Below are 43,869 nucleotides of genomic sequence, written 5' to 3' on the forward strand. Positions count from 1 at the left end.
GACCAAGCGGACCAAAGACTTCTTCGCCCAGTTCATGGTTCGAAAGCCAGTTTTCACCGGTGGTTTCAAACAGATACGGCGTCGCATTTCGCAAATCGCACGACGTGGTCAGGACTTCTTTCACGCCCGAGGTCGCTGCAACGCGCTTTGCCCCTGCGCGATAGGTTTCCGCCATGCCATCGGTCAGCATGGTTTGGGCCGATACCGTGGCGAGTTCTTCTTTGGCGGAGGCGACAAAGGCATCGGCATCCGGACCATCAATCACAACTGCAATCCCCGGATTGGTGCAGAACTGCCCCGCCCCCATGGTCAGCGACCCTACCCAGCCTTTGCCGAGTTCTGCGCCACGTGCGGCAACAGCCTTGGGCAGCAGGAACATCGGGTTGACCGAACCCAGTTCGCCAAAGAACGGGATCGGCTCCGGACGCGATGCGCACAGATCAAACAGCGCACGACCACCGCCAAGCGATCCGGTAAAGCCGACCGCCTTGATCAGCGGATGTTGCACCAGCGACTGACCGACATCACGTTTGCCACCCTGAATAAGGCTGAAGACGCCCGGATGGACACCGCATTTCTTGATCGCGGCATCAATGGCCTGGGCAACGATTTCACCCGTACCCGGATGGGCGGAATGGCCCTTGACCACGACCGGACAACCAGCAGCCAGTGCCGATGCGGTATCACCACCCGCAACAGAAAACGCCAGCGGGAAGTTTGACGCACCAAATACGGCAACCGGGCCAATCGGGCGCTGCATCAAACGCAGGTCAGGACGTGGAAGGGGTGCACGATCCGGAAGCGCTTCGTCATAACGACGATCAAGATAGGCCCCATCAAGGATATGGCTGGCGAACAAGCGAAGCTGACCAACGGTACGGCCGCGCTCACCCTGAAGGCGCGCTTCTGGAAGGCCGGTTTCCTGGGTTCCGATTTCTGTAATTTCATCGCCGCGCGCATCGATTTCATCAGCAATGGTATTGATGAATTTCGCGCGCTCTTCACGGGTCGAATAGCCGAACGTCCAAAACGCTTCTTCGGCAGCCTTGGCCGCCTGATCAACAAGGGCTGGCGTTCCAACCGGGAAGGTATTGGCCGGGCCGTGTGCCGGTTCAGACTTAAACGTTGCGTCACCAGCGACCCATTCGCCGGCAATCAGATGTTTGCCTGTCAGATTATAGGACATTGAATTCTCCGTTAGAATGGATCAGATGACCCGTACCTTGATCGGTTCTTCGGCTTGGACCGAAAGACGATTGCGTACCGGACGCCCGAACAATTCCGCCTGTATCTCAAACACGTCACCGTCACGGGTCTGAATGCCATCAGCAAAACTTAGCGTTGCGGTCCCGAAGAAATGCAGATGGATGTCACCAGACCGACGGAACAAATCATACTTGAAATGATGATATTCAAGATTGCCAATAGAATGGGACATGTTTTCTTCACCACTGACAAAGGCCTTTTCCCAAAGAACCTGATCGTCGCGATATACGCGTGAGACACCTTCGACATGACCTGGCAAATCACCAAGCAACAGCTCCGGCCCGATCGCGCAGGCGCGCAATTTGGAATGGGCAAGATACAGGTAATTTTGCCGTTCCATCACATGATCGGAGAACTCGTTGCCAATGACAAATCCGATGCGCACCGGTGTCCCGTCAGGATCATTGACATACACACCGGCAATTTCCGGTTCTTCACTGCCATCACGAGCAAAGGACGGGCTTGGGATGTCATCGCCGGGTGCTGCGATGATCGAGCCATCCCCTTTGTAAAACCATTCCGGCTGAACACCCTTTTCATCTGACATGGGCTTTCCGCCTTCAAGCCCCATACGGAACATCTTCATTGAGTCTGTTTCATCAGCTGCCTTGCTGGCGGCCAGATGCATATTGGCGCGTGCGGAAGCCGATCCCAGATGCGTAAGCCCGGTACCGGTCACCAGAAGATGCGCCGGATCTGGATGATCAATCGGACACAGCAGACGACCACTTTCAATGATCGCATCGTAGCTTTCGCGCGCCTCGTCGAGGCGGCATTCAGCCGCCTCGATCATGCTCATATCACCATTAATCGCTATGGCCGCAAGCTCGCGAACGGTTTCAACACCGGCCAATGGTGCGATGGTGTCACCATCTACAACCCCGACCCGACGTTTACCGTTTTCTGCTATGAATTGAACCAAACGCATATTCATCGCCCCTATTCAATGATCTCAAAATCGCCAAGCGCATCTTCGGCAATCTCAAGACCAAGGCCCGGAAGATTGTCATCAAGATCAATGAAACCGTTCTTTGGTACCGGATCACCTTTGAAGACGTAGTAGAACAGCTCGTTTCCGACCTCGACATCGAAGACCGGGAAGAATTCGGAAATCGGACAATTCAGGTTCGCCATGGTCAGGTGATAATTGTGCATCTGACCAGCATGCGGAACGACCGGCACCTGATAGGCTTCTGCCAGTGCGTTGATCTTCTGAGCTGCAGTGATGCCACCAACACGGTTGGTGTCATATTGAATGACGCTAAGTGCATTCATATCAAGCAAGGTCTTGAAACCAAAATTGGTGAATTCATGTTCACCGCCAGAAATCGGCACAATGTTCATGTTATTCAGCTCGGCATAACCCGCCAGGTCATCGGCAATGACCGGCTCTTCAAGCCAGCGAGGCTGGAATTCTGCCAGTTTTGGCAACATGCGTTTGGTATATTCCAGGTTCCAGCCCATGTAGCATTCCAGCATCAGATCACGGTCCGGACCGATGACTTCGCGAACGGTTTTGACCAGATCAAGGTTCTTGCGCATCCCCGCTGGACCGTCTTTTGGACCCCAGCCAAAGCGCATTTTGACCATATCGAAGCCCTGATCAACATAGCTTTGTGCTTCTTCAGCCAAGGCATCAATCGACTGTCCGTAAAGCTTGGAAGCATAGACCGAGATCTGTTCCTTGGTCCGCCCCCCCAGAAGCTTGAAGACAGGTTTTCCGGTTGCCTTGCCCATGATGTCCCAGATGGCAATATCGATCGCCGAAATTGCAACCATGCCCACGCCCTTACGGCCCCATGCATGGGTGCGGCGATACATTTTTTGCCACAGATATTCATTGTCAAACGGGTCTTCGCCAATCACGAGCGGCGCGAGATAGGTGTCAATGATCTGCTTGGTGATGGTCGGCGCCAGTGCTGCGTTACCGATCCCGACAAGACCGTTATCGGTTTCAATTTCGCAGATCAGCCATTCATGGAAGCGGAATGACCCCATGCTGTCGCCACGCTCGTAAAGCGCATCAGATGCATTGGTGCAGAAATTGGCCTGCGGAGCGACGGTTTTACCGTTCCAGCGCAGAACACGTGTGCGGATATTTTTGATTTTCATCACGATCATCCTTTCAGATGGTGTGCCCGCAAACCGGGCTTTTGGACAAAGCGGTAACGTTCACACAAGAAGCACTTCTTGCGCGGTCTCCGGATCGATCCACAATTTTGATAAGAACCCCACCCCTGACCGGGTGCGCAGGGAGAGCGCGACCCAATCAGGGACAAGCAATCAACTATCAGGCAGCAAGTCGGGCCTGTCGCCGGCTGCCCGCCATACGTGCGACAATTTCAAACGCCGCCAAGGTCGCCCCGACATTGGCCTTTCCAAGCCCGGAAATGTCATAAGCGGTTCCATGCGCCGGCGTTGCCACCGGGATGGGGAGCCCGCCCTGAACCGTCACACCGCGATCAAAGCCCAGCAGCTTGATCGCGATCTGCCCTTGGTCGTGATACATGGTGACAATGGCATCAAGCTCGCCCGCCTGCGCCTTCAGGAAAATGGTATCTGCCGGCCACGGACCTTCGGCAGGAAGACCAATACCTTGCGCCTTTTTCACAGCTGGCGCGATAATGTCGATCTCTTCACGACCGAAGTTACCACCATCACCCGCGTGCGGGTTAAGGGCGGCCACACCAACGCGTGGCTGCTCAACACCATTGGCTACAAGCGCATCGGCAATCAGACGAATGGAATCAACGATCCGGTCGACCGAGATGTTTTCAACAACACGGGCAAGGGCAATGTGGCTCGTCACACGACTGGTCCACATGCCTTCCATGGTGTTGAACTCACATATCGGGCCATCATGGCCAATATGCTCAGCCATATAATGAAGCTCATCCTCATGCCCCATGCCGCCGCGGATCATGGCTTCCTTGTTGAACGGCATAAACAAGATGCCATCGACTTTTTCGTCACGCGCCAGATCCAAGGCGACGTCAAGTGTGCGAAGAGATGCAGCCCCCGCCTTGGGATCGACAACACCCGGATTGATCTGATCCCCATCAAAATAGCTGGTTTCGATATAGGGATACGCATCCTTGGGCCAGCTTGCCGGGAGACTCTCAATGGCTAACAGCTCGATATCCAGTCCTGAGTCCTTGCGACCGCGATCAATCAGGCATTTGTCGCCAATCACCACGACATCTGCTTTTTCACGGATGTCGCTCTGCGACAGCAGGCGCAACAGCAATTCAGGACCAATCCCGTTGGCGTCACCGGGGATTACCGCCAAACGCGGTTTTACATTAACAGTCATCTATAGAAGATCTCCACAAGCGTCATGGGAATGAATGGCAGGTAGGTAACCGCCATCAGCACGGCAAAAAGCACGCCAATGAACGGCACATTGACCTTGGTCGTGTCCCAGATATCGGTTTTGGCAATCGAACAGGATGTCACCAGAACACTGGCGACCGGCGGGGTCTGCTGGCCGATTGCAAGATTAAGGGTAAGAATGATGCCAAAATGAACCGGGTCGATGCCGACCTGCTGGATCAGCGGCAAAACGATGGGCACCACAAGAATGATCGCGGCAGCGCCATGCAAAATGCAGCCAAGTACCAGCAACAAGACGTTGAGCAACATCAGAACCACAAACGGATCATTGGTAAATCCGGTTATCGCCTCTGCCAGCATCTGCGGCAGGCCTTCTTCTGTCAGATAAAGACCAAGCACGGCCGAAGTCGCCACCAGCAGCATCACGGTTGCCGTCTGATTGATTCCTTCGCGCAGCGCATCAAGGAACATCGGAAAGTTCAGTTCGCGATAGATGAAAGCACCGATCACAACAGCTGCGACAACAGCAAGGCCTGCACCCTCGGTCGCGGTGACCAAGCCACCAAAGATGCCACCAAGGATGATAAATGGCAGGGTCAGCGCCCAAGCAGCCTCGCGGAAGGTTTTGCGAACGCGGACCAGATCAAATCGCTCATCGCGCGGGATGTCATATTTGACGGCGAAATAATAGCTGACACACATCAGCCCGAACGCCCCCAAAAGACCCGGCACGACGCCTGCTACGAACAACTGAACGATCGAAGTATCGGAAAGCGCCCCGTAGAGGATCATGGGGATCGACGGCGGGATGATAATGGCAAGCGAAGCAGATGACGACGTTACAGCTGCGGCAAACGTGCCTTTATATCCCTTGCGCTTCATGCCCGGGATCAGGACAGAACCGGTTGCCGCCACATCAGCCACCGCAGAACCGGATATCTCGGCAAAGAACAGCGACACACCGATATTGACCATCGCAAGGCCGCCACGCATGAACCCGATCAAGGCAGAAACAAACTCGATCAGACGGCGCGAGATGGACGAGGTATTCATCAATGCACCGGCCAGGATAAAGAGCGGGATCGCAATCAGCGGGAAGCTTGTTGCGCCGTCAAACAAGGCGAGTGCTGCATTATAGAAGCCCGGAATGCCATGCAGGGAATAGACGCCGACCAGTGCAGCAGCACCGATCGAAACGGCAATCGGAACCCCCATGAAAACTAGGAAAAACATTAAAGGAAGAATGACTGAAACGGCCATCATGCTGCCCTTTCATTGATCGGCGCGTCAGACTTTTGCGCCTTGGCAATCTCGTGGTTCATTTCTTCGGTTTCGACATCAAGCGCCGTCACCATGCGATGCCATGCCTCTGGCAGGCTCAACAATTGACCAATGACGAACAAGGCACAGCCGATCGGGATCACCGATTGGGTGAATTGCAAACCGACCCAAGGCAGCGAAACAAGAGTCTCACCGCCCATGATCTGCAGAACAAACCAGCCCGCCCATGCCATGGCGGCAAACATCGCAATCACGATGGCCTCGCCAATCAGAAACACGACCTTGCGCAAGGTCAGCGGCAGCGCAAGAAGAACGCCCGAAAAACTCAGGTGGGATCGGCGCACTGCCGCAAGGGCAGCACCGTAATAGGTAATCCAGGCCAACATCACCGAAGCGACTTCGTCGTACCAGACCAGTGAGTTGCCCGAGTAACGGAACACCACTGCCAGAATCACGATCAGCGCCAACGCGGTGATCAATGTCATGGTGAAGACTTCAAGGATACGCCGGAACAGAACAGCTGCGAACTGCATCGCGTTCTCTCCTATCGGAAACAAATTCGAAAGAGCGGGGCAATCCGTGGGAAGATTGCCCCGATCCGGTTTAGTTTGCAGTAGCGAGTGCGGCGTCGACCAAGGCCTGACCACCGTCAATTTCAGAAGCAAACTTTGCGTAGATCGGTTTGGATGCCTCAACGAACGCTGCACGGTCAGCAGTGTTCACTTCCATTCCGCCGGCGATTAGCTCATCCAAAAGCGCCTTGTCGGCTTTCGCACCGGCATCACGCGACCAAAGTGCCACTTCGCGTGCGGTATTGACCAGAATGTCACGAATTTCCGGGTCCATATCGTTATAGGCTGCAACAGACATGGTCGGGTATGACGGCGAATAGATATGACCGGAAAGGGTCAGGTATTTCTGAACTTCGTTAAGCTTGGCCGCCTCGATATTGGTCAGCGGGTTTTCCTGACCATCGATCACACCCGTCTGAAGACCAACGAACACTTCCGAAAAGGCCATCGGGGTCGGGTTTGCACCATAGCTCGAGAACATGGCAACACGCCATTCGGACTGCGGCGTGCGCAGTTTGATGCCATCAAGGTCAGACGGCACACTGATCGGGCGCACATTATTGGTGATCTGACGGAAACCGTTTTCCCAAAGCGCAAGGATCTTGTACCCGGCTTCTTCAGCCTGCGGCGCAACGGTTGGCCAGAAGACCGACTCTTCGATCTTTGCCAGTTGATCACGATCCTTCACGAGGAATGGTAGGTCAAACAAGGCGAATTTGTCTGCAACAGTCGGCATCGTCGAGGATGGCAGCGTGATCTGAACGGTGCCAAGTTTAAGACGCTGCATCAGCTCTTTGTCTTTGCCAAGCTGGGCTGAGTCAAAAAGCTTCACGGTTGCCTTGTCACCGAGACGTTCATTTGCAAGGCGGGTAAACTCGGCCGCGGTGTTGGCCTGAAGCGATCCATGTTCTGCGCTGATAGCAAAGACGATCTCATCTGCAGCATTTGCCACAGTCATAGCAGAAACAGACGCGATACTGCCGAAGGTTACGGCAGCGACAAATTTACGGATACGACCTGCGTGGGTCATGTATTCCTCCCGATCTATGTGTAATTCGCTGTTCACCGGTAGCTGGGAACGCACGATCTTTGCCGCGCTTGATTTTGGTATACCATATTGAAGACACCGAAAGTCAACACAAAATCAAATTTCGCAAGAAACACCATCTCAAATGCCAATTTTACTAGTTGTTTTTCAACAGCATACACCGAAATTTTTTTCTCTAAACTAAGCCTTGAGGCCCCCAAAATGGTATACCATCTATTTTGGTATACCATTTTTGGCTTGCCCTTTTAGCGGTGTAACCGTATCTTGAGTGGAATAACGACATGCAGGGAAGAACGGTTTGAGTAACATCATTCTGAATGCCGGATCCGAAACGGATCACGATATCGACGAACAAATCGTCGAAACGCCTATTGCGACAATATCCGAAGATAGCGACCTGCCGCTGGCACAGCAGGCGGCAAATGTTCTGCGCGACATGATTGTGCAGGACATAATCCCGCCCGGCAAACCGATACGTGAGCGTACGCTAGCACAACAACTAAATGTGTCGCGAACCCCGCTGCGCGAAGCGCTACGCATTCTTGCGGTCGACGGCCTTGTTGAACTTCTTCCATCTCGCGGGGCGATAGCAGCAAACCCCAGCCCAGAGGATGTAAAGCACATGCTTGAGTTCTTGGGAGGCATTGAAGGACTTGCCGGTGAACTTGCCTGCAAGAGGGCAACCGATAAAGAAATCGATGAGATTCGTGCCCTGCACTATGAAATGCTTGCCGCCTTCTCACGTAAGGACCGCCTTGCATATTTCAAACTGAACCAACGCATTCACCGCGCACTCGTTCTGGCTTCCGGCAATCCGCTACTGATTGAAACACATGAACGCATGAATGCCAGGCTATACCGCATCCGGTACCGCTCAAACATGCGCAATACAAAATGGCCAACCGCCATTAGCGAACACGAACAGATTCTCAAAGCCATTGAAGATCGTGACGCATCCAAGCTCAACAACTTGCTACGCAACCACCTTGGCAGCACTTGGACCAAGGTCAGCGAGGACGGGCAGGTCGGAGCCACCGAGAATCATCACAACGACTAACCAGAGAAAACCAGAGACCGGCACTGCTGGAACTGGCTCCCGCGCAAGCGGGGGCCTTTTTTTGGCCAGTTAAACCAACACCCACACAAGCGACCGAAACGACAAGCATGCGCAGCGAAAAGGCGACTAGAGGAAAAGCGATGATGCCCCCGGGGAGAATCGAACTCCCACTCACTAGTTGAAACAGATTTTGAGTTAAAACCAGTCTATCGGCAAAGCCGGAGCTCACAAAACACTCGACTTTAATTTCACTCTTTTAACCAATTATCTGATGATTCCTGCAGTCTGGTCTGACATCCTGCAAGGCTGACACAATTCAAGCACATGATAGCTCCTTCAAACCAACTTGGAATCAGCCAAACGGTTCTCTCAGAGGTCTTTGAATCTAAATGCTTAGACACCAAGCCGTTCTTTCAAGATTTGCTGCGCGAGACGGGTTTCTCGCGCAGCTCCAGTCCTGATCGCATCAACCAGTGCCAAACACTGATAAAGAAACGCGTCTCGCTGAACTGCCACCGGAATCGATTTGAACAATGGCTCGATAGCCTGCCCTTTAACTTCGCCCTTCGCATGAGGCCAGACGAATGGATATTCCATCTGAGACAGCAACCGTCCTTGCAGCATAGGCGCATGAAAAGATGTTGGTAAACCGCGTACAAGTGGTCCCGGGTGCACCGGGAAAACATACTTTAACCCGCTAAACATGAAGTCACACAGCGCACGACGATTTGCGGCCGGGCGACCAGATTGAAGATCTTTCTGCGCAAGGCCGGAATACAAACTTCTGTTGAGCGAAAGACTGATCTCCGACTTGCTGATTTCCAAAGAGTTTGCCAACCCCCTGATAGAGACTACATCGTCATCGTTTGATCCACCTCTCTCGTGACGCTGCCCTTCGTTGTGCAGACTGATTAGCTTCAATAATACGACGATATCTTGGCCTTTCATAAATGCCCCCAAACAACATCCGTCCTGTGTCCATGGACTATGGACAAATCTACAACTACAGGTCAAGACGTGACGTTTGGAGCACTGCCAATCGCCCTCTAATCAATACATTCATGAATAGAGGTACAAGTCTCGTGGCCCTAAAGAACACAAAAAAAATCTCGCACAGTTCTGCAAGAGACGCTGAAACCCAAGGCTTTCAAGCAAACCTATGCCTCGTTGCTTGAATTAGAAATAATGTGGTGAGCGATAAAACAGCACCGAGAACGACAAAATCAGGCTCTGAACCAAGCGGTGATTAAAGGTACCGTTCATGACGAGGCACGCCGTAAGAATAAGGCCTAAGCTCGGCACTTAGGACGTCGACTTTTCAGCACCTGCTCACTCTGTACTCCAAGAGCAATAGACTATGGTGCGCTTGGGCTTGGGCTTGGGCTTGGGCTTGGGCTTGGGCTTGGCACATTGATCATACTCAGACAGAATATCAAAACTCAGTGACCTCGAACGCGTCTGCATCAAGAAAAGTAGCTGGTAAGTATAAAATGCAATTCATATACACACCAAACGATCCACCTTTCTCGACAGAAACGGCTCGAGATCAAGGCAAGAAAAGTAGCTTTGGAAAGAAGACAAGTTCCAATCCCAAAGAGCACAAAATCAAGATGGAACGTGCCTTGCGTGAAATGGCACTAGGTGAGTACACAGCAAAAGCTGCATGGCAACTTATCAGATCCTCTCTGCACACAGACGGCTTACTATTTGTCAAAGACATCATCGATGCTTTGTTTAACGTCGCAATCCACCATCATGTATCGACGGCAAACATCGATGAAACCAGAGAATGGTATGACATTTCTTGGAAGATTGCCGGCTTCATTGATGAAGACTTACCACGAGAAGCTGGACGCTTGGAGGCGATTGGCGACATACTGCGTACAAAGGCAAAAATCGCTGAAAGCTCGGTCTCGGCCGAAGAAGCAATGCAGCAAAAGTACGTGCCTCAAATATTGAGTATTACCTCGTACCATGGCAACAAGGCCCAGAGGAAATTCATAGCCAAAGAGCTGAACATAACGGAACAAATTCTTTCACGTATATTTCTCACCATGCAAGATGCTGGACTCATCGTCCGTGAACAATACGGTGACGATGCAATCTTCTCATTGACTGAACTTGGTGAAAAATTCGTACAGCAGACCAAAAGCAGCACGAATGGATAATAAGGTCGTGACGTCTCACCAAAATGATTCTCAGCTACAGAGAGACGACAATGAACCGGTTGCACTTTTTGACCCTCTAAAAGTCTCAGAGAACTCAATGCGCAATCCAATACTCATGGAACTTGCTCGAGAACTAACTGAGCTCTCAAGATCGATGATCATTGAGTCAAAAGTCGGCGCAAACAAATTAGCAACCATTGCACAGGTCGATGAAATCCATTTCACTAACCTCATAGAAGGCCATGCAATCCAGCATGAACGGATCGAACGCATTGTGGCGGAGTTTCAGGTTTCGACCAGCCACCAGTGCGCAGACGAAGTACTAGTGACGAATTACCTAACGGCAGTGCACTGGGTCGATAACCAACCTCCAGATTTCGACCTGCTTGACGAACACTCCTTACTCTCAGTTCACAGAGCATTGTTTGCACATCCAAGCAAAGACGACGCCTCGTTCGGTGACTTTGCAGCGGGAACCTTCAGGGAAGTAAACGTGATTGTTGGCGAACATGTACCGATAAGTTCAGGTGCAATCCCGCGCTTCATTTCCCGTCTATCTGATGCCTACAAAAGAGGTAGTCCCATAGAAAAACTGCTCAACGCGGTATACGCCCATCATCGACTAGTTTGGGTACATCCATTTGTCGACGGCAACGGCCGGGTTGCCAGGTTCTTGACCAAGAAGATGCTCGAACAGGTTTTGCCTGCAGCCCGATACTGGTCGCTTTCCAAAGAGCTTTACACACATAAACAAGATTATCTTCGGCATCTCGCATCCTGCGACAAGCCAAGACAAGGCGACCGGGACGGTAGAGGAAATTTGAGCGAAGGAGCTCTGGCAGACTTCACAGAGTTCGTGCTGAAATTGTGCATCGGCAAAACAAAGGAAACGATCGAGAAACTGAAAGCACGCTGACAGTGCGGGAACTTTTCTTCCACCACCTGGACGGGGTGAGGAGGCATGTATTCCCACGACACTGAAGTGTGTCGAGAGCGGTTCCCCCTTTTTAGCACCCCTAATCCGGTCAAGATAGCCCCTTCACCCGCGTCTTACCAAGGAAGCCTTGTTCGGGTCGTAAACATAGTCGGCAATAGAGCCATCTTTGATCTTCTCGACAGCTTCCTCGATCACAAACAACGGAACAAGGAACCATTCACGCGGAACAACTGGCCTTCCAAAGCGGTCCTGAACCTCAATTTCAAGCCGGGCTGGCTCAAAGATGCGATGAATCAGGTTTTCCAGCTTCGTGCGATTAATATTGAATAGTTCATATGTCGCAACGATCTCGACATCCGCCATCAGGAAGGTCGGTTGAAGTCGCGCACCCGCTATACGCTTCTCAACACTCATATTCGTGACGCCAATCTTGTGCACCAAGTCGCGGTTTTCCGCGACAAGCGGATGCTCCGACCCGCTCCTCAGCACATAAATGGTCCCGCTCGCTTCATCGCCATCAATCGTTTGGTCTGCAAATAGCGGTCCCGCGGTAAGCTCGGTTATACGCCGCCCTGCTTCATCCTTGTTAAGCGCTCGCTGAAGCGAGCGCAACAGCATGTTGCTCTCAGTACCGTTGTCAAAGATCACCCGCAACCGGGCATCTGTGCGCCCCTGTTCAGTAAGCATTGTTTCGCCTCTTTCGGCCACAAACGCTTTCTGACCACCGACGATGAAAAAGCGACCTTGCTCAATTTCGGCCTTCATTTCGAACGGGCGAGTTTCGCGCAAGCCGGTATCAAGCTCCTTTTGAACCTGCTCAAAAACCGGCTTGAATCTATCGAAATCTTCGCAACGGTCTCGATTTGCAACTTCTTCTGCTGCGCGTCGCTCTGCCGTCGAACGCACATGTCGAAGTTCTGTAATCGACGGCGTTTCTGCATCAACCCCAAGCTCCGCAAGAAGTGCATCATCATCAAGATCGTCGTTTGAAGCTGCGTCCACAGCAGCACCATCGCCCAGAAGCCCCTGATGATCTATCTCCTCAACCAATGCACGCGCATCTTCCTGCTCTCGGATACGATCAAGACGGACCGCATAAAGGCGTTCAAATATATCGCGGTCTTCACCGTGTTGCGGAGGTCGGCCGTGCTCATCAACAAACCTCTGGATTTCCTCAAAGCCGGCAATAATGCGTTCTTCACGCGGTGTTCGACTTGGGGCTTTCTTAGCTTCAACCTCAACACCAAGCTCGGCAAGTAGAGCATCGTCGTCGTCAGTAAACGTCTTACCCATTGGACGCTTCCTGTTTCATACGAGCCAAAAATGCCACGCCTTCTGCCATGCGCTTTTCCCAAGCATCTGGCGATGTGATAGACGGAAGCCGCCCACGCTCCTGCTTGAATTTCAGTGCACGCTTGGCCAAATCTCGTGCCTCTTCTGGCGTGAGTTGAACTTTCTTTGCTGAAATCACAGCGGCAACTTGCTTCAAACTTTCTTCACTCATCGCCTTGGCAAGGATCGCATAGGCCTCACTGAACGGGTTGATACGATCAATCAGGTCAATATCAAGCTCGCGAACATCCATCGCAAACTTTCGCACCCCCTGAATCAGTGCATTATTTCCTACCTTATCAGCGACACCAGTCTCTAGTGCCGCCTCCTTAGCCTTCTGTGTAAGGTTAAGAGCTGCGATCGCATGCTGACGAACAGCTTCCTGATCATGATCGTCGAGTTCAGGATATCGATCTTTAATGATCTTACCCATTCGCACCTGGGTCAGTTCTTCTGGCACCAGCTCTTCATCAAAAAGCCCGCGCTCGACTGTTGGCTTATCCTGAACAAAGGTGGCGATCACTTCATTCAAGTCTTCCTGACAAATCCGTTCACCTTCTTTAGTCTTCGGCGTTACCAGCCCCTTGATCTCAATCTGGAACTGCCCGGTATCTTCATTAAAACCCACATTACAGGTGTTTTGATCGTATCCACCTTCGCCGTAGTCATACCCCTCTTGCGGGCCGCTCGACGTTGACTTCGGGGTGAAATTGAAGCGAGGTGCAAGCACCTGCTCCATTAACAAGCTGGCAGCAATCGCCTTGAGCGTGTCATTCACTGCCTCTGTCACCGCCTCTTCGGAGGCATCCGGTTCGGCAATTAGGTTGGTAAAGCGCGCACGCGTTTTGCCTTTCGCATCGCGTGTCGCACGGCCAATAATCTGCACGATTTCGGTCAAGCTCGATCGATAGCCAACTGTCAAGGCGTGTTCGCACCAAATCCAGTCAAACCCCTCCTTGGCCATACCAAGGGCAATGATCATATCCACATGATCACGGTTGTTCTTCTGGGTGGGGTCTTTGAGTGCGGCTGAAACCCGGTCGCGCTTAGACGGATCATCATCCACAAGATCAGCGATCCGCAATACGCGACCGCCACTCGTTTTGACAAGCTGAAAGCCCGTAACCGGATCAGTACCCTGCCATTCGCCAAGTTCTTCGATGATGTGCTCGACTTCCCGAACTTTGTCCTTGGTGCTTTCTCGCGAGTTTACAGACGGGATATGGATGATCGTCTTTTCCGCTGGGTCAAGCACGTTCAGAATGTCATCGGCATAAGCACCGGTATAAAAGAAATACCCGATATCAAGGGCCTTCAGGTATTTGTAGCCGTTGAGTTGTTCATAATAGGTATACGTAACCGTATCAAATTTCGCCTCGTCATGAGGCATCAATACGGGTTCAGCATCGCCTCTGAAATAACTGCCGGTCATCGCAACCACATGCACTTTATCGCGGGCGATCAATTCGGCAAGGTGCGCACCAAGCTTGTTATCCGGATTGGCAGATACATGATGAAATTCATCGATCGCTATCAAACAGTCATCAAAGGCTTCTATACCAAACCTCTCTACAGCGAAGCGGAATGTCGCATGGGTCGCGACCAAGACACGGTCATCACTGTTAAGAAACGTCTTCACCGCACCAACTTTGCCCTCGTCCCCCCCCGGAGCGTTACAAAGGTTCCATTTCGGTACAACCTGCCAATCCGTCCAAAACCCGAACTTCGATAGCGGCTCATCAGCAAAGCTGGAACCGATCGACTTTTCCGGAACAGTGATGATGGCCTTGCGAAGCCCCTGATTATGCAGTTTGTCGAGCGCAATGAACATCAGCGCCCGGCTTTTGCCCGAGGCAGGCGGTGATTTAATCAGCAGATACTGCTCACCCCGTTTCTCATAGGCACGTTCCTGCATCGGGCGCATTCCCATTTCATTTGACTTGGTGGAGCTGCCATTCTGTGCATAAGTTACAGAGACGCTAGGAACACTCACGTCATTAGCCAAAACCTAATCCTCCCAACTCACAAGCGCGTATTGCTGTATTCCATACTGCTGAAGCAAGTGGTCGCCCCACGCAAACCAATTTCCGACAAAGTCATCATCTTTTTCGTCAAAGCGCAATTCATCCGGCACTGCGGCTTCAGTGGCTTTAATCAGCTCATACAGCTCTTGATTTGCCTGATTAGGTTGAATCTTATTTCCATCTTCAGTGAAACCTTCACAAACCACCGAGAGAAACTTCGCGAAACTCATTACCCCTTCAGGAAGAGATTGGGGGGAGTGGAAACAAAGGTCGGTTCCTGATTCAGTAAAGCTGTAACGATGCTTGGCGCTTGTAACATCTACGTGTGGCGGAACAGTTATGTGCTCCGCAAGGACAGGAATTCGCTCAAAATGATTTACCGTACGCCCATGATGCAGAAGAATTTTTTCCAGTGACCAAGGATTGCCTTTCCAAAAGCCCCGCCATAATAACAAACCAGCCCAATGCAGATTGGACCGGTACGCGGCTCGATCTAAAAATAAAGGACATACGTAAGCGGCCTCTCCGATCCCTCTGTTACGAAGCCTCCTGCGCAACTTAAATAAAATATTGTGCTGAAAATCGTGGTGATGATCTTTTTTAGCGCGCAGGTCGAAATAGAGCGCACGAGGAGACACACCAAGTTTTAGATTCTTTCTATCTTTGATAATCCCGGCAGTGCTGAAGTCGGGATATGCAGACGGTCTTTTGAATTGCATGTAGAATGGTCGAAATCCACTAATTCGACTATGCAACCGCGCATCAGCCCCAAGCCATCGCTCTTTGTCTCGCGAGAAAGGTTCAATTGTAAAACGAAGGCTCGGAAAACTCATTGCTGTCAAAAAAGATTCTAGTGCGAAACCAACAACATCCTCCGTAAAGTTGGCGTCGATACGCAGGGCGCGCTTTCTCCGTGAAGAAGCCACACTAGTCATGCTACCCCCTGCTTGGTCATCTTGGTGTAGAGCTCAAAGAGCTTTTCAAGGCGTTCGGTGTCGTTCCGGAAGCGGCGCCCGATGTAGATGCGCTCAAGGGTTTCGTCGTTTCGATCATGAGCCGAGCGCAAGTCTTCGGGCATCTGGCTTTCGCCGTCTTTAACTTCATAGAGATCGGTGATGGTCGCGGGAAAATGCGCCTCACGCGCCAGAAGGATGTCTTCGGCGCAGCAGGTCAGGTCTTCTTTGTTTTTCTCAGTCAGCTTAGGAAGGGGAAAAGTGTTCCAGCCAAGAGTGTTTGCATAGCGATAGTCGTTCTTCATCCTCCCGCAAACTGTAGCTATCCAAGCAAGATGACAACGGCTTACCAAAACCGAAAATATCAATAGGTGTTCACGTTCTGAGAAAAATGCGTTGTCATTCGCTATTGTCCCCCGTGGAAGTAAGTCCGTCGCCAGATATTCCCTGTTTTCTGATGTCGTTCTAGACACGGCGACCGAACGTTCCTCTCCAGTAGAGCTAACAAGCTCGTACCTATGAGGTGTATTAGAAAGGACTGACCTCGTAGTCTCCTTTGTGCTGTTCAGTCGGGCTTCTTTTACCGCCAGTATTCTTTGGTTTATCTCAGGAATAGCTCGAGCTTCGGCAAGCTGGTCGTCGGAGATTAGTAGCGCGAATCTTACCATACCTTTAGAAATTTCTTGAGCTCCCACATAGCGACGCAGGTATTGCTTTGCAGCAGGATGTTCACTGAACATCTGCCTTGCATCTGATGCTGAAAGTACAAGGTTTCCGCCACAATTCGGTATGCTTCCACGTATCAGATCAGGAAGCTGATGAATGGGCTTCCTTCTGTCTGACACAATATCAACATTGGCTGTAGTCAAATATGGGCTAATGAAATTAGTTGCCGTGCAGATATCATCCTTAAACAGGTATCTTTGTACTGTTGCTTCGGTGTCCACACCAACGATCACAACGATTACACCTGCATTGTTTTTCGCAAGGTTTTTCCAGAGAAACGAAGTGTGGGCGAAGCGAATTTTGGTTTCACCTGTCAGAAATGGTTTCCAAAATTTCGGAACCATTTGGCCTTGGCACATTGAGTTCGTGCTAACGAATGCGAAGCGACAAGGCTGATGCTCATTGTATTGCTTGGCCTTAAAGTACCAACCCGCAACATAATCCACAGAAGAAGCAGAAAAGTTGGTTGAGCTAAAAAGGAACTTCAGATCTTCTTTCTGCTCAGCTTTCTGTTTTGTAAGGCCCGAAAATGGAGGGTTCCCACAAATGTAGGTCTCCCCTCCTTCGTTCTCGAAGTCTATCTGTGACTGATCGAGCGGCGACATGAAGAGATCATCAGCATGATGTTTCGCGCCTGTTCCTATGGGAGGACAGATACTCAGCCAGTCAAGACGCAGGGCGTTGCCGCAGGTAATCCAGTTCTTGGCATCAAGCGGCAAGAACTCCGCCAACGCTTCCTTCTGACCGCGATAGAGCACGTCGCACTGATATTCGGCAATGATAAGCGCCAAGCGCGCGATTTCGGCAGGGAAGTCTCGCAGCTCGATCCCGCGAAAATTCGTCAGCGGGATTTCGGTGCGACGATCGGCATCCCCGCACCGCTTGTTTATTTCGGCCTCAATGGCGCGCATTTCCTTGTATGCGATGACAAGGAAGTTGCCCGACCCACAGGCAGGATCGAAAACCCTAATCCTCGCCATGCGGTTACGCAGGTTACGGAGCTTGCGGGTGTTGTCACCCGCCTCGTCCAGCTTCTCGCGCAAATCGTCAAGGAAAAGCGGATTCAGTACTTTCAGGATGTTGGGCACACTGGTGTAGTGCATACCGAGTGCACCACGTTCCTCGTCATCGGCAACGGCCTGGATCATTGACCCAAAGATATCAGGATTAATCTGCTTCCAGTCTAGGTTACCGATATGCAGAAGGTAAGATCTTGCGATTCTGGAAAAGCGCGGAACCTCTGTACTGCCTGAGAACAAGCCACCATTCACATAAGGGAAGCCATCAACCCAGCGCGGCAGATTTGCTTTCGCCTTATCCTCGGTCTTGGTGTTCATCGCCCGGAAAATCTCGCCAATCACCTCGTGGGTGTTGGACGAATCACTGGCACTCATCCGCTCGACCGTCAGCGTAAAGCCATAGTTCGGATGCAAGATATCTGTGTCCTCGGCAAAGAAGCAGAAGATCAGACGCGCCATGAAATGGTTCATGTCGTGGCGGCGTTCGGCAGTCCCCCATTCAGGGTTATCTTTTAGAAGCTCGACATACAGGCGATTAAGGCGCCCCGTTGCCTTGATGTCAAATGCACTTTCCCTGATTTGCTTGACGGTCGAAATACCCGCAAGCGGCAGGAAAAACCCGAAATGATCCGGGAAATCAGGATAACGACAGACAACAACTTCGCCACTATTGAGATCTTCGGCCTGAAACTCTGTACCATCAGTGGCAAGAATGAATTTCGCCTTTGCACGCTTGGTCGCACTGCTTTCCCGAAGCGCTGTCATGGCTTCCGTTACGCGACCAGCATCACAAGTTTTGATGTGAATGTTGCTGGTCTGAAGGACACCGCCTAAATCGGATTTGTTCGAGCTTCCTGAACGCAGACGCTTGATCGTTGTCGCTTTATTTCCGAATGCTTCAAGGAAGGCAAAGGGGAATTCTTCGCTGTCATAAGGCTCTGCCGCAAGTGCGGAAATAGCTTCTTCGATCTCAACAGCGTTCATTATTAATTCCCCCTAAGTTTCTTTTCTTTCGCACATTCTGGACGGAGAAACTTTACCCGATGTCCGAAAGCAATGGCCTGCCCATAACCGCCACAGCAACAGTGTTAACCCTCTCCGAGGCACAAGACTCGTTCAACTTGAGTTCTACCAAATCCAAATCCTGTTTGTCCCACCTCTTTATGCATCTAAAATTGCCAAGCCATGCAAGCATAACCGGGAATTTATCAACCTCGAGAAAGATGGTCTTTCACTCGCCCCTTTCATCAACCGTCAGCAACATCTTAGAGAAAATCTCATGCACTGAAGTCTCCTGCGGCGCTACAAACTGGCTCACAAAACCTAAAACTAGGCCCGGATCCAAAAACAGCAAATTTATCAACCGCAAAATTTTCAGCGTTCACTGATCGCGCTGGAAAATGGTGGTACTCAAGAGCACATAAGTTCAGTTACCAGCGATTTATAAAAATGCCGAATTTCAATAACCACGATTTTTAACCTAAGGGCGCAATACCGCAAACTTGTTGCAAACAGTAAAATTGACCTACCAAATTTGGATAAAATTCAGTGCACCACATAGTTCTCTTCGAGCTCTATTCTTAGAAATTCAAAAAGCCTGATCTTCAACGAAGCTTCTGGAATTTGGAAACGAGGAAACTTCCTCGCGGAATGCAGAGACGTTAAGAGCAAAATTCGCATTCTGGCCCATTCATTTTCCAGGAAATCAGAACCGAGAATTCATTCCCAAACTCTCTTGAAAATCATGTGGACATACCATGCAAGAAATTGATCTTCAGCGAAATTCTAGCGCTTCATAGGACACTATAATTTCTTCAAAAACTGCAAATCTTAAGAATTGAAGAGAGTGCCGCTTGAGGGAAAATTAAAAATTTCTCGAATATGAAACCTGATGCATTTGAGAAATACGGCAAAACAGGTTAAGACCCGTTTCAAGCAGGAATTTGCAGTCTTCGTATAATTTCAGGGCTCCCTTTTTCGTCTACATTATTCACTTTCCTAACCGAGAATTTCAGAGCCGAAGGCCTCGGGATCAGATCATGAACCAAAAATTTCTAAGCCAAATTGTTTACCGATAGTGATAGACAACTTGAAAAATTTCGAAGGAAAACTCGTTTGGAAGAATTGAACTTTCTTCCATGTTCGACAAATTTCTCCGCGAATGAAAACACTCCATTTTCAGAGAATTCATAGTCGGGTTCAGATGCCAAAAAAAGTTCTGAGATCGGCGAACTCACCTCGAACCAAAATTTGCATTTCAGCAGAAATTCTACCCCAACCAAAATCGAGAAACGATTTCCCAAATCCGACATAACACAACATTTCCAATAAATGCATTTGGCTTGCTCGAACATACAAACTGAGACGAACTATGCATTCTTGGGCTGTCGTTTCTAGACCCAATGCACCTTTGACAGCGTCTCAGGTTTTATAACCGGGATGAAAAATTCACCGTCACCCCTTGATCTGAGAAACGGAGAAACAGCAGTACGCATACCCTTAGAATTGATTTAACGGTGCAGCCAAATGCGTATCACCAGAACTCTGAAAACCAATCAGTTATCTCCAATTTCCAGCAACTCTCTAGCTTCAGCAATCGCGTCTTGTACTGAGGCCCCGTACTCACGAGAAAGTACTGCTAAGACCTCTTCTGCAGCATAGATACGATTTCGCTTGTTTGTATTTCTCTGTCGCAAGACCCCTTTTTCAACCAGTGCAGCAATCGCGTTATTGGCTGCGGGATAACTACAATTCAGTTGTTGCTGAAGGAGGTTGGGCGTCACGATCGGAAATTCGACCAAGATATCCAAAGCTCGCTGAGCTGAAGATTTTGCGCGCGGTTTAACGCGATCCATCCACAACCCAGGAAGCAGTTGCAGGGCTTCCCGCGTCTTGTGTTCTTCGCCTTCACACGCAATGACCGCCTCAGCAATGTAGTTGGTCAACGGCCCATAGCTCAGTTGCTTTTGGGCATCCTGCAGCGCGCCGTAGTATTGTTCCTTATTAGCTTCAATGTAATCGGATAAATAGAGTGGGACGATGCCTTCCGCTGCCATATGCAAAACAAGCAGTATTCGGCCTACTCGGCCATTACCATCGCTGAAGGGATGCACCGCCTCAAAGTGCGCATGCCCAATGGCCATACGCATAATGAGGCTTGGCCCTTGGCCCACATGCCCCATAGCAGCCAGAATGTCGTCACGATACCATGTCAGGGTTTCTTCAAGGCATTCCGTTACAAACTCTGGGGGAGGAGGATTGAAGATTGAATTCTCAACCTTCCCATTGCCACCAATAAAAACAAGGCCGCGCGGATGATCTGGTGCCCTCAATGCTCCCGCCTTACCGGTGAACATCGGGTCCTTGGACATGATAGCTTCATGAAGTTTTCTCACCAGAGAAACGTCAAAGGCGGCCACGCCAGCTTTCTCAACACTGTCCAAACCGTGCGATATTGCGTTTGCATATCCACGAACAGACGCAGAAGCAGAGCGTTTGATATCTCGATCATCAGCTTCAGAAGGCGGCGTTAGTACCTCATCCAGTGTTGACCAGGTTCCTTCCATACGAGACGAGGTTAGAGCCTCTCTTCGCGCAAATAGATATGACATTACGCGCCCAATCCGGTCGATGTCCTTCAGACGGGTGCGCCCCATCAAAATTTCATTCGCCTTGGCCAAAAGCCTGACATCACAACCAGACTGAATGATCCTAGGTGGAGCTGGTGGGCGAACAAACCACGTATTGCGGTAACGCTCATCAGTAGCACGGCAAACACCGGACTTAAGGTCACGGGTGTATTCGCGTCTTAGCTCGGCACATAACTGGTCGCGGCGCATCCTGTAACCTTTAACAAAGAAACTATTATTAAAGGTTATTGTATTAATCTTTAATAACAAAATCCATATTAAAGGTTATTTTTCCAACTTAAGCGGAGGATTCTCAGCTTTGCTCTGAATTTAACACCCCGCTTTCAACAAAATTTCGTCTTTCACGCGCGAACGGCAAAAACCTTAATAAGCCAATTATTTCAGATACTTATTAAAAATTCAGCACAGAGAAAGCTATCATAAATCTAAAAAATCATGGATATTCAATGGCTTATTAAAAAACCGACACAATTGAAAATCGACATTCAATCATTTCGGTTTTTTATTAATACATTGAAAAACATAAGGAAATTAGTGCGAACTTTGCCTGAAAATCCTGCAAAAACAGCCAAATTTTGAGCTAGACCCGCAAAAAACTTGGGGCAACCCGCAAATAACTTGGTTTTGCCCCGCAAATAACTTGGTTTTACCCCGCAAATAACTTGGTTTTGCCCCGCAAATAACTTGGACTTACCCCACTTATCATACTGATTTATATATATAATCTAGGCCTGCGAATATATGGAACTCTTGGAACAAGAGTGAACATATTCTTAAGAACATCCCGAGGCGCCTTCGCGGCGCGACTATTTTGAAGATATTTTCCGATCACTGTTTGGCTTTTGAAACATTCGAGCTCAAATAGCTCTCAGCCAGACTTGAAAGAAACCAATCATTGAAAGGCACCCATGGCTCACGACAAGAATTCTTCACTCATCAAACTAACCAGATCTGCATCTCTGCACACCGCATCTTTCAACCTTTTCCTCCATGCCGCCCCCCGCTCCATGGCGTCCTCCCAAGCCAGCTTTAGCTCCGGCTTCCGGGTCTTCATGCAGACCTCAATCAGAAGCTTTGCTTGGCGACGGTCCTTTGCAGCCTTTTCTGCAGCATTTGGATGTCGGCGCGTCGCAACGATGAGTTTATGCAGTGCAAAGCGCTCTGGCGCTGGTATGCGAACCAGAAACCCGGAATCTTGCAGCACACAGACTTGGACGGTATCTGCGAGTAGAAAATTCAAGAAATGCAAAGATTGCGCGTCCACCGAAAAGGCCGGCAATTTGACCAACCCTTCGCTTGCATCAAACGAGGGCGCCAAAAACTCAACCGAATGCTCTCTGTCAGAACTCATAACCCATCGCCAACAACGCTCGGGCTCAAGGCCCATAGCTGGGGCATAGCCTAGTTGCTCTAAAATCGCAGGGACAGAAACCTGCCCCAACTCCGATATCTCTCCAGACAACCTCTGAAAGGCCGCAATATCCACGTCTCTGGTAAAGTCCGCATATCCTGAATCGAATCTTATCCCCAATAAAACTTCGTAGAGCCGAAACGCGTGGGTTCCAACCAGCACACCTCCCATACGAAACACACCATGCTTCGCAAGTGTTGCAAGAAGCGCTCCTGTTTCTTGCTCGACAGGAAGAAACGAAACCCTCTTGAGCTGAGCGAGTATCTCCTCGCGCCGCGCTTCAAGGGCGGCGGCACTGATTTCACCTGAACGCAACCGTTCGAGCCTTCTGAGCAATACCGGTGTCTCGTGTCCAACATACCCCGACACAGACGCTTGGCCGGCTTCTGTCCCAGCAACCAGGTGCCTGTTACCACCTATCGTTTTGATCTGCAGATCGTTCGAGAAGCCAACCAACTCTTCACAGGCCAACACGTCGATGAGTTCTGTAATCAGGTCGGCTATTTCCTCGGGAAGCTTCTGAAAGCCCATAGTCAATTGCTCACGGATGAAAAAGGTCTCTGTCCTCTTGGCAAGCTTAAACGAGTTTGGGAGGTGAACAACCATTCAGCGAGTTACCACTCAAACGTTTTCTTGAGTGGTAAGTGCATCACTCAAAAACTGCCTATAGGGCTTCTGCCTCAGCTTCACCAAGCAGAGCTGCGCAAAAGCTAAAACGGACCGCTAAAACGAAGACTGAAGTTTTTTAGTCTCTGAGCTTTCAGGGATTGGACGTGTTCTGAGCGAACGTCCAATCCCTGAAAGCTTTTTTGTGAGTGAGTTTTGTCCAATTTCCCAACCAACCCTACAAAGGCAAATCAGAAGCCTGAGAACCTGAAGGAACTTGATCACGCCATTCGTCATTCAACACTGGCACACCATAAACGCCTGAGGATGAGGAATGACCTACAGACATTGGCAAAATGGCTAGATATGCCAATGGATCAAATCAGCACTGTACCGGAGCCGCTAAACAGGCTTCTGCAAAACCTGAAGCACGAAAAAACGCATGAAGTGTCCCCTAAACGCAAATCAAACGTAATTTCCAGCCTTCGCATGGCGCTGGAACACACAGGTGTCTGTCAAAAACTCGACAAATCTTATGCGAAACTCTCTCCCTGGCGGAACCTCTATGAAAAAAGCTTGAGCGAGACCAAACTCTCCACCATTCGGCCCTTCATCATCTTTTGTGCGCTTGAAGAAATTGCACCTGAAGATGTCACTTACCAGACATTCAAAGAATGGTGGCTCTGGAAGCGTCAAAACACAATCACCCTCACAACAAATCCAAAGGCTTCAATCAAACGCGCTGTAAGAGCCTGGAACCAGTTGGCGACGACGACAGAAAGTAGCGGGATAGGCCTTATCCAAGGCAAGCGCAAAAAGCTGGCGGCTTCTTCAATCGATAATCTGCTCCCGGCGAGCTTCCTCATTGACCTTGCCAATTTCAAGCATCTTGGTGGCACAAAAGCCACTTCCTCGACAGAGGCATCCAACCGCTATAAAGCTGCATTTCAACGTGTGAGTAATAGACCGCTTTCCGAAACAAAGGTCGAGCACTGTATTTCATCGCTGAAGTTGGCGGCAAAGACCGCCATTGAAACAGGCTTAAAGCACCCTGATGAAATCAGAACAATTTCAGACGTTTTGAACGTTGAAATTGCTTCCATCACTGTCGAGCAAGCGGAAAATCGAAATGGGCCAAGTGAGTATCTCCTTTCGATCGCCAAAGACCTGAAATGTGCAGCAAAGCGCTGGCTCACCCTCAACGAAGAACAAGAGCTGCAATGGAAGGAACTTATAACGGGGATTAGCAATTACCTTGCCGAAGAAATCGGGCATCACCGAAATCTCATGACAAAAAACAACCGAAAGAAGTTGCTCGAAATTCTGGAGCCGAATGCTCTTGAAAAGTTGATCTGCTTTCCATGGAAAACACTCGAAAAAAACGAGACATACCGGCAGAAAACCGGGATCGCTACCTATGGTATGGCCTTGGACATTTGTTCCTCGGTGGCTGTAGCAATCTTGTTCACGCTTCCCGTTCGCCGTGGGAATTTATGCCGCCTCGAATGGCAGAAAAACATTTCTGTGAACGTCGATGATGACACTGGTTTCCTGAACATCCCCGGAAGCGAGGTAAAGAACAAGCGACCACTTACGGCACTCTTACCAAGCAACCTCTGCAAGCTACTCAAGATATACCAGAAGCACTATTGGCCCTTGTTGATGGATGAGGACACATGTTGCCAGTACCTGTTTCCCACGCGAAACGGAAACCACCGGGCTGCAACAGCTTTGGGAAACACGATTTCACAAAGAGTAGCAGAAGCAACCGACATAAAAATTAATGTTCATTTGTTCCGTCACATCGTCGCAACTCTGGCCATTCAAGAAGCAAGCAAGAGCGGTGAGATATCTCACGCACGCTCACTCGTTGAGGGCTTATTGGGCGCGACGCCAGGAAGCAACGTGTCACAGCGATATGCCGAACTGACAACAACAATCGCGTCAGAATGGTTTTATCGAAACGTGACTACGAAGTTTTTTGAATGAATTAATTTTCTGAATTTTTCATGGGGCCCTCTTAAAATTATTGGCCCCATGAAAATTCAAGTCATTGATAATAAAAAATAAAATTATTCAATGCTCTCAATTTAATTAATTCAAAAACGTCGTCTGAATTCTTCAATTCCATTCTTAAAAAATTAAAACCCGAAAAAGTTTCGGGTTTTTGAAAACGATCGCAAATCGTCTTCAGAAGAAATTTGAAGACGAGATTTTGATGCAATTACTGACCGCACAAGAAGTCGCCCATCAACTGGGTTACTCCCCCTCCTGGTTCTACAGGAACCGAAAAACGCTCTACCGCAACGGCTTCCCACCTCCTTTGCCAGCGATGAAACGCTGGGACCTCGAAGCTATCAGTGACTGGGTTCGGGCGCGCTCTTCCAACGAAAACACTCCTCAAAGTTCTTCTGCCAGTCAGCAGGCACTTAACGAGCTTTGATCAATTGATTTGAAAGAAAACATGATGACAAAGAAAATAAAAATGCCAAAGAAGCCGCGCTATCTAGCCATCAAGACTCTCAGCGACCAGAAAACGGCGTACTACTATGAGCCGCCGAAAGACGCTATTGCAGCCAATATCGTCGAACGTCAGGCATTAGGAGTTGATTGGGAACGTGCAACGGCGCGTGCAATCGAACTAAACGAGCGCATCGACGAGTGGAGAAAGCATGAAAAGGGCAACCCTCATCTTCGTGAACAAGTGCCCGAGTTCAGTGTGAAGAAGCTTTGCTCTGACTACCTGGAGAGCAACAATTTCCAACGGCTGAAAGACAACACCAAGCGCGATTACCGGAAGAAGATCAAGGAAATCGAAGAGCTGCCAATTGGCAAAAATTCGCTCCCACTTGGTAAAGTCGACATTCGACAAATCATGCCCAGCAACGCTGACAAAATCTACAGCTTGCTAAAGATTGGCAAAAAAGGTCAGCTTCGGGTCACTCATGCCAGTGGCATTATGAGAATTCTGCGTCTGATGTTTAACCTTGCCAAAAAATGGTACGATCTACCTCAAAACCCGTTTGAAAATCCTGCGCTAGAGAGACAAAAGCGCCGAACGGTATCGTGGGAGGATGATCAACTTGAAAAATTCTGTGAAACAGCTCTGTCGATGAACTTACCCTCCATCTATCGTGCGGCAATGATTGCACGTGAAACCGGCCTGCGCGTCACAGATGTCAGAACGCTCAAATGGGGCAACATTCAAGACGAATTCATTGAAGTTCTGATGAGCAAAACAGATAAGACCGTCTGGGTACCTATCTCGCCAAAACTCAAGGAAGTATTGGGTGTGCACCGCGGCAATAGCGACGACTACGTGCTAAAAACGGATGGCAAGAACCTTCCTTACACTGAGACACGCATCTCTCAAATCTTTGCAAAAGTAAGAAGAGAAGCCGGGCTTCCAGCGGATCTACAAATGAGAGATTTCCGCGGTACAATGCTGAACGAACTTGCTGACGCGGGCGTAACAGAGGACGAGCTGATGGCGATTTCCGGTCACATGCATCGTGAAACTCTAAAGCACTACGTTCACCCGAGGAAAAATCGCTCATCTGAGGCTTTTGCCAAACTGGAAAAGCGCAGGAGTTCAATGGAAACGCCTCAGATCATGGATGACACGAACTCCTAAAACGAAGAGCCCGTCGATTTCAATGCTGAGACTAACCAAGCTGAAGCTCGTGACAGACTAGACAGAGCTTTCGCTCTGGGAAGGTGCCATAAACTGTTTACAAAGTGAAAGATCCAACAGCATCATCGATTTTGGCTCTTGTTAAGAGAATCAACTAGACTTCCATGCCGAGCTTGAACCTGCCTCAAGCTCGGCAATCGACCGGTTAAGACGCCGCGCGTTTTCGCTACTTGCGTAAAGGTGGAGCGTTTCCTGAATTGAGTCATACTCTGCCTTACTCATCACAACAGTATCTCCGCACTCATGTCGGATAAGGAATTGAGTACGCTCAGAATTTGTTGTTTCCATCATTTCAGAAAAATGCGCCAACGCTTGTACGAAAGGCAAAACCTCCAAAACATACCCCGCCTTCAACTGAAAACTCGATCTTTCTGGGAAAATACCATTCCTCCCCGATCCAATTGCCTAACGACTCAATGAACATTAGCGACATAATCAGTAGCTTATTTGCGCTGCGCAACCTCCAACCATCTGAACCACTTCGGGGTTTCAACTGACTGTTTGGAGTATAACCACGTGAAGTAAAAGGGGCATGAAAAGTCAAGAAAATAGGCGATCTCGGAGACAGTCAGATCAAAGAATACAAGCTTACGCTTTGCGGAAAGCAACAACCGGCCACTCATCATTCCCCCAGCATTTTTACCTGTTACCAACTTCACCGTCCTGCTCACATGGGTCGTGGTAACCGACAACATCTCGGCATAGCGGACCACTGAAAACTTGTCGGTTTCATATTGCTCAAGAAGATCCTGAAACCCGTTTAGCAGTTGCGGTTGGACCACAATCTCTCTTCTGCTAAAACCCATGCCAACCTAAACTGTGCAGACCTGCGGTTGCTGTCACGTGCCACAAAAGCTGTCATTCTTGCCAAGAAGTTGGCACGATTTCGCTCGACGGCGGCAAGCTTCTTTTCATCTATGTTTAGAGCATGAACGAAACAGTAATTAGCTAGTTTGTTGTTCGCACCGACCAGAAATTCGCGTCTGGAGTTTGACCGGGTAAGCAAAGAGAAGATATTCCAGTTCAAGAATTTGATTTTTCATCCGATGAGATTGCAGCGGAGCTTGAAAGAGCTGACTGGAAATCAACGTCTCCGTCTAGAGGAACAGGAGGCGAAAATGCATAAAGAAATGATCCTCACTGACGCTCAAGCGGATGGTTTGGCAGCTTTTCAAAATCAGAGGATCCATCATGGCCAATTCCAGAACGCAATTGCTCGAATTACCAACTTCCACAGGGCAGGTATCCCAGTCTTCTGCCTTCAAGATGCGACGCAAATACGCGTGCTCACTTCCTCTTATAGGAGCATGGGCGCAAAGGTGTCGCCATTCTTTGTTTTTGCCATTAGGAAAGCGAGGGCGTGGATAGTCGCACTGGCGCTCGTCAATCTGCTTACCTTTTACTTTGAGATAAGTACGTGACATCGTTCGTCTCCTAGGTTTGAACCTAGAAAACATCGAGAAGCAGATAAAAGAAGCCAGCAGGATGCGCTACTTCGTCATTTGAACAAACGAAAATACCCGGTTCGCGCAGGGGCGTCCCGGGGGATTGAGGCGTTGCGGATTTGGCAATTTGATCAAGCGTTTTGAAGATGCAGTCGACTGGATATGTAGCTCGAATGCAACACCGTGGCAGGTTTATCGTTGTCATAACTCGGGGGAACCGAGTGTTTGTTAACGGAGTTTCATGAGAGCAACACAGTAGGGAAGTTGAGTGGAAGTTGAGGAGTCCGAGAAAATTTGGATCCCATGCATGTGATAGTTTGACTCAGTTCTCGCGTTTGAAATGAACAAACGCGTTGATGCCGACAAGGATCAGAACCGTTAGCGGGGCGATGCTGTGAGTGAATTCGCCGTTAAGGACGAGTGTGCCGGCGGCGGCGATCATGACGCTTCCGGCAAGTGCTGAGCCAATCAATCGGGTTGCACTGAATGCGAGAAGGATGGCTGCGGTCCATTCCAGGGTGCCGGTGAGATACGGGAACCAGGTCGGGTAGCCCCATCTTGTGTAGTCCGCCAAGGTCGCCTCCGATGCGGCAAGGTTCATGGTACCGCCAATGGCAAAGAAGATTGCCAGCACTAGGGCGTAAATCGTTATCCAGTTCAATTTCTTCATGTGTCTCGCTCTGTTGGCGCCAGCTAATCGGCCGGTATGTAATTATTAGATTTCTAATCAGTAGTGGTGGATTGCCCGTGTGATGGCAATACAAAATCCATTTCGTGTCGCGCTGTTGTGACCTCGTGCACGGCTGCAGTGGCATTCTTATTTGGGAGGAACTGCAAAAACTGACCGTTATTCAATTGCGGTCGCGGTCAGTTTGGAAAACCCGTTTGACATAATGTTAGATATCGAAGTATTTAAAAAGAAAAGTTCTAAATTGCTTTTATAAAAGACGGAAAAGTCCGGGAGGAAAAATGGAAAAGGTCGAGTATCCTGTTGCGTCAGGATCGGAAGGGCTTTGGGGCAGCGATCTTATCGCTGAGATGCTGCGTGCCCTGGATGTTGAATTTGTCGCCCTTAATCCCGGATCAAGTTTCCGTGGTTTGCATGACAGTCTGGTTAATCATCTGGGCAATGAAGACCCGAGAATGCTGCTGTGTCTGCATGAAGAACATACCGTCGCGATTGCCCATGGTTGGGCGAAGGTGACGGGGCGTCCGATGGCAGCCATTGTGCATGCCAATGTCGGTTTGATGCATGCAACCATGTCGATTTACAACGCCTGGTGTGATCGTGTTCCCGTCCTGGTGTTCGGGGCAACCGGGCCGGTTGATGCGGCTGAGCGTCGCCCGTGGATTGACTGGATCCATACGTCTCGTGATCAGGCTGCCTTGGTGCGCCCCTATGTCAAATGGGATGATCAACCTGCATCGCTTCCGGCCTCGCTTGAAGCCATGATCCGCGGTGCGACAATCGCCAAAACCGCACCAATGGCACCGGTCTATGTCTGTTTTGATGTCTCGGTTCAGGAAGAAGAAATCACCGAGCCGGCCAAGTTGCCTGATGTCAGCCGATTTGCCCTGCCTGCGCCAACAGCACCGTCACGCGAAACGCTGGTCGAGCTGCACACATTGCTGCAAACCGCCAAATCACCGGTATTCCTGATGGGGCGGGTGTCGCGGTCTGGTGAAGACTGGGGGCGGCGTGTCGCGCTTGCCGAAAAGTTCAATGCGCGTGTCTTGACCGATATCAAGCTTGGTGCAGCGTTCCCGACAGACCATCCATTGCATGCCGGTGCACCCGGCTTCTTTATGTCGCCAGATGGCGCAAAGGTTTTGAATGAAGCTGACCTTATTGTCAGTTTTGATTGGGTTGATGTTGCCGGAACGCTGAAACAGGCAGGCTCGAGTGCCGAAGCGGCCAAACTTGTTCAGCTGTCTTTGGATCATCAGCTTCATAATGGTTGGAGCATGGACCATCAGGCAGCTGTTCGGGCGGATTTGCATATCGCATCTGAACCTGACGTCGTGATTAAAGCACTTTGCAAGGAAGCCAGAATTAGTGCTACCGCTGCCCCTGCAAACCTGCCGGCAAAATGCACAGGCAAGGTCGCGGACGAGACAGCACCGCTTGATGTTGACAGCCTGGCTGCTGCATTGGGTGACGCCCTGTCCGAAGATGTGGTTTCGCTGGTTCGCCTGCCGCTAAGCTGGGGTGGCGATTTGTGGCACTTCCGTCATCCGCTTGATTATCTGGGCTATGACGGTGGGGCTGGGATTGCATCTGGTCCGGGCATGTTGGTGGGCGCTGCACTTGCGCTGCGTGACACCGACCGTCTTCCGGTTGCGGTTTTGGGCGACGGTGATTTCCTGATGGGGGTGTCGGCATTTTGGACAGCGGCACGCTATGGCATTCCGTTCCTAGCGATCATTGCCAATAACCGGTCTTTCTATAATGACGAAATCCATCAGGAAAAGGTCGCAATCAGCCGTGGGCGGCCGGTCGAAAATAAATGGATCGGCCAGCATATTGGCGGGCCGGATATTGATCTGGCGGCAATGGCGCGTGCCCAGGGTATCATGGCTTTTGGTCCGGTCAGCACTGCTGCGGAACTGAAATACGTGATCAAGGAAGGGTTGGCAGCGGTCAAGGCAGGGCAGGCCGTTGTTATTGATGCGCGTATAACCCCCGGTTACACAAAGGCAATGTCAGCCGGTATGACCCGCACCGCAGAAGAAACGGCCGAGGCTGAGGAAGGATAACTATTGTCCGAACGAACAAACGTGTTTGGCATGCACCCGGCCAAGCACGTTTGACTCCGGTAAAGGAGGGCTGTATCAGTCAATCCGAAAAACAAAACCAGTTGGCTTTAGGGGCATCCAATAATCCATGGCGGATAGAGAAAACAGAGTTCCGGACTCACGCGAACGCCTTGCGCATATCATTCGATTGGCAACCCGCGGTTTTAACCGCTCTCTACAGATACGTCTGGCGTCGCATCATGTGACGTTCGGACAGTGGATTTTTCTGCGCATCCTTTGGCAGCAGGAAGGCCTGACCCAGCGTGAACTGGCAGAAGAAGCAGGCCTTACCGAGCCGACAACACACACTGCCTTGCAGCGCCTTGAAGCTTTGGGCTTTCTTGAAAAACGCACGCTGGCGGGCAACCGCCGCAAACAGCACGTCTTCCTGACCGAACGGGGCAAAGAGCTTCGCGTCGAGCTCGAACCGCTTGCGATTGAAGTAAACGAGGTCGCCCTTGATGGTTTGACTCCGGCAGAGATCGAAACCATTCGGAAGGGCATGCTGATTATTCTTGAGAACCTCGAAGAAGATGAGCGGAAAGCGGGCGAGGAAGGACGTAAAGTCCCTCCGACCCGCGTTCCGACCTGAGTTCTTCGATTACGCCGCGGATAGCTTCTCGAGCAGGGCATCTGCCGTTGTGATTTCACGCAACGGCATATCATTGGTTGAGGCGTCCGGGTCAGCATCATAGCGCAATCCTTCGCCATCCCAGAACCACCAGTATACGACGTTGCCCTGTTTGTCACGGATCGGCATCCGGAACGTGGGGAACGTTGTGTCGCTGGCTGGTATCTTTGCAGCACCGACTTTTTCACCTTCGAGCATGCCTTTTTGCAGGACTGAAAACAGCGGCAGCATAAAGGTGAATTTGGTTTTACCACTGGCAAGTTCTGCGATATTGGCCGGGCGCGCTGCATGACGTCCGGGCAAAGCACGGACCACTTCGGGATACGCCGGATGGTTGTGTGTGACCTGCAGATAGCCAAAGCCGTTGGGCAGCTTGATTTCGATGATATCGCCAGGTTGGAATTGTTTCATTGTCCTACCCCAGTGTTACGTCGAGACCGATATCAAGGGTCGGTGCAGAAATCGTGATCTTAGAGCTTGATATGAAATCAACCCCGGTTTCAGCCACATCCTTGATAGTATCGATATTGATGCCGCCGGATGCCTCTATCCGAGCGCGGCCGTTGTTAAGCTTAACAGCCTCTTTCAGGTCATCGATTCCGAAATTGTCTACCAGCACGGTTGTTGCGCCAGCATTGAGCGCTTCTTCGAGCTGTTCAAGTGTGTCGACTTCGATTTCAACGACAACAAGATGGCCGACATAATTGCGGGCAGCTTCAACTGCCTTAGTGATGCTTCCGCAAACCGCGATGTGGTTGTCCTTGATCAGAACCGCGTCATCGAGGCCAAACCGATGGTTTGCACCATCGCCACAACGTACGGCATATTTTTCAAAGGCACGCAGGCCCGGGGTGGTTTTGCGGGTACAGCAGATGCGCGCATTTGTGTGGGCGATCAAATCGGCGAACCTTGCCGTGGTTGTTGCAATACCTGACAGATGGCAAAGATAGTTCAATGCCACACGTTCCGATGACAAGATCGCGCGTGCATTTCCCGTGACCCGGGCGATTTCGTCGCCCGGCGCGAGGGTGTCGCCATCTTTCATAAAGGCTTCAAACGCCAATCCGGCCCCGGCAAGGGCAAATGAACAGCGCGCGAAGTCCACACCACACAGGCGACCTGCCTCACGAGAGACAAGAGACACCTTAGCCGTCAGGTCCGGCCCGATGGTCGCGTCGGTGGTCAAATCACCAGCCCGCCCAAGATCTTCCCTGAGTGCGGCGCGCACCCCTTCTTCGACGAGGATGGCCGGAAGTGACGGAAATACGCCCGATGTTTTTGATGTCTTGTTGGTCATAGGCTGAAAACCTCACGCGTCGACGGGTGGAAAAGCTCATCAATGGAAAGCTTCCGAGGGGAGAGTCCCTGACGATAGTGATAATCGAGGAATGTCTCAATTACCTTGCGGTTTGGTGCCACGCCATAGGGCCACAGATCATTGCCCAGCAGTTTCTTGGCACGATCCAGAGTGTCTTCGACGAATGGCATCGTGACCTTGGTGGCCGAAGTATCGCTGAGCGCCTCGAGCGCCATCTGTTTGGATTGCGAAAACGCCTTGAGCAGCGCACCGGGCAGCCAGGGGTGCTGATCGGCGAGGCTTCTGCGTACACCTAATACATGCATGATGGGGAAGATGCCTGTTCGGTTATAGTGCCCTTCGGCCGCAGCAATGCTGTCAGAAAACAGGCGCCCAACATGGGGATGACCGTCGTTGAAGCATTTCGGCCAACGCGGTCCGATAAACCCGTCAATCTCGCCGTCTGCCAGCATTTGATTGAGTGTCGCACCTTCGGGCGCTTGGGTCATTTTTACGTCGTCAGGAAGTTCGACCTTGATTTTCTCGGGGCGACCCGGGGTGTCCATCCCACCACGAACCCAATGGATATCGGATGGCTTGACGCCATAGTCGTCTTCAAGAATACCGCGTACCCAGACATTCGCTGTAAGCTGATATTCTGCAATGCCGATCCGGCGTCCCTTGAGGTCTTCGGGGCTGTTAATTCCCTTGTCTGTGCGGATATAGATCGAGGTATGGCGAAACGCGCGAGAGAGAAATACAGGGATGGCGACGTAATGCGCTTCATTGCGCGCAAGCTTCACGCAATAGGACGAAAATGAGAGCTCGCTGACGTCGAAGTCCTCATTACGAAACGCCCGGAAGAACATTTCTTCGGGGGATAATAGCATGGAAATAGGATCAACACCGTCGATTTTGACACGACCGTCAAAAATCGGTCTGGTGCGATCATAATCGCCATAGGCCAGTGAAAGGGTCAAGTTGCTCACGAGTTTCCTCCGGGGTTTGTTTATTTTGACTGTATTTGATGTGCCAGGGTGATCGGCGAAGATGTTTCTGCAGATTTTAGGATCGCGTGACAGGCTTCGAGTGTTGCCAGCCCCCATCGACCTGTTTGTGACGGTGGTGCGTTGAACCTGACTGCCTTGATCAAGGCTGTTGTGACCTCTGCGCGTGGGCCGGCATTCATGGGGGCGGGGATGAATTTCTGCTCAAAGTGACCATGGAGCCACACACCATCTGCCGTTATGCGCAAATCTGCATCATCACATGACACTACGATTGGGCCGAAATGTTCGTGATGTGGTGCAGCAGGGCGTACAGGCGTCTCGCCAAATGTACGTCCGGATTTAAGGGCAGCTTCTTCTTGCGGGCTTGAGACTTTGGCCAGTGCCTTGCGGGCCTGACCATAGTTTGCAGGGTCTTTTGGGTATCCCAGCTCACCAACCCAATCCTGCCAGACATCTGAATCAAAATGTGCGTATCCCGAATAGGTCAAAGAGGCAAATGCACCGCCTTCAAAACATACAAGTGCGCTATAGGCCCCCTCGGTTCTTCGATCAGGGTCCCAGTTCCCGGTCGCCGCTGTGATGGTCTTGATCATGCCCCCGCCCAGCAACCGCACGATATCAAGCTGATGGACAGCCTGACTGAAAATGACGCCGCCGCCTTCAGCGGTAACCAGTTCTTCGGGTCTGCGTGGCCGATACAGAAAGTCGGTGTAGTTGAGGGCGTGCATCATTCTGACCTTGCCCACCTCGCCCGACTGAATGATGTCATGCGCCAGATTGACTGCACCATCAAAACTGTGGCTTGGGCCAACAATCAGTTGGACGCCAGCCTCTTCGCAGATTTCGACCATCCGAATGCCATCTTCTAGGCTGATGGCAAGCGGCTTCTCGACCAGTACGTGCTTACCGGCGCGGGCCGCAATCGCAACATGGTCAACATGCATTTGATGTGGGGTTGCGACATAGACCGCTTCAACGTTCGGATCTGCACATATGTCCTCGACCCGTTCATAAGTCGGACTGCCAAATTCTTTTTTGAAGGCTTGGCGTGATGACTCACGCGGGGCGCAGGCCGCAACAAGGTGAACGCGCGGATCAGCGATCAGGCTTGGTAATGTCAACATAAACCCCCGACCAAGTCCGATCACACCAAGGCGCAGTGGCACCTGTTCGGTTCGGAGTTCAGAGTTCGATGACAAGATTACCCTCCCTCGCGCGGGAGACGCAGATCATAATCTGATTGTCTTTTTCCTCGTCCATAAGAACCATGTCACGGTGGTCGACATCCCCTTCGATCAGCTTGCAGCGGCAAGTGCCGCATGTGCCGCTTTCACAAGAGCTCACCGTTTTGATCCCATTATCACGAAGTGCTTCCAGAACGGACCGGTCAGCGGGAACGGTGATGGTGGTATCGAGATTGGCGACAGTCACTTCAAACGGTTTGTCGTCCTCGCGCACGGCCTCGACGGCTTTGAAGTCTTCGAAATGGACACGTCCTTCCGGCCAATGACCAGAGATGGCTTTGATTTCTTCCATCAAAGGGGATGGGCCGCAGCAATAGACATGCTCGGCGCCAGGCTCTTCGAAGTGGTCCCAGAAATCGTAAACCTGCTCGAGGTTGCCGTTATCGTGATGGAACTTAACGCGCGATCCGAATGCGTTCTTGATTTCATCCAGATATGCCGTTTCCTCGGCTGATCGGGTGCAATAGATCATCTCGAACGGTTTGCCCTGGGCCGAAAGGTGATTGGCCATCGCATAGATTGGCGTGACGCCGATACCACCGGCGATCAGCAAATATTTTGGCGCATTTTTCAACGCAAACGAATTTTCTGGCGCTTGAATGACAAGCTCGGTACCAACTGTTGCCGACTCGTGCATTGAGGATGATCCGCCACGCGATTCTGGCTCGCGTTTCACTGCAATCACGTAGTTTTCGGGAAATTCCCCATCATTAACAAGCGAATAGCGGCGCATCGCGCCAGATGGCGTTTCGACGGTGATGTGCGATCCCGGCTCAAAGGCGGGGAGTTCGATCTCATCTACGGGGGAAAGCGTAAACTCGCAAATATAAGGCGTTAGCTCGCGTCGCGCCTCAACACGCATTTTTATGCTTTCTAATTCTGTTGACATTTTTTCCTCCCGAATTAACTTTACGCAATAAATTAGATATCTAATAATTCTTGTCAAGTCACTAGACGCCTGTAAAAGCGTAGTGTATATAAACTTCGATATCTAAGAATATGCAGCACGGAGGAGAGTTCGCGAGATGCTGAGTCATGAGGAGAATGATCTTTTAACCCGCGTCACCGGCGATGCGCCGATGGGCAAACTGATGCGCCAACACTGGACACCGGTCTGCCTGATCGAAGAAGTTGCCGAAGCAGACGGAAAACCATTGTTGGTCGAGGCCGTTGGCAACCGTTATGTCGCGTTCCGCGACTCCGAAGGTAAGCTTGGCCTTCTTGACGAACTCTGCCCGCACAGACGCGCATCACTGGTTTTTGGTCGCAACGAGGATTGCGGCCTGCGCTGTCTTTATCATGGTTGGAAGTTTGACGTTGAAGGCAACTGCGTTGCCATGTCGTCCGAGCCTGAGGGCAGCCCGCTTCATGATAAGGTCAAACACAAATCCTACAAGACCGTGGAATGGGGTGGGTTTGTCTGGGCATGGCTTGGCGAAGAAGAGGACATGTATCCTTTCTCGCCGCCCGCATTTGCCCCGACCGAGGATACACAGGTTTCAATCCTGAAAATCCGCATTCCGGCGAACTGGGCACAGATTACCGAAGGCCAGATAGATTCAGCTCACTCATCTAGCTTGCACTCATCGGATATGAAGCCAGCCCGTGTTGAGGGCGCGGCGGCCGATGATCAAGCATGGTATAGGCCATCAACGGATAAGTCTCCACGTATGCAGACGCAAACGACTAGCTATGGTTTCCACTATGCTGCTATCCGCAAGCCCATCAAAAACGCCGGTACACATAACTACCTGCGTATCACGGAATACATTGCGCCATATACCTCGTTGATCCCACCAAACAACAATTACAATGTCGCCAGTGTCATCGTGCCAATTGATGATGAAACCACGCATTTCCACTTCGTCGCCTGGGGTGGGAAGGCCTGCCCCACGACAGAGGAATGGCGTAAATTTAATCATGCTCAAAAAGGCATTCATCTGGATGACCGGTGGGTATCCCAGCGCCAATTGCACAATAACTTCCTTCAGGATCGTCAGGCGATGAAGCTTGGAAGCTTCACTGGTGTTAAAGGTATTCCCAACCAAGACATTGTTATGTGGGTGTCGATGGGGGCGATTGTAGACCGATCTGACGACATCCTTGGCGCGTCAGATCTAGCGATTGTCGAGTTCCGCAGGCTAATGGTCGATGCTGCGAAAAAAGTCGCAGCAGGGGGCGATGCACTTGGTACAACGGAGCCAAGAGTCCCTCACACAACCATCGCATCTCGCGAAGGCGTTTACCCGAAAACCCTTGATTGGCGTACGCTTGTTGAAGAAGAGAGCGTTGCTGCCGAATGACTTTATTGGGCAGGTTCGCGGACGAACCTGCCCTTCTCATAAAATAAAACTAAGATATCTAATTTTATGGTTGACTGCTGGTGTGAGCTGCCATTTAATTTAGATATCTTATAATAACAAAGATAACGACCTTTCCGCGAAAGATAAAAAAACACGACGCGGATTTTCCGGGAGGAAAACAGCATGAAGCCTCTAAAAGCTTCTACTGCCGAGGACCTACTAACCGAGAGAGTTCCCAAAGGGCTGTATTACGGTGGCACTTGGCATCGCTCCGAGAGCGAACCGATTACTGTGTATGCACCGTCGACTGGCGCCAAGCTTGCCCGAGTTGACCGTGCCACGGAATCAGATCTTGATGCGGCAGTAAGGGCTGCGAGCGCAGGGCAAAAGCGATGGGCGCGTACTACACCTCGTGAGCGTTCACAGGTGATGCGAGAAGCAGCCGCTATTATTCGTGCGAATAAGGACGAACTTGCCCGCCTTGATGCGCTTGATAGCGGTAACTCGCTCAAAGGAATGCTGTTTGATGTCGAGCTCGCAGCAACTTTGATGGATTTTTTCGCGGGCCTGGCTACCGAACTTAAAGGCGAAACCGTTCCTGTCGGTGCCGGTAAGGTGAACTATGTCGTTCGTGAGCCGGTTGGTGTCGTTGCCCGTATTGTACCGTTCAACCACCCGCTGATGTTTGCATGTGCAAAGCTTGCCCCGCCAATCATGGCTGGCAACAGCGTCATCATCAAGCCATCCGAAGAAACGCCACTTTCAAGTCTGAAGGTTGCGGAGCTGATCGGTGGCCTTTTCCCGCCAGGTGTATTGAATATCCTGAATGGCGGACCTGATCTGGGCGCCGGACTGTCAACCCACCCGGGCATTGCCAGTGTAAGCGTTGTCGGCAGTGCGTCAACCGGGCGGGCTGTAATGCGACAGTCGGCCGATACGCTCAAACATGTTTCGCTTGAGCTTGGTGGCAAGAACGCGCTTGTGATCTTCCCGGATGCGGACATCGACAAGGCCGTTCAAAGTGCGGTGAAGGGTATGAATCTGCCATGGACGGCGGGCCAGTCCTGCGGCTCGACCAGTCGTGTGTTCGTTCATGAATGCATCCATGACACGGTCGTCGAACAACTTGCGGCGGCTTTCAATGCAATAACACCGGGTGACCCCCTGTCGCCTGACAGTCAGATGGGGTGCCTGTCAACCCGCGGCCAATATGAAAAAGTCCTTGGCTATATCGACATCGCAAAGGGTGAAGGTGCGAGAATGGTTGCCGGCGGCGATGTTCCCGCCGAACTCGCGGCTGGCTTCTTTGTAAGGCCAACTGTGTTTGCCGATGTCACACCCGATATGCGCATCGCACAAGAAGAAGTGTTTGGTCCGGTGCTCAGCATTCTCAAATGGTCTGACTACGAAGCATTGATCGAGGCGGTGAACGGTGTGGATTATGGACTGACTGCGTCGGTCTGGACGCGTGATCTGACACAAGCCATGCGCGCAGTTAATGACATCTGCGCGGGTTATGTCTGGGTGAACAACTCCAGCGACCATTTCCTCGGAACACCTTACGGCGGCATGAAGCAATCGGGTATCGGACGTGAAGAATGCCTGGGCGAGATGCTGTCCTACACCGAACAGAAAAACGTAAATATTTCTTTCGAGGCCTGACGCTGCATTTTTGGAAATCCTGCATAGGATCAGCGTCCAATAACAATAAACAAACCATAATTAGAGATCTTACCCATTAGGGAGGAAAGAATGAGGCTTTTGACTCTTGCCGCGGCTATTGGACTGGCCTTCGGCGTTAACACTGCACAGGCAGAACCGGTAAACCTCACCCTGTCGGGCGGCAACCCGGGGGGGTTGTGGTCCCTTCTTGGTGCCGGTATTGACCGTGCTGTAAAACAGGCGGATCCAGCATCGGTCGTTACCTATCAAGCGACTGGTGGAGGGTTTGCAAATATTGGTTTGCTCGCTGCAAACCGAACGGATATGGGGCTGGTTCACAACGCTGAAGTGAAGATTGCTTTGGCAGGCGAAGAGCCGTTCAAGGCCCCGGTAGAAAATATGCGTGCGATTGGCTACATGTACAACTGGGCACCAATGCACTTCTTTCTCGCGAAGTCGATTGCCGATGAGTACAATATTGATAGCCTTGATGACCTGGCAACTTCCAAGGCTCCCGTACGTATTGGCGTGAACCGCTCGGGTAATATTACGTCCAATGTTGCGCTTTTCATGCTCGAACAAGCCGGTCTGACTAAAGAGGCCGTCGAAGCCAATGGCGGTAGCATTATTCAGGCAGGCGCGAATGATCAAGCCGATTTGCTCCAGGATGGGCGCATCGACATGGTTACCAATGGTGTGTTCGTGCTGCATTCATCATTCCGTGCAATTGACGAAAACAATGACGTCGTTGTTCTCGACATTCCGCAGGCAGTGATCGATGCAACAAATGAGCGCTTTGGCACGCAAAACTTTACCATCCCTGGAGGAAGCTACACCAACCAGCCGGACGATATCGAAACTCCGGCTCTAGGCGCCCTTCTCGTCACCACGGACCAGTTGCCTGAGTCTACCGGGTATGCGCTGACCAAGGCTTTGATAGATCATATCGAAGAAGTCAAGGCTGTTCATGGGTCCATGAAGTCGCTGAGCACGGAGCTTATGGTTGACCAGGATGTCATGCCCTTCCACGCCGGTGCGGAAAAAGCATATCGTGAGGCAGGACTTCTCAAATGATGAAGTCACTCGTTAGCACAGGCCGCAAACGTAAGTTTGCGGCCTTACCCCACAAAACCCTGATCGTAATCGCAGCTCTGTTTGCTCTGGGTGTGATCTATGGCAACCTGTTTGTGATTTCCGATCCGCTGATCATCGGGATTTTGTTTCTTAGCGGTCTCTTTTCGATGCTGTTTCTGGTTATCGGATCGCGTTCGAACGCGGCCGAACGGCCAACAATCATCGACTGGGGGCTCAGCGCACTTAGCTTGGCGACAGGTGCATTCTTCCTTTGGAATGCTGATGTCATATCCAGCAGGATTACCCTGCTTGAAGAGCTCACCCCCCTGCAGTTCTTCTTTGGCTCTTCTTTGCTGTTCCTCTCACTAGAGGCTACTCGTCGTACAACAGGCGCTGGTCTGACAATAGTGGTTCTAGGCTTTATGGCTTACAACCTTTTTGGACACTTGCTGCCGCCACCCTTCGGGCATGGCTTGATAGAGTATAGCTATCTTCTTGATGCTCTAATTTTTACAACAGATGGTGTATTTGGCGTACCAATCCAGGTTGTTGCCAGCTACGTTTTTCTGTTTGTACTGTTCGGGACCTTGCTGTCATTTGCTGGCGGCGGAGACTTCTTTTTCAATCTTGCGGCAGCGCTTACCGGTAAAAGTCCGGGCGGCCCAGCAAAAGTTGCGGTTATCTCTTCGGGTATGTACGGAACCATTTCCGGCAGTCCGGTGTCTGATGTTGTCGCAACCGGATCAATCACAATCCCAATCATGAAGCGACTTGGCTATTCTCCGCGCTTTGCGGGGGCGGTCGAGGTCGCAGCTTCAACAGGGGGTAGCGCAATGCCACCCATCATGGGTTCGGCAGCGTTCATTCTCGCTGAGTATACCGGGTTTGCGTATAGGGAAGTCGTCTACGCAGCGATTATTCCAGCCCTCCTTTATTACCTGGGTGTCTTCTCCCAGGTTCATCTCCGTGCTGTGAAGCGTGATCTGCGTGCTTATCCAGATGACGTTCCCACGTTGAAACAAACGGTCATCAATGGCTGGATGTTTGTAGTTCCTGTGGCTGTGATCGTTTTGGTTCTATCACTTGGTTATTCACCAACCATGACGGCAGGTTTAGGTGCGGCGTCTGTGGTGATTGCAGCAGCATGCTCACCAAGAACCCGTATGAGCCTGTGGCGTGTAATTGAGGGTCTTGGCGAAACAACCCTTCGCATCCTGCCTGTAGCGGGTGCCTGTGCGGCAGCTGGTCTTGTGATTGGCGGTCTGTCTATGACCGGTCTTGGCATGAAAGCTGCCAATGTGATCATGACCATCAGTGGTGCAGATCCGGTTATCACGCTAGTGATTGCGGCTCTCGTGACCATCATCCTTGGCTTGGGCATGCCGACACCAAGCGCATATATTCTGGCCGCGGTACTGGTCGGACCTGCGCTTTCCAAGTTGGGATACCCCCTTCTTCAATCTCATATGTTCCTTCTGTACTACGCGATATTGTCTGCTCTTACCCCGCCAATTGCCGTTGCGGCTTTGGCTGCCGCGGCCATTGCCGAGGAGGACCCCTTCAAGATAGCCTTTGACGCTGTCAAGCTGGCTGCTGTTGGTTTCCTGTTGCCATTCGTCTTTATCTGGAACCCGGCCATCATAGGTGAAGGTTCAGGGCTACAAGTTGCCTTGGCATTGATGGGCGGTGTTGTCGCTGCAATTTCGCTGGCAGTTGCCATTGAAGGATATCTGAATGGCAAGCAGAACAGGATTGCGCGGTGTATGTTTGTGGGCATAGCGGTCGCGTGTGTGGCGCCATTTATATATATCGCAATCCCGGGTATCTTTTTTGGCTGTGTGTTGCTTGTTCGCAATTACAACACCTCATCAAACACATCCGACAAAGTAACAGAAAGTCAAAACATTCCTGGAGCCTGATATCGCTCTAGTGTGCGAAGAAGGTATGTGCCTTTGTGCCATACCTTCTTTTTTTTGAGGGTGGAGAAAATTGTCAGCTTTTCTGTCACTTCTGGAGATTTTTGTCAGCTTTTGTGACAATTGATGACAACTTATCTGGCAAACGAAAACGCTAAGGAATTGATTTCGAGGGCAGTCGAATGTCACCTTTTGTGGCACATGACAGTTGCGGTTGGACCACAATCTCTCTTCTGCTAAAACCCTCAAGCGAATACTGTGGTTGAGTTTGTAGTTGCGGTTGGACCACAATCTCTCTTCTGCTAAAACGTCACTCATCACGCTCTCCTATGTTGCGCTGTTGCGGTTGGACCACAATCTCTCTTCTGCTAAAACCGATGCTGTGGCGGGTGGTAGCGGTCTGGTGTTGCGGTTGGACCACAATCTCTCTTCTGCTAAAACGGAAGCAGATGTTTGGCGGGCGCTGAACATGTTGCGGTTGGACCACAATCTCTCTTCTGCTAAAACGCGGCGTAATTGTTATTAAGAGAAATCACGTTGCGGTTGGACCACAATCTCTCTTCTGCTAAAACTCGATAGTGCCGTTTGCGGACCTTATGTAAGTTGCGGTTGGACCACAATCTCTCTTCTGCTAAAACGCGCCCCGAGTTCACCGCGATGGCAGCGATGTTGCGGTTGGACCACAATCTCTCTTCTGCTAAAACCCTGCTCAGTGATTGCGCGAGCATCCATAGGTTGCGGTTGGACCACAATCTCTCTTCTGCTAAAACAAGCGGATAAAGATCGATATGGATGCCAAGGTTGCGGTTGGACCACAATCTCTCTTCTGCTAAAACTCAAGCGTTAATTTGATGGCATTGATCGTCGGTTGCGGTTGGACCACAATCTCTCTTCTGCTAAAACTCCCGGATCCAATCCATGTAGGACATATCAGTTGCGGTTGGACCACAATCTCTCTTCTGCTAAAACAGAAAGACGCATTGATTGCGGAGCTGGTTGGTTGCGGTTGGACCACAATCTCTCTTCTGCTAAAACGCCCCCTCATTATGCCAAGCACACCAGCACGTTGCGGTTGGACCACAATCTCTCTTCTGCTAAAACTCTCTCTCACAATGCGTTTTTCTCCGCTTGTTGCGGTTGGACCACAATCTCTCTTCTGCTAAAACCAAAAGAGAATACCCCACCAATGATCAAAGTTGCGGTTGGACCACAATCTCTCTTCTGCTAAAACCTCACCAAAGCCAAGGACCAAACCAATGACGTTGCGGTTGGACCACAATCTCTCTTCTGCTAAAACGATGGCCTGTTCGCCGTGTTGGTGTGTTGAGTTGCGGTTGGACCACAATCTCTCTTCTGCTAAAACGCTGTTTCTGAATTGGCATCCGTCGAAACAGTTGCGGTTGGACCACAATCT

General features: G+C 50.7%; 35 protein-coding genes and 1 CRISPR repeat array. Of the genes, 12 read left to right on the plus strand and 23 right to left on the minus strand.

Annotation, left to right across the window (positions count from 1 at the left end):
• The 7 genes from AUQ42_RS03670 to AUQ42_RS03700 all read right to left on the minus strand — a co-directional run.
• Positions 1 to 1,186: aldehyde dehydrogenase (NADP(+)) (locus tag AUQ42_RS03670; protein WP_068517666.1), on the minus strand; the 1,186-nt coding region annotated here is incomplete at its 3' end.
• A 21-nt stretch (positions 1,187 to 1,207) separates the two neighbouring features.
• On the minus strand, positions 1,208 to 2,194 hold the full coding sequence (araD1, locus tag AUQ42_RS03675) for an AraD1 family protein (RefSeq protein ID WP_068517708.1): 987 nt from the start codon (positions 2,192 to 2,194) through the stop codon (positions 1,208 to 1,210).
• Positions 2,195 to 2,205: 11 nt separating this feature from the next.
• On the minus strand, positions 2,206 to 3,378 hold the full coding sequence (locus AUQ42_RS03680; RefSeq protein ID WP_068517711.1) for an L-rhamnonate dehydratase: 1,173 nt from the start codon (positions 3,376 to 3,378) through the stop codon (positions 2,206 to 2,208).
• A gap of 178 nt (positions 3,379 to 3,556) precedes the next feature.
• Positions 3,557 to 4,579 carry a 4-hydroxythreonine-4-phosphate dehydrogenase PdxA gene (locus tag AUQ42_RS03685; RefSeq protein WP_068517667.1) on the minus strand — a complete coding sequence of 341 codons (1,023 nt, stop codon included), beginning with the start codon at positions 4,577 to 4,579 and terminating at the stop codon, positions 3,557 to 3,559.
• A complete protein-coding gene (locus AUQ42_RS03690; RefSeq protein ID WP_231856674.1) occupies positions 4,576 to 5,832 on the minus strand; it encodes a TRAP transporter large permease in 1,257 nt (418 codons plus the stop codon). The genes AUQ42_RS03685 and AUQ42_RS03690 overlap by 4 nt, the downstream gene beginning before the upstream one ends.
• Positions 5,833 to 5,858: 26 nt before the next feature.
• Positions 5,859 to 6,413, minus strand: a complete 555-nt coding sequence (locus AUQ42_RS03695; protein WP_068517669.1) for a TRAP transporter small permease — start codon at positions 6,411 to 6,413, stop codon at positions 5,859 to 5,861.
• A gap of 70 nt (positions 6,414 to 6,483) precedes the next feature.
• Positions 6,484 to 7,482, minus strand: coding sequence for a TRAP transporter substrate-binding protein (locus AUQ42_RS03700; RefSeq protein WP_068517670.1), 999 nt, complete (start codon positions 7,480 to 7,482; stop codon positions 6,484 to 6,486).
• Positions 7,483 to 7,798: 316 nt separating this feature from the next.
• Between AUQ42_RS03700 and AUQ42_RS03710 the strand changes: the two genes are divergently transcribed.
• The gene (locus tag AUQ42_RS03710; RefSeq protein ID WP_197460771.1) at positions 7,799 to 8,557 is read left to right on the plus strand and encodes a GntR family transcriptional regulator; all 759 of its coding nucleotides are present in this window, start codon (positions 7,799 to 7,801) and stop codon (positions 8,555 to 8,557) included.
• Between the two features lie 393 nt (positions 8,558 to 8,950).
• Here AUQ42_RS03710 and AUQ42_RS03715 read toward each other — a convergent pair whose 3' ends face one another.
• Positions 8,951 to 9,505 carry a hypothetical protein gene (locus AUQ42_RS03715; protein ID WP_068517675.1) on the minus strand — a complete coding sequence of 185 codons (555 nt, stop codon included), beginning with the start codon at positions 9,503 to 9,505 and terminating at the stop codon, positions 8,951 to 8,953.
• A 494-nt stretch (positions 9,506 to 9,999) separates the two neighbouring features.
• Here AUQ42_RS03715 and AUQ42_RS03720 point away from each other — a divergent pair, with 494 nt between their 5' ends.
• On the plus strand, positions 10,000 to 10,725 hold the full coding sequence (locus tag AUQ42_RS03720) for a hypothetical protein (RefSeq protein ID WP_156480819.1): 726 nt from the start codon (positions 10,000 to 10,002) through the stop codon (positions 10,723 to 10,725).
• Positions 10,718 to 11,641, plus strand: coding sequence for a Fic family protein (locus AUQ42_RS03725; protein WP_068517678.1), 924 nt, complete (start codon positions 10,718 to 10,720; stop codon positions 11,639 to 11,641). Before AUQ42_RS03720 ends, AUQ42_RS03725 begins: the two co-directional genes overlap by 8 nt.
• A 123-nt stretch (positions 11,642 to 11,764) precedes the next feature.
• Here the strand turns inward: AUQ42_RS03725 and AUQ42_RS03730 are convergent, their stop codons facing one another.
• From AUQ42_RS03730 to AUQ42_RS03755, 6 genes are all read right to left on the minus strand, one after another.
• Positions 11,765 to 12,955 carry a GIY-YIG nuclease family protein gene (locus tag AUQ42_RS03730; protein WP_068517680.1) on the minus strand — a complete coding sequence of 397 codons (1,191 nt, stop codon included), beginning with the start codon at positions 12,953 to 12,955 and terminating at the stop codon, positions 11,765 to 11,767.
• Positions 12,948 to 14,999: a DEAD/DEAH box helicase gene (locus AUQ42_RS03735; protein WP_068517682.1), complete on the minus strand. Its 2,052-nt coding sequence runs from the start codon at positions 14,997 to 14,999 to the stop codon at positions 12,948 to 12,950. Before AUQ42_RS03735 ends, AUQ42_RS03730 begins: the two co-directional genes overlap by 8 nt.
• Positions 15,000 to 15,002: 3 nt before the next feature.
• The gene (locus tag AUQ42_RS03740) at positions 15,003 to 15,953 is read right to left on the minus strand and encodes a hypothetical protein (RefSeq protein WP_068517683.1); all 951 of its coding nucleotides are present in this window, start codon (positions 15,951 to 15,953) and stop codon (positions 15,003 to 15,005) included.
• Positions 15,950 to 18,700 (minus strand): DNA methyltransferase, encoded by a 2,751-nt coding sequence (locus tag AUQ42_RS03745; protein WP_068517684.1) that lies wholly within the window; start codon positions 18,698 to 18,700, stop codon positions 15,950 to 15,952. The genes AUQ42_RS03740 and AUQ42_RS03745 overlap by 4 nt, the downstream gene beginning before the upstream one ends.
• A gap of 1,571 nt (positions 18,701 to 20,271) precedes the next feature.
• Positions 20,272 to 21,555, minus strand: a complete 1,284-nt coding sequence (locus AUQ42_RS03750; protein WP_156480820.1) for a Fic family protein — start codon at positions 21,553 to 21,555, stop codon at positions 20,272 to 20,274.
• A 724-nt stretch (positions 21,556 to 22,279) separates the two neighbouring features.
• Positions 22,280 to 23,383 (minus strand): GSU2403 family nucleotidyltransferase fold protein, encoded by a 1,104-nt coding sequence (locus AUQ42_RS03755; RefSeq protein ID WP_068517687.1) that lies wholly within the window; start codon positions 23,381 to 23,383, stop codon positions 22,280 to 22,282.
• 216 nt (positions 23,384 to 23,599) lie between these two features.
• Here AUQ42_RS03755 and AUQ42_RS03760 point away from each other — a divergent pair, with 216 nt between their 5' ends.
• The 3 genes from AUQ42_RS03760 (at position 23,600) to AUQ42_RS03765 (ending at position 27,017) form a co-directional block, all read left to right on the plus strand.
• Positions 23,600 to 25,372 carry a site-specific integrase gene (locus AUQ42_RS03760; protein WP_068517688.1) on the plus strand — a complete coding sequence of 591 codons (1,773 nt, stop codon included), beginning with the start codon at positions 23,600 to 23,602 and terminating at the stop codon, positions 25,370 to 25,372.
• Between the two features lie 178 nt (positions 25,373 to 25,550).
• Positions 25,551 to 25,826, plus strand: coding sequence for an AlpA family transcriptional regulator (locus AUQ42_RS15750; RefSeq protein ID WP_156480821.1), 276 nt, complete (start codon positions 25,551 to 25,553; stop codon positions 25,824 to 25,826).
• Positions 25,827 to 25,847: 21 nt separating this feature from the next.
• Complete coding sequence (locus AUQ42_RS03765) at positions 25,848 to 27,017, plus strand: site-specific integrase (protein ID WP_068517691.1); 1,170 nt, start codon at positions 25,848 to 25,850, stop codon at positions 27,015 to 27,017.
• Positions 27,018 to 27,167: 150 nt separating this feature from the next.
• On the opposite strand, the gene AUQ42_RS16100 is transcribed toward AUQ42_RS03765, so the two are convergent.
• The 4 genes from AUQ42_RS16100 to AUQ42_RS03780 all read right to left on the minus strand — a co-directional run bounded on the left by AUQ42_RS16100 (position 27,168) and on the right by AUQ42_RS03780 (position 29,192).
• Entirely contained in the window at positions 27,168 to 27,431 is a 264-nt protein-coding gene (locus tag AUQ42_RS16100) for a type II toxin-antitoxin system Phd/YefM family antitoxin (protein ID WP_082817717.1), read from the minus strand.
• A gap of 89 nt (positions 27,432 to 27,520) precedes the next feature.
• On the minus strand, positions 27,521 to 27,859 hold the full coding sequence (locus tag AUQ42_RS03770) for an AraC family transcriptional regulator (protein WP_147250617.1): 339 nt from the start codon (positions 27,857 to 27,859) through the stop codon (positions 27,521 to 27,523).
• 315 nt (positions 27,860 to 28,174) lie between these two features.
• Positions 28,175 to 28,501: a hypothetical protein gene (locus AUQ42_RS15755; RefSeq protein WP_156480822.1), complete on the minus strand. Its 327-nt coding sequence runs from the start codon at positions 28,499 to 28,501 to the stop codon at positions 28,175 to 28,177.
• A gap of 343 nt (positions 28,502 to 28,844) precedes the next feature.
• Positions 28,845 to 29,192 carry a DoxX family protein gene (locus tag AUQ42_RS03780; RefSeq protein ID WP_068517695.1) on the minus strand — a complete coding sequence of 116 codons (348 nt, stop codon included), beginning with the start codon at positions 29,190 to 29,192 and terminating at the stop codon, positions 28,845 to 28,847.
• Between the two features lie 299 nt (positions 29,193 to 29,491).
• Between AUQ42_RS03780 and AUQ42_RS03785 the strand changes: the two genes are divergently transcribed.
• On the plus strand, positions 29,492 to 31,279 hold the full coding sequence (locus AUQ42_RS03785) for a thiamine pyrophosphate-binding protein (RefSeq protein WP_068517696.1): 1,788 nt from the start codon (positions 29,492 to 29,494) through the stop codon (positions 31,277 to 31,279).
• Between the two features lie 127 nt (positions 31,280 to 31,406).
• The gene (locus AUQ42_RS03790) at positions 31,407 to 31,910 is read left to right on the plus strand and encodes a MarR family winged helix-turn-helix transcriptional regulator (protein WP_068517698.1); all 504 of its coding nucleotides are present in this window, start codon (positions 31,407 to 31,409) and stop codon (positions 31,908 to 31,910) included.
• Positions 31,911 to 31,919: 9 nt separating this feature from the next.
• On the opposite strand, the gene AUQ42_RS03795 is transcribed toward AUQ42_RS03790, so the two are convergent.
• Genes AUQ42_RS03795 through AUQ42_RS03815 form a run of 5 tightly spaced genes read right to left on the minus strand, consistent with a single transcriptional unit; the run spans position 31,920 to position 36,389 of the window.
• On the minus strand, positions 31,920 to 32,360 hold the full coding sequence (locus tag AUQ42_RS03795; RefSeq protein ID WP_068517700.1) for a hypothetical protein: 441 nt from the start codon (positions 32,358 to 32,360) through the stop codon (positions 31,920 to 31,922).
• Positions 32,361 to 32,364: 4 nt separating this feature from the next.
• On the minus strand, positions 32,365 to 33,246 hold the full coding sequence (gene nadC, locus AUQ42_RS03800) for a carboxylating nicotinate-nucleotide diphosphorylase (RefSeq protein ID WP_068517702.1): 882 nt from the start codon (positions 33,244 to 33,246) through the stop codon (positions 32,365 to 32,367).
• A complete protein-coding gene (locus AUQ42_RS03805; RefSeq protein WP_197460773.1) occupies positions 33,243 to 34,235 on the minus strand; it encodes an ABC transporter substrate-binding protein in 993 nt (330 codons plus the stop codon). The genes nadC and AUQ42_RS03805 overlap by 4 nt, the downstream gene beginning before the upstream one ends.
• A 20-nt stretch (positions 34,236 to 34,255) precedes the next feature.
• Entirely contained in the window at positions 34,256 to 35,455 is a 1,200-nt protein-coding gene (locus AUQ42_RS03810; protein WP_231856675.1) for a Gfo/Idh/MocA family protein, read from the minus strand.
• Positions 35,439 to 36,389 (minus strand): PDR/VanB family oxidoreductase, encoded by a 951-nt coding sequence (locus AUQ42_RS03815; protein ID WP_068517704.1) that lies wholly within the window; start codon positions 36,387 to 36,389, stop codon positions 35,439 to 35,441. Before AUQ42_RS03815 ends, AUQ42_RS03810 begins: the two co-directional genes overlap by 17 nt.
• 136 nt (positions 36,390 to 36,525) lie before the next feature.
• Here AUQ42_RS03815 and AUQ42_RS03820 point away from each other — a divergent pair, with 136 nt between their 5' ends.
• From AUQ42_RS03820 to AUQ42_RS03835, 4 genes are all read left to right on the plus strand, one after another.
• Positions 36,526 to 37,803, plus strand: a complete 1,278-nt coding sequence (locus AUQ42_RS03820; protein WP_068517705.1) for a Rieske 2Fe-2S domain-containing protein — start codon at positions 36,526 to 36,528, stop codon at positions 37,801 to 37,803.
• Between the two features lie 183 nt (positions 37,804 to 37,986).
• A complete protein-coding gene (locus AUQ42_RS03825; protein WP_068517706.1) occupies positions 37,987 to 39,465 on the plus strand; it encodes an aldehyde dehydrogenase family protein in 1,479 nt (492 codons plus the stop codon).
• A 90-nt stretch (positions 39,466 to 39,555) separates the two neighbouring features.
• A complete protein-coding gene (locus AUQ42_RS03830) occupies positions 39,556 to 40,539 on the plus strand; it encodes a TAXI family TRAP transporter solute-binding subunit (RefSeq protein WP_068517707.1) in 984 nt (327 codons plus the stop codon).
• The gene (locus AUQ42_RS03835) at positions 40,536 to 42,458 is read left to right on the plus strand and encodes a TRAP transporter fused permease subunit (RefSeq protein ID WP_082817719.1); all 1,923 of its coding nucleotides are present in this window, start codon (positions 40,536 to 40,538) and stop codon (positions 42,456 to 42,458) included. Before AUQ42_RS03830 ends, AUQ42_RS03835 begins: the two co-directional genes overlap by 4 nt.
• Before the next feature lie 204 nt (positions 42,459 to 42,662).
• Positions 42,663 to 43,818: a CRISPR direct-repeat array (repeat unit 36 nt; unit sequence GTTGCGGTTGGACCACAATCTCTCTTCTGCTAAAAC).
• Positions 43,819 to 43,869: the final 51 nt, after the last annotated feature.

The organism is Thalassospira sp. MCCC 1A02491 (genome assembly GCF_001613785.1).
Taxonomy (GTDB): Bacteria; Pseudomonadota; Alphaproteobacteria; order Rhodospirillales; family Thalassospiraceae; genus Thalassospira; species Thalassospira povalilytica.

What these genes read in the sequence shown, in the direction of transcription:
- araD1 (WP_068517708.1), bottom strand. Translation starts at nt 2,194, where the DNA reads ATGCGTTTGGTTCAATTCATAGCAGAAAACGGTAAACGTCGGGTCGGG.
- AUQ42_RS03680 (WP_068517711.1), bottom strand. Translation starts at nt 3,378, where the DNA reads ATGAAAATCAAAAATATCCGCACACGTGTTCTGCGCTGGAACGGTAAA.
- AUQ42_RS03685 (WP_068517667.1), bottom strand. Translation starts at nt 4,579, where the DNA reads ATGACTGTTAATGTAAAACCGCGTTTGGCGGTAATCCCCGGTGACGCC.
- AUQ42_RS03690 (WP_231856674.1), bottom strand. Translation starts at nt 5,832, where the DNA reads ATGTTTTTCCTAGTTTTCATGGGGGTTCCGATTGCCGTTTCGATCGGT.
- AUQ42_RS03695 (WP_068517669.1), bottom strand. Translation starts at nt 6,413, where the DNA reads ATGCAGTTCGCAGCTGTTCTGTTCCGGCGTATCCTTGAAGTCTTCACC.
- AUQ42_RS03700 (WP_068517670.1), bottom strand. Translation starts at nt 7,482, where the DNA reads ATGACCCACGCAGGTCGTATCCGTAAATTTGTCGCTGCCGTAACCTTC.
- AUQ42_RS03715 (WP_068517675.1), bottom strand. Translation starts at nt 9,505, where the DNA reads ATGAAAGGCCAAGATATCGTCGTATTATTGAAGCTAATCAGTCTGCAC.
- AUQ42_RS03725 (WP_068517678.1), top strand. Translation starts at nt 10,718, where the DNA reads ATGGATAATAAGGTCGTGACGTCTCACCAAAATGATTCTCAGCTACAG.
- AUQ42_RS03730 (WP_068517680.1), bottom strand. Translation starts at nt 12,955, where the DNA reads ATGGGTAAGACGTTTACTGACGACGACGATGCTCTACTTGCCGAGCTT.
- AUQ42_RS03740 (WP_068517683.1), bottom strand. Translation starts at nt 15,953, where the DNA reads ATGACTAGTGTGGCTTCTTCACGGAGAAAGCGCGCCCTGCGTATCGAC.
- AUQ42_RS03745 (WP_068517684.1), bottom strand. Translation starts at nt 18,700, where the DNA reads ATGAACGCTGTTGAGATCGAAGAAGCTATTTCCGCACTTGCGGCAGAG.
- AUQ42_RS03750 (WP_156480820.1), bottom strand. Translation starts at nt 21,555, where the DNA reads ATGCGCCGCGACCAGTTATGTGCCGAGCTAAGACGCGAATACACCCGT.
- AUQ42_RS03755 (WP_068517687.1), bottom strand. Translation starts at nt 23,383, where the DNA reads ATGGTTGTTCACCTCCCAAACTCGTTTAAGCTTGCCAAGAGGACAGAG.
- AUQ42_RS03765 (WP_068517691.1), top strand. Translation starts at nt 25,848, where the DNA reads ATGATGACAAAGAAAATAAAAATGCCAAAGAAGCCGCGCTATCTAGCC.
- AUQ42_RS15755 (WP_156480822.1), bottom strand. Translation starts at nt 28,501, where the DNA reads ATGTCACGTACTTATCTCAAAGTAAAAGGTAAGCAGATTGACGAGCGC.
- AUQ42_RS03780 (WP_068517695.1), bottom strand. Translation starts at nt 29,192, where the DNA reads ATGAAGAAATTGAACTGGATAACGATTTACGCCCTAGTGCTGGCAATC.
- AUQ42_RS03785 (WP_068517696.1), top strand. Translation starts at nt 29,492, where the DNA reads ATGGAAAAGGTCGAGTATCCTGTTGCGTCAGGATCGGAAGGGCTTTGG.
- AUQ42_RS03790 (WP_068517698.1), top strand. Translation starts at nt 31,407, where the DNA reads ATGGCGGATAGAGAAAACAGAGTTCCGGACTCACGCGAACGCCTTGCG.
- AUQ42_RS03795 (WP_068517700.1), bottom strand. Translation starts at nt 32,360, where the DNA reads ATGAAACAATTCCAACCTGGCGATATCATCGAAATCAAGCTGCCCAAC.
- nadC (WP_068517702.1), bottom strand. Translation starts at nt 33,246, where the DNA reads ATGACCAACAAGACATCAAAAACATCGGGCGTATTTCCGTCACTTCCG.
- AUQ42_RS03815 (WP_068517704.1), bottom strand. Translation starts at nt 36,389, where the DNA reads ATGTCAACAGAATTAGAAAGCATAAAAATGCGTGTTGAGGCGCGACGC.
- AUQ42_RS03820 (WP_068517705.1), top strand. Translation starts at nt 36,526, where the DNA reads ATGCTGAGTCATGAGGAGAATGATCTTTTAACCCGCGTCACCGGCGAT.
- AUQ42_RS03825 (WP_068517706.1), top strand. Translation starts at nt 37,987, where the DNA reads ATGAAGCCTCTAAAAGCTTCTACTGCCGAGGACCTACTAACCGAGAGA.
- AUQ42_RS03830 (WP_068517707.1), top strand. Translation starts at nt 39,556, where the DNA reads ATGAGGCTTTTGACTCTTGCCGCGGCTATTGGACTGGCCTTCGGCGTT.
- AUQ42_RS03835 (WP_082817719.1), top strand. Translation starts at nt 40,536, where the DNA reads ATGATGAAGTCACTCGTTAGCACAGGCCGCAAACGTAAGTTTGCGGCC.